53 protein-coding genes, 2 tRNA genes and 1 other RNA gene (1 of these 56 only partly in view) are annotated in these 55,373 nt (G+C 65.2%); 30 read left to right on the plus strand and 26 right to left on the minus strand.

Going from position 1 to position 55,373, the window contains the following annotated elements; all coding sequences use genetic code 11:
* Window positions 1-885: the 5' portion of an Mrp/NBP35 family ATP-binding protein gene (locus CFR78_RS01565; RefSeq protein WP_007396943.1), read on the minus strand. Its footprint begins 267 nt before the window's first position; the window shows 885 of its 1,152 coding nt (coding positions 1-885); it begins with the start codon at window positions 883-885; its stop codon lies beyond the left edge, outside the window.
* Window positions 886-1,131: 246 nt separating this feature from the next.
* Between CFR78_RS01565 and CFR78_RS01570 the strand changes: the two genes are divergently transcribed.
* The 4 genes from CFR78_RS01570 to CFR78_RS01585 all read left to right on the plus strand — a co-directional run bounded on the left by CFR78_RS01570 (window position 1,132) and on the right by CFR78_RS01585 (window position 6,569).
* The gene (locus CFR78_RS01570; RefSeq protein WP_034927045.1) at window positions 1,132-2,292 is read left to right on the plus strand and encodes an OpgC family protein; all 1,161 of its coding nucleotides are present in this window, start codon (window positions 1,132-1,134) and stop codon (window positions 2,290-2,292) included.
* Window positions 2,293-2,370: 78 nt separating this feature from the next.
* Entirely contained in the window at window positions 2,371-3,942 is a 1,572-nt protein-coding gene (locus tag CFR78_RS01575; protein ID WP_110580950.1) for a DegQ family serine endoprotease, read from the plus strand.
* A gap of 5 nt (window positions 3,943-3,947) precedes the next feature.
* Entirely contained in the window at window positions 3,948-5,063 is a 1,116-nt protein-coding gene (locus CFR78_RS01580; RefSeq protein WP_034927050.1) for an FUSC family protein, read from the plus strand.
* Between the two features lie 42 nt (window positions 5,064-5,105).
* Complete coding sequence (locus CFR78_RS01585) at window positions 5,106-6,569, plus strand: mannitol dehydrogenase family protein (protein WP_110580951.1); 1,464 nt, start codon at window positions 5,106-5,108, stop codon at window positions 6,567-6,569.
* Between the two features lie 9 nt (window positions 6,570-6,578).
* On the opposite strand, the gene CFR78_RS01590 is transcribed toward CFR78_RS01585, so the two are convergent.
* Window positions 6,579-7,127 (minus strand): GNAT family N-acetyltransferase, encoded by a 549-nt coding sequence (locus tag CFR78_RS01590; protein ID WP_051671975.1) that lies wholly within the window; start codon window positions 7,125-7,127, stop codon window positions 6,579-6,581.
* Between the two features lie 81 nt (window positions 7,128-7,208).
* Between CFR78_RS01590 and CFR78_RS01595 the strand changes: the two genes are divergently transcribed.
* The 3 genes from CFR78_RS01595 (at window position 7,209) to mdoH (ending at window position 11,362) form a co-directional block, all read left to right on the plus strand.
* Complete coding sequence (locus CFR78_RS01595) at window positions 7,209-7,574, plus strand: winged helix-turn-helix domain-containing protein (RefSeq protein ID WP_034927055.1); 366 nt, start codon at window positions 7,209-7,211, stop codon at window positions 7,572-7,574.
* A gap of 108 nt (window positions 7,575-7,682) precedes the next feature.
* Complete coding sequence (locus CFR78_RS01600) at window positions 7,683-9,188, plus strand: glucan biosynthesis protein (protein ID WP_034927057.1); 1,506 nt, start codon at window positions 7,683-7,685, stop codon at window positions 9,186-9,188.
* A complete protein-coding gene (gene mdoH, locus CFR78_RS01605; RefSeq protein ID WP_007396934.1) occupies window positions 9,176-11,362 on the plus strand; it encodes a glucans biosynthesis glucosyltransferase MdoH in 2,187 nt (728 codons plus the stop codon). The genes CFR78_RS01600 and mdoH overlap by 13 nt, the downstream gene beginning before the upstream one ends.
* Window positions 11,363-11,374: 12 nt before the next feature.
* On the opposite strand, the gene CFR78_RS01610 is transcribed toward mdoH, so the two are convergent.
* Window positions 11,375-11,827 carry a hypothetical protein gene (locus tag CFR78_RS01610; protein ID WP_007396933.1) on the minus strand — a complete coding sequence of 151 codons (453 nt, stop codon included), beginning with the start codon at window positions 11,825-11,827 and terminating at the stop codon, window positions 11,375-11,377.
* A gap of 753 nt (window positions 11,828-12,580) precedes the next feature.
* Here CFR78_RS01610 and CFR78_RS01615 point away from each other — a divergent pair.
* On the plus strand, window positions 12,581-13,897 hold the full coding sequence (locus CFR78_RS01615) for an MFS transporter (protein ID WP_007396930.1): 1,317 nt from the start codon (window positions 12,581-12,583) through the stop codon (window positions 13,895-13,897).
* A gap of 247 nt (window positions 13,898-14,144) precedes the next feature.
* Here CFR78_RS01615 and CFR78_RS01620 read toward each other — a convergent pair whose 3' ends face one another.
* The 4 genes from CFR78_RS01620 to CFR78_RS01635 form a co-directional block, all read right to left on the minus strand.
* Complete coding sequence (locus CFR78_RS01620; protein WP_034927060.1) at window positions 14,145-14,426, minus strand: hypothetical protein; 282 nt, start codon at window positions 14,424-14,426, stop codon at window positions 14,145-14,147.
* 134 nt (window positions 14,427-14,560) lie between these two features.
* A complete protein-coding gene (gene hisC, locus CFR78_RS01625; protein WP_034927063.1) occupies window positions 14,561-15,631 on the minus strand; it encodes a histidinol-phosphate transaminase in 1,071 nt (356 codons plus the stop codon).
* Between the two features lie 91 nt (window positions 15,632-15,722).
* Window positions 15,723-16,250: an ankyrin repeat domain-containing protein gene (locus CFR78_RS01630; protein WP_007396926.1), complete on the minus strand. Its 528-nt coding sequence runs from the start codon at window positions 16,248-16,250 to the stop codon at window positions 15,723-15,725.
* A gap of 120 nt (window positions 16,251-16,370) precedes the next feature.
* A complete protein-coding gene (locus CFR78_RS01635; RefSeq protein ID WP_034927064.1) occupies window positions 16,371-17,378 on the minus strand; it encodes an MBL fold metallo-hydrolase in 1,008 nt (335 codons plus the stop codon).
* A 348-nt stretch (window positions 17,379-17,726) separates the two neighbouring features.
* Here CFR78_RS01635 and tkt point away from each other — a divergent pair, with 348 nt between their 5' ends.
* The 11 genes from tkt (at window position 17,727) to CFR78_RS01690 (ending at window position 30,775) form a co-directional block, all read left to right on the plus strand.
* Window positions 17,727-19,838 carry a transketolase gene (gene tkt / locus CFR78_RS01640; protein ID WP_034927066.1) on the plus strand — a complete coding sequence of 704 codons (2,112 nt, stop codon included), beginning with the start codon at window positions 17,727-17,729 and terminating at the stop codon, window positions 19,836-19,838.
* A gap of 109 nt (window positions 19,839-19,947) precedes the next feature.
* Complete coding sequence (locus tag CFR78_RS01645) at window positions 19,948-22,806, plus strand: bifunctional transaldolase/phosoglucose isomerase (RefSeq protein WP_034927067.1); 2,859 nt, start codon at window positions 19,948-19,950, stop codon at window positions 22,804-22,806.
* 121 nt (window positions 22,807-22,927) lie between these two features.
* The gene (gnd, locus tag CFR78_RS01650) at window positions 22,928-23,926 is read left to right on the plus strand and encodes a phosphogluconate dehydrogenase (NAD(+)-dependent, decarboxylating) (RefSeq protein WP_034927070.1); all 999 of its coding nucleotides are present in this window, start codon (window positions 22,928-22,930) and stop codon (window positions 23,924-23,926) included.
* Between the two features lie 150 nt (window positions 23,927-24,076).
* Complete coding sequence (locus CFR78_RS01655; RefSeq protein ID WP_110580953.1) at window positions 24,077-25,549, plus strand: glucose-6-phosphate dehydrogenase; 1,473 nt, start codon at window positions 24,077-24,079, stop codon at window positions 25,547-25,549.
* Window positions 25,546-26,382, plus strand: coding sequence for a Cof-type HAD-IIB family hydrolase (locus CFR78_RS01660; RefSeq protein ID WP_034927074.1), 837 nt, complete (start codon window positions 25,546-25,548; stop codon window positions 26,380-26,382). The genes CFR78_RS01655 and CFR78_RS01660 overlap by 4 nt, the downstream gene beginning before the upstream one ends.
* A 27-nt stretch (window positions 26,383-26,409) precedes the next feature.
* A complete protein-coding gene (locus CFR78_RS01665) occupies window positions 26,410-27,240 on the plus strand; it encodes a Cof-type HAD-IIB family hydrolase (RefSeq protein ID WP_110580966.1) in 831 nt (276 codons plus the stop codon).
* Window positions 27,233-27,982 carry a 6-phosphogluconolactonase gene (gene pgl, locus CFR78_RS01670; RefSeq protein WP_034927080.1) on the plus strand — a complete coding sequence of 250 codons (750 nt, stop codon included), beginning with the start codon at window positions 27,233-27,235 and terminating at the stop codon, window positions 27,980-27,982. Before CFR78_RS01665 ends, pgl begins: the two co-directional genes overlap by 8 nt.
* A gap of 95 nt (window positions 27,983-28,077) precedes the next feature.
* A complete protein-coding gene (rpiA, locus tag CFR78_RS01675; protein WP_007396916.1) occupies window positions 28,078-28,782 on the plus strand; it encodes a ribose-5-phosphate isomerase RpiA in 705 nt (234 codons plus the stop codon).
* On the plus strand, window positions 28,779-29,330 hold the full coding sequence (locus CFR78_RS01680; RefSeq protein ID WP_034927082.1) for a gluconokinase: 552 nt from the start codon (window positions 28,779-28,781) through the stop codon (window positions 29,328-29,330). The genes rpiA and CFR78_RS01680 overlap by 4 nt, the downstream gene beginning before the upstream one ends.
* A 153-nt stretch (window positions 29,331-29,483) precedes the next feature.
* The gene (locus tag CFR78_RS01685) at window positions 29,484-29,957 is read left to right on the plus strand and encodes a low molecular weight protein-tyrosine-phosphatase (RefSeq protein WP_034927085.1); all 474 of its coding nucleotides are present in this window, start codon (window positions 29,484-29,486) and stop codon (window positions 29,955-29,957) included.
* Window positions 29,954-30,775, plus strand: a complete 822-nt coding sequence (locus CFR78_RS01690) for a fructosamine kinase family protein (protein WP_034927088.1) — start codon at window positions 29,954-29,956, stop codon at window positions 30,773-30,775. The genes CFR78_RS01685 and CFR78_RS01690 overlap by 4 nt, the downstream gene beginning before the upstream one ends.
* Before the next feature lie 169 nt (window positions 30,776-30,944).
* Here CFR78_RS01690 and CFR78_RS01695 read toward each other — a convergent pair.
* From CFR78_RS01695 to CFR78_RS01705, 3 genes are all read right to left on the minus strand, one after another.
* A tRNA-Asp gene (locus tag CFR78_RS01695) sits at window positions 30,945-31,021 on the minus strand.
* 135 nt (window positions 31,022-31,156) lie between these two features.
* On the minus strand, window positions 31,157-31,684 hold the full coding sequence (locus CFR78_RS01700; protein WP_007396911.1) for a carboxymuconolactone decarboxylase family protein: 528 nt from the start codon (window positions 31,682-31,684) through the stop codon (window positions 31,157-31,159).
* Between the two features lie 129 nt (window positions 31,685-31,813).
* A complete protein-coding gene (locus tag CFR78_RS01705) occupies window positions 31,814-32,356 on the minus strand; it encodes a peroxiredoxin (RefSeq protein ID WP_007396910.1) in 543 nt (180 codons plus the stop codon).
* Between the two features lie 129 nt (window positions 32,357-32,485).
* Between CFR78_RS01705 and CFR78_RS01710 the strand changes: the two genes are divergently transcribed.
* The 3 genes from CFR78_RS01710 to CFR78_RS01720 all read left to right on the plus strand — a co-directional run bounded on the left by CFR78_RS01710 (window position 32,486) and on the right by CFR78_RS01720 (window position 34,345).
* Window positions 32,486-33,421, plus strand: a complete 936-nt coding sequence (locus tag CFR78_RS01710; RefSeq protein WP_007396909.1) for a hydrogen peroxide-inducible genes activator — start codon at window positions 32,486-32,488, stop codon at window positions 33,419-33,421.
* Window positions 33,422-33,519: 98 nt separating this feature from the next.
* Window positions 33,520-33,645, plus strand: a complete 126-nt coding sequence (gene ykgO, locus CFR78_RS01715; protein ID WP_003617324.1) for a type B 50S ribosomal protein L36 — start codon at window positions 33,520-33,522, stop codon at window positions 33,643-33,645.
* A 64-nt stretch (window positions 33,646-33,709) separates the two neighbouring features.
* Window positions 33,710-34,345, plus strand: coding sequence for a tetratricopeptide repeat protein (locus CFR78_RS01720; RefSeq protein WP_051671978.1), 636 nt, complete (start codon window positions 33,710-33,712; stop codon window positions 34,343-34,345).
* 167 nt (window positions 34,346-34,512) lie between these two features.
* Here the strand turns inward: CFR78_RS01720 and CFR78_RS01725 are convergent, their stop codons facing one another.
* The 6 genes from CFR78_RS01725 to CFR78_RS01750 all read right to left on the minus strand — a co-directional run bounded on the left by CFR78_RS01725 (window position 34,513) and on the right by CFR78_RS01750 (window position 40,088).
* Entirely contained in the window at window positions 34,513-35,475 is a 963-nt protein-coding gene (locus CFR78_RS01725; RefSeq protein WP_007396906.1) for a peptidoglycan -binding protein, read from the minus strand.
* 26 nt (window positions 35,476-35,501) lie between these two features.
* Window positions 35,502-36,548 (minus strand): hypothetical protein, encoded by a 1,047-nt coding sequence (locus CFR78_RS01730; RefSeq protein ID WP_007396905.1) that lies wholly within the window; start codon window positions 36,546-36,548, stop codon window positions 35,502-35,504.
* Between the two features lie 12 nt (window positions 36,549-36,560).
* Complete coding sequence (locus tag CFR78_RS01735) at window positions 36,561-37,346, minus strand: OmpA family protein (protein WP_223846610.1); 786 nt, start codon at window positions 37,344-37,346, stop codon at window positions 36,561-36,563.
* 79 nt (window positions 37,347-37,425) lie between these two features.
* Entirely contained in the window at window positions 37,426-38,247 is an 822-nt protein-coding gene (locus CFR78_RS01740; RefSeq protein WP_034927100.1) for an inositol monophosphatase family protein, read from the minus strand.
* Window positions 38,248-38,355: 108 nt separating this feature from the next.
* The gene (gene efp / locus CFR78_RS01745) at window positions 38,356-38,922 is read right to left on the minus strand and encodes an elongation factor P (RefSeq protein WP_007396901.1); all 567 of its coding nucleotides are present in this window, start codon (window positions 38,920-38,922) and stop codon (window positions 38,356-38,358) included.
* Window positions 38,923-39,008: 86 nt separating this feature from the next.
* Window positions 39,009-40,088 carry a lysine-2,3-aminomutase-like protein gene (locus tag CFR78_RS01750; RefSeq protein ID WP_034927103.1) on the minus strand — a complete coding sequence of 360 codons (1,080 nt, stop codon included), beginning with the start codon at window positions 40,086-40,088 and terminating at the stop codon, window positions 39,009-39,011.
* 51 nt (window positions 40,089-40,139) lie between these two features.
* Here CFR78_RS01750 and epmA point away from each other — a divergent pair, with 51 nt between their 5' ends.
* On the plus strand, window positions 40,140-41,159 hold the full coding sequence (gene epmA / locus CFR78_RS01755) for an EF-P lysine aminoacylase EpmA (RefSeq protein ID WP_034927106.1): 1,020 nt from the start codon (window positions 40,140-40,142) through the stop codon (window positions 41,157-41,159).
* A gap of 124 nt (window positions 41,160-41,283) precedes the next feature.
* Here the strand turns inward: epmA and thiE are convergent, their stop codons facing one another.
* The gene (gene thiE / locus CFR78_RS01760) at window positions 41,284-41,919 is read right to left on the minus strand and encodes a thiamine phosphate synthase (protein WP_110580954.1); all 636 of its coding nucleotides are present in this window, start codon (window positions 41,917-41,919) and stop codon (window positions 41,284-41,286) included.
* Between the two features lie 62 nt (window positions 41,920-41,981).
* Window positions 41,982-42,398, minus strand: coding sequence for a hypothetical protein (locus CFR78_RS01765; RefSeq protein WP_240471313.1), 417 nt, complete (start codon window positions 42,396-42,398; stop codon window positions 41,982-41,984).
* A 56-nt stretch (window positions 42,399-42,454) separates the two neighbouring features.
* Here CFR78_RS01765 and CFR78_RS01770 point away from each other — a divergent pair, with 56 nt between their 5' ends.
* The 5 genes from CFR78_RS01770 (at window position 42,455) to CFR78_RS01790 (ending at window position 44,682) form a co-directional block, all read left to right on the plus strand.
* Window positions 42,455-42,718 (plus strand): hypothetical protein, encoded by a 264-nt coding sequence (locus CFR78_RS01770; protein WP_034927110.1) that lies wholly within the window; start codon window positions 42,455-42,457, stop codon window positions 42,716-42,718.
* 3 nt (window positions 42,719-42,721) lie between these two features.
* On the plus strand, window positions 42,722-43,063 hold the full coding sequence (locus CFR78_RS01775) for a cell division protein ZapA (protein WP_007396894.1): 342 nt from the start codon (window positions 42,722-42,724) through the stop codon (window positions 43,061-43,063).
* 9 nt (window positions 43,064-43,072) lie between these two features.
* Window positions 43,073-43,231, plus strand: a non-coding RNA gene (gene ssrS / locus CFR78_RS01780) — 6S RNA.
* A gap of 9 nt (window positions 43,232-43,240) precedes the next feature.
* On the plus strand, window positions 43,241-43,852 hold the full coding sequence (locus CFR78_RS01785; protein WP_007396893.1) for a 5-formyltetrahydrofolate cyclo-ligase: 612 nt from the start codon (window positions 43,241-43,243) through the stop codon (window positions 43,850-43,852).
* 14 nt (window positions 43,853-43,866) lie between these two features.
* Window positions 43,867-44,682, plus strand: coding sequence for a TIGR00282 family metallophosphoesterase (locus CFR78_RS01790; RefSeq protein WP_034927114.1), 816 nt, complete (start codon window positions 43,867-43,869; stop codon window positions 44,680-44,682).
* 96 nt (window positions 44,683-44,778) lie between these two features.
* Here CFR78_RS01790 and CFR78_RS01795 read toward each other — a convergent pair whose 3' ends face one another.
* The 6 genes from CFR78_RS01795 to CFR78_RS01820 all read right to left on the minus strand — a co-directional run bounded on the left by CFR78_RS01795 (window position 44,779) and on the right by CFR78_RS01820 (window position 51,541).
* A complete protein-coding gene (locus CFR78_RS01795) occupies window positions 44,779-46,233 on the minus strand; it encodes an AMP nucleosidase (protein ID WP_034927117.1) in 1,455 nt (484 codons plus the stop codon).
* Window positions 46,234-46,262: 29 nt separating this feature from the next.
* Window positions 46,263-47,420, minus strand: coding sequence for an energy transducer TonB (locus CFR78_RS01800; protein ID WP_034927120.1), 1,158 nt, complete (start codon window positions 47,418-47,420; stop codon window positions 46,263-46,265).
* A 126-nt stretch (window positions 47,421-47,546) separates the two neighbouring features.
* Window positions 47,547-48,338, minus strand: a complete 792-nt coding sequence (locus CFR78_RS01805; protein ID WP_034927123.1) for an alpha/beta fold hydrolase — start codon at window positions 48,336-48,338, stop codon at window positions 47,547-47,549.
* Window positions 48,339-48,353: 15 nt separating this feature from the next.
* Window positions 48,354-49,394 carry an NAD(P)H-quinone oxidoreductase gene (locus CFR78_RS01810; RefSeq protein ID WP_181417473.1) on the minus strand — a complete coding sequence of 347 codons (1,041 nt, stop codon included), beginning with the start codon at window positions 49,392-49,394 and terminating at the stop codon, window positions 48,354-48,356.
* A 226-nt stretch (window positions 49,395-49,620) separates the two neighbouring features.
* Entirely contained in the window at window positions 49,621-51,081 is a 1,461-nt protein-coding gene (glnA, locus tag CFR78_RS01815; RefSeq protein WP_007396884.1) for a type I glutamate--ammonia ligase, read from the minus strand.
* A 121-nt stretch (window positions 51,082-51,202) separates the two neighbouring features.
* Window positions 51,203-51,541, minus strand: coding sequence for a P-II family nitrogen regulator (locus tag CFR78_RS01820; RefSeq protein WP_034927296.1), 339 nt, complete (start codon window positions 51,539-51,541; stop codon window positions 51,203-51,205).
* A 161-nt stretch (window positions 51,542-51,702) separates the two neighbouring features.
* Between CFR78_RS01820 and CFR78_RS01825 the strand changes: the two genes are divergently transcribed.
* Window positions 51,703-52,908 carry an aminotransferase gene (locus CFR78_RS01825; protein ID WP_007396882.1) on the plus strand — a complete coding sequence of 402 codons (1,206 nt, stop codon included), beginning with the start codon at window positions 51,703-51,705 and terminating at the stop codon, window positions 52,906-52,908.
* A gap of 43 nt (window positions 52,909-52,951) precedes the next feature.
* Window positions 52,952-53,027, plus strand: a tRNA-His gene (locus CFR78_RS01830).
* A gap of 21 nt (window positions 53,028-53,048) precedes the next feature.
* Here CFR78_RS01830 and CFR78_RS01835 read toward each other — a convergent pair.
* Both CFR78_RS01835 and CFR78_RS01840 read right to left on the minus strand, forming a co-directional pair.
* The gene (locus tag CFR78_RS01835; RefSeq protein ID WP_034927127.1) at window positions 53,049-53,909 is read right to left on the minus strand and encodes an NAD(P)H-binding protein; all 861 of its coding nucleotides are present in this window, start codon (window positions 53,907-53,909) and stop codon (window positions 53,049-53,051) included.
* A complete protein-coding gene (locus CFR78_RS01840) occupies window positions 53,909-55,255 on the minus strand; it encodes a hypothetical protein (RefSeq protein ID WP_007396880.1) in 1,347 nt (448 codons plus the stop codon). Before CFR78_RS01840 ends, CFR78_RS01835 begins: the two co-directional genes overlap by 1 nt.
* Window positions 55,256-55,373 lie beyond the last annotated feature (118 nt).

Below are 55,373 nucleotides of genomic sequence, written 5' to 3' on the forward strand. Positions count from 1 at the left end.
GGACATGTTCTCCACCATGCCCAGCACCGGCACGTTCATCTTCTCGAACATGGCAATGCCGCGCCGGGCATCCAGCAGGGCAATGTCCTGCGGGGTGGAAACGATCACGGCACCCGCCAGCGCGGTCTTCTGCGCCAGGGTAAGCTGCGCGTCGCCCGTGCCGGGGGGCATGTCCACCACCAGCACGTCCAGCGCACCCCAGTCCACATCCCCCAGCAGCTGGTTGATCGCCCCCATGACCATGGGCCCGCGCCAGATCATGGCCTTGCCCTCATCCACCAGCATGCCGATCGACATGGCGCTGATGCCCCATTTATGGGGCGGGATCAGGCGGCTGTCGCGCACTTCGGGCTGCGCGTTCATGCCCATCATGCGCGGCAGGGAGGGGCCATGCACGTCCGCATCCATAAGCCCGACCTTCAGCCCTTCCAGCCCCAGCCCCACGGCCAGGTTCACGGCGGTGGTGGACTTGCCCACCCCCCCCTTGCCCGAGGCCACGGCAATGACCACCCCCACACCGGGGGGCAGCGGGCCGGTGGCGGGCTTTGGTGCGCCCCCCCCAAGATTGAGCGGGCGATGCCCCCCGCCGGCGGGCGCGGGCGCCGTGGGCGCAGGCGCGGGCGAAGGGGTGGCGCGGTGCGCGGTCAGGATCACGCTGGCACCGGTGCAGCCGGGAACCGCATGGACAAGGCCCCGTTCCAGTTCAGGCAGGAGCGGCTGCAGGGCGGGCGCATGGCCGCGTTCGGTTGCAATGGCAACATGCAGCACGCCATCGCGCAGCATGAAGGCATCCAGCCTGCCCAGATCAGCCACGCTGGCGGTGCCGTCGGTTGTACGGACGTGCCGCAGCACGTTTTCTATGGTTGTCCGGTCGGGACTGGTCATGGGCATGCACTTCTCTGTTTCTCGCACCCGTGCGGGTATAGAAGGCGCGGGGCATGGTGGTCGAGTCATGAAACGGCCGGGCGGCATGTCCGGCGGCATGGCATTGCGCGCGGGCCGTCATGCCACGCATGCGGGGCATCCCTGCCCGGCGGGAATGGCCCCCGGACGGGTTTGCTGCTTTACGCTGGGCCGGTAGCCATGCGGGTTCCGGCGTGTGGCGGCATTGTTCAGGCTGACAGGACCATCATGGGCATTTCCACTTCGCCAGCGGGGGCACCCCATCGGCGCGACCACAGAATCGATGCCCTGCGGGGCGTGGCGCTGCTCATGATGTGCATCGACCATATCCCGCAGGATGTGCTCAACCGCTTCACCATGCGCAACATAGGCTTTGCCGATGCGGCGGAGGTGTTCGTGCTGCTGGCGGGCTATGCCTCGTGGCTGGCCTATGGGCGGGCCTTTGGCAAGAAGCCGGTGGGTACCGTACTGGGGCGTATCGGGCGGCGGTGCTGGCAGCTTTATGTGTACCAGATGGTGATGGTGGTGGTGTGCATTTCCACCATCCGCATCTGGCGGCATTTCTGGCCGGTGCCGGTTGATTTCCTTGAACCCGAACTGGCGCATGGGCTGGATGCGGCGTGGCGGGTGCTCTCGCTTCAGGCGCTGCCGGGCAACCTGAACATCCTGCCGCTCTATATCGTGCTGCTGCTGGGATTCGGGCCGCTGTTCGCGTTGCTGCGTGGCCTGGGCACGCCTGTGGTGCTGGGGCTGAGTGCCGCCGTGTGGCTTGTGGTCAATTTTGACCCGCGCCTGAACTTTCCCAACTGGCTGGACCCCGATGGCTGGTATTTCGACCCGCTGGCCTGGCAGTTCCTGTTTGTGCTGGGTGTGTGCGCCGCACGCGTGGCGGGCCAGCATGCGGGCAGCCTGCCGCGCGTGGCGGGGCTGGCATGGGTGTGCGGGGGCTATCTGGCATTTTCCGCCGTGCAGTCCTTTCCATGGACGGACTGGGGGCTGGCGGACCTGCGCCTGCTGGCCATGACCGTGCCGGACAAGATGATCCTCTCGCCATGGCGGCTGCTGGATGTGCTGGCGCTGTTCTACCTTGTCCAGTCATCGGGCCGGGCGGCGGCGCTGGCGGCAACGCGGGGCGGGCAGCTCATGGCGCTGTTCGGGCGGCATTCACTGGAAATCTTTACCGCCGGCACCCTGATCGACCTGTACGCGCGCCTGGCGCTGACCAGTTTCGGCACCGGCTGGGCCATGCAGGTGGCGGTCAATGTGGTGGGGTTTGCCGTGCTGCTGGCTGTCGCGCGCAATCGCGAACGCGCGCGGGTGGCCGCCCGCCAGCCGCGTCCCGCCCATGGTGGCGGGGTGCCGCCGGGCGTGCCGCTGTGCCGGAACTGATGCCGTGGTTTCCGCGCGCGTAAAGGGCGTGATATAGGTGCTCCGTCCCGATCCCGTTCAGCAGGATGTATGAGCCCCATGTCCCTTCGTGCCGCTGCCTTTTCCCGCTCCTGCCTTGCCGTAGGGCTGGCCACGGTCCTGGGGGGGCACGCCGCGCGGGCGGCTGATCCAGCGCCCGCCCCGGCACCTGCACCCGCTTCGGCCACGCCCCTGCACCTGCCCGGTGAGGGACGCAACATGCCCGACAGCTTTGCCGACCTTGCCGCCCGGCTGCTGCCCGCCGTGGTCAATGTCTCCACCACCGAGATGGTCCGCCCCGGCGAGGACGACGGCGATGACGGCGATGACGGCGACAGCACGCCCCAGGTCCCCAATTTCCCCGAAGGCTCGCCCTTCGAGAAATTCTTCCACGACTTCATGAACCGTCAGGACAGCCCCAACGCCCCCCCGCGCAAGATGCAGGCGCTGGGCTCGGGCTTCATCATCGACCCCTCGGGCGTGATCGTGACCAACAACCACGTCGTCCGCCATGCCGACCAGATCACCATTACGCTTCAGGACAATACCGTGCTCAAGGCGCGCCTGCTGGGTCATGATGACCGCACCGACCTGGCCGTGCTGAAGGTGGACAGTGCCAGGCCGCTGCCCGCCGTGCCCTTTGGTGACAGCGACAATGCCCGCGTGGGTGACTGGGTGCTGGCGATCGGCAACCCGTTTGGCCTGTCGGGGACGGTTACGGCGGGTATCGTCTCCTCACGCGGGCGCAATATCGAGCAGGGGCCGTATGATGACTTCATCCAGACCGATGCCCCCATCAACAAGGGCAATTCCGGCGGCCCGCTGTTCAACCTGCATGGGGAGGTGATCGGCATCAACACCGCCATCTTCTCGCCCTCGGGCGGGTCGATCGGCATCGGGTTTTCCATCCCCTCGGCCGAAGCGCAGGGCATCATCGCCCAGCTGCGCCAGCATGGTCGGGTCACGCGCGGGTGGATTGGCGTGCGCATTCAGGACGTGACACAGGAAATTGCCGACGGCCTTGGCCTGAAAAGCGCCCATGGCGCGCTGATCGCGGGCGTCGAGCCCAAGGGCCCGGCGGCCAACGCCCACCTTCAGACAGGCGACGTGATCCAGAGCCTGAACGGCAAGGACATTGATGGCCGTGCCCTGCCGCGCCTTGTGGCGGAACTTGCGGGCGGCAGTGTTGCGCATCTGGGCATCTGGCGCAGGGGCCAGCAGATGAACGTCAACATCACCATCGGCGCCCTGCCCGAGGAAAAGACCGACAGGGCCGACAGCGCCCATCCGGCCGCCAGGAATTCGGCCCTGGGCAGCATGGCTGTTGAGGGCATGGGCTTTACGGTGGGCGAGATTGATGACATCGCGCGCCAGAAATACAACATGGCCGACGGGCAGAAGGGCGTGCTGGTCACGGGCGTGACCGACGACAGCCCGGCCGCCGAGCGCGGCCTGCGCCCCGGCGATGTGGTGACCGAGGTGCAGCAGTCGGCGGTGAACACGCCCGCCGACCTGCGCCGCCAGCTGGATGCCGCGCGCAGCCAGCACCGCAAGACCGTGCTGTTCCTGGTACAGAATGCCGATGGCCTGCGCTGGGTGCCCTTTCCCCTGCCGGAAGGGGGCGGGCACTGAGCCGCATGCATGAACGGCTGAAGAATCTTCTGCTGTCCATTACCCGGCGCGGTACGTGGCGGCAGGTCGTGCGGATGAATGTCTCGCTCATCCTGTCTGGCATTGTCGCTACCATCATCCATCTGGATGAGCCGGTCTGGGCGCTGATCACCTCGGTCATCGTCATAACCCAGACCCGGCTGACCCAGACGCTCTCCACCGGGCGGGAGCAGATCGTGGGCACGCTGGTCGGGGCTATGGCGGGCATGTCCGCCATCGCACTGGAACAGTGGTGTGCGCTTTCGGTCGGCATGGTGTTCTGGGTCATGCTGATGCCACTGGCGGTGCTGGTGGCGCTGCGGCCCAAGATGCGGGTGGCCATTGTCACGTTGATGGTCGTGCTGCTGTTTCCCGCCACGGGGGAGCCGTTTTCGCGCCCGCTGCAGCGCATCGCCTCGATCATGACCGGGGTGGTGGTGTCGTTCGCGGTCTCCTTTTTCGTCCTGCGTAACGAGGCGCGGCGCGAAGTGCTGGGCAATGCCGCAAGCCTGCTGCGCCGCCTGGCCGATCTGCTTACCGGGGCGCTGCACCAGCATCCCGACAATGATGCGCTGGCCACGGTGGACGGGATGTGCCGCTCCCTGCTGCAGGACATCAATGACGGCGTGCAGGAGGCGGAGGTCGAACACCCGGCATCGCTTGCGCGGCATGATCCGCTGGTGGCGCGCCTGCCGGGGCTGCTGCGCCGGATCCGTTCGGACGCCATCTTCATCTCCCGTGCCGCGGTGGAGGGAGAGACCGCCCGCACGGGCGACATTCTGGCCCATGAGCGCGACATGCTGGGCACGGTGCTGGGACAGATGGCCGCGCGCTGCGACCAGCTTGCCGCCACCCGGCGCGGCCGGACCCTGCCCGACGGGGGGTTGTGCGATATTCTGGACCATCTGCAGCCGCCGGGGGAACACTGGACCCCTGTCATGCGTTTCGCCATTGGCCTGCTGCATGCGGACATGCGGCTTGCGGTGCGCAATATCTGGTCGGACGGCCATACGGATGATGGTCCGTTTCCGCTCCCGGCGCATCCGGTTCTGGCCGAGGCAGACCTGGCCCCCGCCAATCCGGGCGGCGGTGCAAGGCGATAGGGCAGGGGCGGCCACCACCAACAACGGAGTGCAAGAGACACCATGCTGAAGGAAACAACCCTCAACCACCTTCCCGCCGGCGTGCAGGCGCCACAGTACAGACGGGCGGAAGTGGGGCGAGGGATCGTTCACTTTGGTGTCGGTAACTTCTTCCGCGCGCATGAAGCCTGGTATGTGGACCGCTGCCTGGCCCTGCCGGGCCAGTCCGCCTGGGGCATTGTGGGCGTGGGGCTGAACGGCGGCAGGCGTGGCGAGGCCAAGGCCCATGAATTCCAGCAGCAGGACGGCCTGTATTCCCTGACCGAGGTCGCGGCTGACGGCGCGCGCAGGGTGTCCGTTATCGGGGCGCTGCGGGAATACCTGCTTGCCCCCGCCGACCCCGAAGCCGTGCTGCGCCGCCTGGCCGATCCCGGGACCCGGATCGTGAGCATGACGATTACGGAAGGCGGCTACAACATTGACGAAAAAACCGGCGAATTCCGTCTTGATGCCCCCGCCATACAGGCCGACCTGGCCAATCCGCGCCGCCCGGCCACGGTGTTCGGCTATGTGGTGGAGGGGCTGCGCCGCAGGCGGGAGGCCGGGGTGGCGCCATTCACCGTCCTGTCGTGCGATAACCTGCGCAGCAATGGCCATATCGCCCATACCGCCTTCGTGGGGTATGCGCGCGCCCTTGATGCGGATCTGGCGGCATGGATCAATGCCAATGTCACCTTCCCCTGTTCCATGGTGGACCGCATTACCCCCGGCGTGGATACGGCCACCCGCAATGCCCTGAACGAAGCCAGCGGTCTGGAGGACGACCTGCCCGTGCTGGCGGAGGATTTCAGCCAGTGGGTGCTGGAGGACAGATTCTGCAACGGCCGCCCCGCGCTGGAAAAGGTGGGGGTGGAATTCGTGGATGACGTGGCAGGCTACGAGCAGGTGAAGGTCCGCATGCTCAATGCCGGGCACATCCTGCTGGGCGCGCTGGGACTGCTGCTGGGCTACCGCTACGCGCATGAAACGGTGGAGGACGCGGATCTGGAGCGTTTCGCCAATGCCTACTGGACCCTTGATGCCATGCCGCTGATCGACGCGCCCGCCGGGGTGGATCTGGATGTCTATCGCAGGCGCCTGCTCAGCCGTTTTTCCAACCGTGCTGTGGCGGATACGCTGCTGCGCATCTGCAGCGATGGTGCCTCCAAGGTGCAGGTGTTCTGGACGGATACCGTGCGCCGCGCGCTGGCCCGCGGGCATGACCTGGAGCGCATTGCCTTCGGCATCGCGGCCTATCTGGAAATGCTGCGTGGCAGGGACGAGCGCGACGAAACCTACAGCCCCGTCGAACCCACGCTGGATGCCGACCAGCTGGCGCTTGTCAACGCCACGGACCTGGCGGCCGCCCTTGCCCTGCCAGCCTTTGATGGCTGGCGGGACATGGACACGACCGCACTGGACCAGGCGGTGGTCAGGGCACGCAGGGCCATCCGTGAACATGGCGTAAGGGCCGGCCTGCCACGCTAGACGTGGCTGTCACGCGGCCTGATCGATCCTGCGGCGCATGGGGCAGGCATCCGCCCCGTAAGTGGCGGTAATGGCGGGAGAGATGCCGGGCATGGGCGCAAAACCCAGATGCGTCCAGACCGGCCCGGCCCCTTCGGTCGCCACCAGCGCCAGCCACCGTATTCCCCGCGCACATGCCAGGCGTGTCATGATTTGTAATGCGGCCTGCGTGGCCCCGCGTCCGCGCAGGGCGGGAAGGAGGGCGATGTCATGCAGGTACCAGCAGTCAGGCCGTTCGGGCAGGTGGCCCAGATAGGTATCCAGCGCCGGTGGCGTGCCCATGCGCCAGGGATGGCTGAGGAGGTATCCCCCCGCCGTACCCTGCGCATCCGGCATGATCAGGCAGCCTTCGGGACAGAGCCGGTGGCGTTCGGCCAGGACATCCATGCGTTCGGGGCAGGCGGGGTGCAGCCGGTCCGCCAGCGTCATGACCGTACCCAGATCCGCCACGCGCAGGGGGCGCCAGACAGGTAAAAGCGGACCGTGCGTGGTCGTGGATCGGGGTATTGCTGGGTCCATGACAGGAAAAACCGTTCCAGATAACATCGTTTCCGGTAGAAAGGGCCGATGGTATAGCTGCTGGCGGGAGTATGGAACACCATGACGGAAATGCGTCTGACATTAAGGCTGGACGCCAATGGCATGCCATTGCTTGGGCATGGCAAGATCCGGCTGCTCGAACAGATCGGGGAAACCGGCTCCATTTCCGGTGCGGCCCGGGCAATGGGCATGTCCTACCGGCGGGCCTGGCTGCTGGTTGAATCGATGAATAACGCCTTCGTGCGCCCGCTGGTGGCCGCACGCCCCGGCGGCGGCGGCGGGGCCGGTCTTTCCGCGGAAGGGGAGGCGGTGCTGCGGCTGTACCGTGAAATCGAGCAGACCACGCGGGCGGCCGCCCGTGGCCCGCTGGAAACATTGGCGGCCATGTGTTCATCCCCGCCTTCACAAAGCCATGAGACACCCTGATCACGGTCCCGCCGGTGGCCTGCGTGGCCACTGGCGGGACGTCGTGTGTCATTATGCCTGACCAAGAAGAAACAACTGGAGTTCAATTCGGTGTTACGACGTGATTTCATGAAGGCGGGAACGGCGCTTGGTATCCTGTATGGCGCGACCGGCATGCCCCTGCGGGCCGCCCGCGCGGCACAGGGCGCCAGTTTTGATTCGACAACCGTGCGCACGCTGGCGCACCAGCTCTCGCAGCAGCCCTACCAGCCTCCATCCCAGACCCTGCCGTCCGCGCTGCGTAACCTGAATTTCGACCAGTACAATTCCATGGCGTTCCGTTCGGAACAGGCCCTGTGGCATGGCGAGAACCTGGGTTTCGATGTCGAGTTCTTTCCCCGTGGCTATCTGTATGCGCCCCGGATCGAGATGAACGAGGTAATCGATGGCCAGTCCCGTCCCATCGCCTTCAATGCCGACATGTTCACCTATAACGATCCCGCCCTGCGGGTGAACGAGGATATCGGCTTTGCCGGGCTGCGGCTGCGCGCGCCGATCAACACCCCCGACGTGATGGAGGAGTTCTGCGTCTTCCTTGGCGCCTCCTATTTCCGTGCCGTGGCCAAGGGGCAGAACTACGGCCTGTCCGCGCGCGGCTTCGCCGATGGCACGGGTGACCCGACGGGCGAGGAATTCGCCCTGTTCCGCGCCTTCTGGCTGGAAAAGCCCAAGGCGGGGGTGGACAGCGTGGTCATCCATGCCCTGCTGGACAGCCCGTCACTGGCCGGTGCGTTCCGCTTTACCATCCGCCCGGGCGAGACGACGGTGTTTGACGTCCAGTCCTATCTCTACCCGCGCAAGGCCATTGCCCAGTCCGGCATCGCGCCGCTGACGGGCATGTTCTATTTTGATGCGAACGACCGTACGCGCGTGGATGACTGGCGCCCCGCCGCCCATGACAGCGAGGGTCTGTCCATGTGGACCGGCAGCGGCCAGCAGCTGTGGCGGCCGCTGCGCAACCCGCGTGACCTGCAGTTCTCGGCGTTCAGTGACGTGCGGCCGCATGGTTTTGGCCTGATGCAGCGCAAGCGCGCCTTCACCGATTTCGAGGATGTCTCCCTCAACTACGAAAAACGGCCCTCGCTGTGGATCGAGCCGATCGGGGACTGGGGCGCGGGTGCGGTGGATCTGGTGGAAATTCCCACCCCCAACGAGGTGAACGACAACATCGTCTCCTTCTGGCGCCCGCAGGATGCGCTGGCGGCGGGGCATGAATATGTGTTCACCTACCGCATGTACTGGGGGTGGGACACGCCATGGCCCACCAAGCTGGCCCGTATCGTTGCAACCCGCGTGGGCGAGGCGACGGATGATTCGCATACCCGTTTCTTCGACCTGGATTTTGCCGGCACGCCGTTCGACAGGCTGCCCGACAACCCGCATTTCCATCTCCAGTGCCGCACTTCAGCGGGCGAGATCCGCAATGTGGTGGTCGAGCCGGTGCCCCCCATCCATGGCTGGCGCAGTACGTTCGAGTTCGCACCGGGGGATGCCAAGGTGGCGGAACTGAACTGCGTACTGGCCGATGACAACGGGCCGGTATCGGAAGAATGGGTCTATCGATGGACACCGTAGCGGCCAGCGCCCCGCTGCAGCCACCACCCGCGGGCAATGCAGGGCCGGATACGCGGCTGCCGCAGGGCTGGAGCGCGCTGCCGCGTCCGGCTCCGCTGGACATGCCCGTCCACCCGCTGGAAGAGACGCCCGACCTGCATGGCCGGAGCCATGTGCCACCGACCGAATGGCGGCTGATCGGCCTGCGCCGCGTGCTGGTCATCGGCAGCGCCGTGGCCATGACCGGGGCCGCGGGCTACGAGATGGACCTGGTGTTCAACGCCGTGCAGCGTTCGGTGGCCGGCATGGTGATGCTGGTGCTGTTCGTGCTGCTGTTCATGTGGATCGCGCTGGCCTTTACCTCTGCCATTGCGGGGTTCTGTTCGATGCTGGCGGGCGGCGGGCTGGGGCTGGGCATTGCGCGCGGCGGCCCGCTGCCGCGCCTGCTGACCCGCACGGCGCTGCTCATGCCGACCTATAACGAGGACCCGGGCCGCGTCATGGCCGGGCTGCGCGCGACCATCGACAGCCTTGCGGCAACCCGGCAGGAACGCGCCTTTGACGTGTTCATCCTGTCCGACACCACGGACCCCGATGTATGGGTGGCGGAGGAAGCGGCCTACATGGCCCTGTGCCGCGCCACCGGCTGGGGCGGGCGGCTGTTCTACCGCAGGCGCGCGGTCAATACCGACCGCAAGGCGGGCAATATCGCCCAGTGGGTGCGCACCTATGGCGCGGCCTACCAGCAGATGATCACGCTGGATGCCGACAGCGTCATGTCCGGTGACGTGATCGTGCGGCTGACATCGGCCATGGAGCGCAATCCCGGTGTTGCGCTGATCCAGTCGCTGCCGGTCATCGTGAACGGACGCACCCTGTTCGCCCGCATGCAGCAGTTCGCCGGGCGCGTGTACGGGCCGCTGATTGCCCATGGCATTGCGTGGTGGCATGGATCGGAAGGGAATTACTGGGGGCATAACGCGGTCATCCGCACCGCCGCCTTTGCCGAGCAGGCGGGCATGCCGCACCTGCCGGGGCGCAAGCCCTTTGGCGGCGCGATCATGAGCCATGACTTCGTGGAGGCCGCCCTGATGCGCCGGGGGGGCTGGGCGATCCACATGGTGCCCGCCCTGAGTGGGTCGTATGAGGAAAGCCCCCCCTCGCTGACCGATATCGCCATCCGGGACCGGCGGTGGTGCCAGGGCAACCTCCAGCATGCCAAGGTGGTGTCGGCACGCGGCCTGCACTGGGTCAGCCGCATGCACATGCTCATGGGCATCGGCTCCTATGTTACGGCACCGCTGTGGCTGGTGTTCCTGCTGGTGGGTATCGTGGTTTCGCTCCAGAGCCGTTTTTACAAGCCCGAATACTTTGGCGATACCAAGCTGCTCTATCCGCACTGGCCGCATGTTGACCCGGTTCAGGCCGAATACATGTTCATCGGCACCATGGGCGTGCTGCTGGCCCCCAAGATACTGGCCTACATCCTGCTGCTGGTTGATGGTCCGCTGCGGCGTGGCTGCGGGGGGGCGATTGCGGCGGGGGCATCCATACTGGTGGAAACGGTGGTGGGCGGCCTGCTGGCGCCCATCGCCATGCTGATCCAGACCGGGGGCGTGCTGTCCATCCTGCTGGGGCGGGATTCCGGCTGGAATGCCCAGCGGCGTGACGCGGACGGCCTGCAGGTCATGCAGAACGTGCGGCTGTACATGATCCACACCGTTCTGGGCCTGCTGTTGGCGGGGGCGGCGTGGAGTGTCTCGCTGCCGCTGTTTGTGTGGATGCTGCCGGTTACCCTGGGGCTGGTCTGCGCCATTCCGCTGGCGGTGCTGACGGGCAGCAGCGCCGTGGGGCAGGCGTTCAGGCGGGCGCGCCTGCTGCTGATCCCCGAGGAGACGGACCCGCCGCCGGTTCTGGCCGAGGCCGTGACCTATATGGGACAGATGGCGGGCCATCCCGTGCAGGAGGCGATAGCCGCCCTGCGCGCGCGGGCCGGGCTGCTCAGGGTGCATGAGGTCATGCTGCCCCCGCCGCGCCGGCCGGGTGACCCGATCAATCCCGCCCTGCTGGTGGGACTGCTCAAGGTGCGGGAGGCCCCGGATCTGGCCAGCGCCCTGCGTATGCTCAACCGTGCGGAAAAATCAGCCGTTCTGGGCAATGCGGAAGGGTTGCAGCTGCTGGCGCGGCTGCCCTGAGTCCGCGCGTTGTCAGTCGGATGACGTGCCCTGCGGGGGGGCGACGGCTTCCTCCCCCTCATCCGATCCGTCAACGGACATGATCGCATCCAGCGCGTCGCACAGTTTTTTCTGGTTGGCGCTGGCCAGCGAACCGGGACTGGCGCACAGCTTGGCCGCATCGGGCACGCAGGATTCGGTCGCGTCCTCGTAATCCGACTCCATCACATCGTGCGCCAGTGACAGGTTGGGGTTGTGTGCCTGCTCGCTGGCTTCCTCGATCACCTTTTCCATCTTGTGCAGGTCGTCAAGCTTGTCCAGGCAGGGCTTGCTGGCCATGTCCGGCTTGAGACGCAGCACCTCCATCGCGCGCTGCACCTTCTGCGTGGCCAGGCTCTGGGCATGCGCGGTGGTGCAGGCCAGCGCGGGTGAAAGCAGCAGTGCAACCGGCAGTGCGGCAAGGCGTAGAGACAGGTTGATGTTCACCGTGACCGTTCCGTTTGTCCATGTCCGGGCATGGGTGGATGCCGCAGGCCGTGCCTGACCCGCACGCGGGTGCGGCCCCGGCCGGGCGTGAGAGGCGGGGTCCCGACTATGGCAGGAACCACCGCCGCGCGAAAGATGGCGCATCTGGTCAATGCATATTCCGTATGCATAAAAATGCGTCCTTAAAAACCATGATATAATCACAAAGAAACACGAATCGTGTCAAAAATTCGAAAATTCCCTTACATTCACACCTGTTTTGCAGTATAGATTGCCAACGTTGAATATATTTTTTGTGCTTTGGCGGAGGCTGGAAACTATCCCATCATTGTGAAATCGTTCGATATCGCAACGATTTTGTACATCTAGCCAAATTCTGGTCTTTCTGGCGGCGGGAGATCACGGGATCGTGCCATATTTTGGCTGCGGTCAGGTGTTTTTTCATCGAATTGTTATGCAAGTCGTGCCACGGGGCACGTTTTCCTGCCGGATTGATGACTTTTGGCCGGTAACACGTCTGAGGAAGCAGGTTTGCCAGGCATCATGCGCTGGCGTTTTGGCGCTGGGGCCATCCATGCTTTCCCATACTGGGCCGGTCCGGGCGATTGCACGCCCGACCCTGTTGAAACTGAGGTTCCGCACTGGTGTTTCCGGAACGCCGGACAGTGCGGACGCAGCCTGCATCGACGCTCCGCAATGAGGTGGAGCCCCTCAACTTCGTGTCGGCTGCCTGTGAAAGAGGAGTATCTCCCCTTGAAACAGACAGACAATCTGTCCGAATCAACGTCCTTTGCTGACCGGCTGGGCATTCCCGCACCCCTGTTCTGGGGGTTCGTGGGCCTGCTGTTCTTCATGATCGGCGATGGTGTCGAAGCCGGCTACCTGGCCCCCTATCTTGAAGGCCAGGGCATTTCATCGCGCGACACCGCCCTTCTGTTCACCATCTATGGCGTGACCGTCTCGCTGTCCTCGTGGGCATCGGGGCCGCTTTCCGACCTGTGGGGCCCCAAGCGGGTCATGTGGATCGGCCTTGCCATCTGGGGCGTGTTCGAGATCGTGTTCCTGACTTTTGGCGTGGCGGTCAACAGCTATCCCATCATGCTGGCGGCCTATACCATGCGTGGTTTCGGCTATCCGCTGTTCACCTATGGCTTCCTGGTCTGGATCGCGGCGGCGACCCCGCCGCGCCAGCTTGGTTCGGCGGCCGGGTGGTTCTGGTTCGCCTTCTCCGGCGGGCTGCCCACGCTGGGTTCGCTGTTCGCCAGCTTCTCCATCCCGGTAATTGGCGAGATGGCGACGTTCTGGTCCTCGCTGGCGCTGGTCATGTTCGGTGGCCTGCTGGCGCTGCTCATGACGCATGAGCCGACCGGCTCCCGCCGTCTTGCCCCCGCGGGTACGAAACCCGCCACGATCTTCTTCAGCTCGATCAGCATCCTGTGGCGTGAACCCAAGACGTTCATCGCCATGCTGGTGCGCGTGATCAACACGTCGTCCGAATATGCGTTCCTGGTGATCATGCCGGCGTTCTTCACGAAGGTCATCGGCTTCTCGCTGTCGCAGTGGCTGCAGCTGCTGTCGATCATCTTCCTGTCGAACATCCTTGTGAACCTGATCTCCGGCATCACGGCGGACCGTCTGGGCCACCGTACCGTTGTCGCGCTGTTCGGTGGCGTGGGGGCCGCGATTACCGTGCCGCTGTTCTACTATGTGCCGCAGATGTTCCCCGGTAACTTCCTGATTGCCGCCGTGATGGGCGCGCTGTATGGCGCGACGATTGCGGCCTACGTGCCGCTGTCCGGTCTGGTGCCGCAGATCTGCCCCAAGGAAAAGGCGGCCGCCCTGTCCGCCCTTGGTCTGGGTGCGGGGGCAAGCACCTGGGTTGGTCCGGCCGTGGTGACGTGGTTCGAATCCTGGCGCGGGATCGAGGGGATCATCTGGATCTTCTCCGGTCTGTATATCGCCTCTGCCCTGATGACGCTGGTGCTGACCATCTCGCCTGAAGCACGTCGTTATCTTGATGAAGCCGCGGCTCGTGGTGACATTGCCGAGGAAGTGACGTTGGGGCACTGATTTCCATCCCCTGAAATCATGTGGGCCATCTTCGGGTGGCGCATACGAAAGCGGGCCTGCTGGCAACAGCAGGCCCGTTTTTTGTTCATGTCCCGCCCGGCAGGCTGTCCATTTCAGAAGAGGGAGGTTTTTGGTGAGGCTTTTTTCAAAAAGCCGGCGTCCGGAAACTTTTGCCAGTCGGGACAAGGGGCATGAAAAAAGGCCGGAACCTTGCGGTCCGGCCTTTCCTGTATTGCGGGGGGTCGTGTCAGATCCCGCGTTCGGGGCGCCTGCGCGGGCTGCGGGGACGGTCGCCCGGGGCGGTGCCACCGGGGGCGGGGCGCTTTTCCCCCGCCCTGAGCGCGGGGGCCGCGTTTACTTCGCTTTCAAGCTGGCGGATGCGCTTCTGCACGCTTTCACGCAGGGCGGGGGCGGTATGCGATTTCATGGTGGCCAGCGTTTCGCGCAGGTCACGTAACTGCTTCTGCTTTTCGGCAAGCGTGCGACGGATCGGCTGGTTATCGGACATCTGTCCGTGGAATGCGCGCATGATGGGTATCCTGTGGACCTCGGGTCCAGGAAATGAGTTGTCTACGGTCAGGTGGAAAGAGGGACAGCGCGTACCAGCCCCCGCCTGCCATGCATGGCAGGCGGGGCAGGCCGGTACGTGATGAACCGGGGGTATTACGCCCCGTTCTGCGCAAGCACATCCGTCAGGCCATCTATCAGGGCCTGACATTCGGCATCCGTGCCAATGGTGATACGGAGCCACTGTGCGATGCGCGGGGTCCGGAAATGACGCACGATGATCGCCCGTTCCCTCAGGGTTGCGGCGAGCCAGGCGGCATCACGGTCCGGGTGGCGGACAAATATGAAATTTGCCTGCGATGGCAGGACCTCGAACCCCATCTTTCCCAGGCTGTCGGTCAGCCTGTTGCGGGAGCTTATGATCTTCTCACGGGTTTTGGCAAGCCATTCCCGATCCTCGATGGCGGCAATGGCGCCAGCCTGCGCCAGCCGGTCAAGCGGATAGGAATTGAAACTGTCCTTCACCCGGGTCAGTGCCGCGATCAGGTCGGGCTGGCCAACAGCATAGCCTACCCGCAGCCCGGCCAGCGCACTGGATTTGGACAGGGTGCGCACCACCAGCAGGTTGGGATGCGTCGCCACCAGCCCGATGGCCGTCTCCGCGCCAAAATCGACATAGGCTTCATCCACCACCACCACCGCGTCCGGATGGTCGGCCAGCAGGGCGCGGATGGCGTCCAGCCCCAGGGCGATGCCGGTGGGGGCGTTGGGGTTGGGAATGATGATGCCGCCGCAGGGCCTGCGATAATCCGCAAGGTTGATCCGCATGCCGTCGTCCAGCGGCACGGCTTCGTGCCGGATGCCGTACAGCCCGCAATAGACGGGGTAGAAGCTGTAGGTGATGTCGGGGAACAGCAGGGGGGCTTCATGGTTGAGCAGCCCCTGGAAGGCATGGGCCAGTACCTCGTCCGAGCCATTGCCCACGAAAACATGATCGGCCGGCACGTCGTGGGCGTGGGCGATGGCGGCGCACAGGGCGTGGGCCGTCGGGTCGGGGTAGAGGCGCAGCGTATCGTCCGTCGCGGCGCGGATGGCCTCAAGCGCGCGCGGCGAGGGGCCGTAGGGGCATTCATTGGTGTTGAGCTTGATGAGATTGGCCAGTCTGGGCTGCTCCCCCGGTACGTACGGGGTCAGGGTATGCACGATCGGGCTCCAGAAACGGCTCATCAGGGGAAATTCCAGACTGTCAGGGTCATGAAAGGCGCCTCCCGTAGGGGGCGCGTGAACGGATGGGGGATGGCCCATGCGGGCCGGTGGTTCAGCCCTGCGCGGGTGCGGGGCGGCCCATGGCGGCCAGCAGGCCGGCATTGCCCTGCCGGGTTGCCAGGATGCGCGCGCTCACGCCCTCGCCATCACGCAGGTCAGGGTTGGCGCCCTGTTCAAGCAGGAAGGTCACCATCGGGTCACGGTTGAACATCACGGCAAAGATCAGCGGCGTGCGGCCGACGGAATTGGGTGCGTCCACGCTGGCGCCATGGGCCACCAGCAGGCGCGCGCAGGGCAGGTCCCCCTTGAAGGCCACACCCGCCAGCGCCGTAGCCCCCTTGGCATCCTGCAGGTCGGGGCTGGCGCCCCCTTCCAGCAGGGCGCGCACGGTCTCGGCATGGCCATTATAGGCGGCCAGGATCAGGGCGGTATGACCCTTGTCGTTACGGGTGTCGGGGTTGATGCCGGCCTTGAGGAATTCGCTGACGAGGTCTGTCTGCCCATCCCGCGCCGCGGACAGGAACAGGGTCTCGATTTCCGCGTTACTGAAGGATTCGGGTGCGGCGACTGTATCGTTCATGTGCCTGCCTCGCTGGTGGGGTTGCGGAAAACGGGGGCGGCGGCCGGCCCCGTCGGAAGCGCGTGATCATAGTACGCTTTGGCCAAAAAGAACATCGGGCAATCCTGCCGTACCCCGATGTCACCAGACCAGCGTGCGGCATTCGCCATGGTGCAGCACGTCCATGCTGCCCGGGGCAAGTCCCTGCGCGCGGGTGGCGGCGTGCATGCGCCGGACGGGTTCATCCATCGGTTCATCCGTCAGGCGGAACGTGCCGAAATGCATGCCGATCCCCTGTTTCGCCCCCAGATGGCGCAGGCCGGACACCGCTTCCTCCGGGGTGGCGTGTACACGCGCCATCAGCGTGCGGGGCGCATAGGCCCCGATGGGCAGCAGCGCCAGGTCCGGAGCGCCCAGACGGTCGCGGATCAGGCCCCAGTGGCGGCCATCGGCGGTATCGCCCGCAAAGAACAGCCGGTGTCCCGCGCCGTCGCGCAGCATGAAGCCGCCCCACAGGCTTCTGTTGCGGTCAAAGGGCGTGCGCGCGGCGCCGTGGCGCGCGGGCGTGCAGGTTACGTGCATGCCATCCGCATCCACACCCTGCCACCAGTCCAGTTCCATGATGCGTTTCAGCCCGGTCCCGCGCATGAAGCGTGCGTTTTCAAGCGGTGTCACCACCAGCGGGTCATCGCCGCGCCGGGCCAGCGCGCGCAGGGATGGCAGGTCCATATGGTCATAATGCGCGTGCGACACCAGCACGATGTCCACCTTTGGCAGGTCGGCCAGCCGCCGCCCCGGCGCGCGCACCCGTTTCGGCCCGATGAAGGAAAAGGGCGAGCAGCGTTTCGAGAAGATCGGGTCGGTCAGGATGGTGACCGCCGTGCCATCGGCGCGGGGCAGGCGGATCAGGAACGTGCTGTGCCCGATAAATGTTACCGCCACCGTGCCCTGCATGGGCCGGACAGCCGGGTCCCCGATGGGGGGCGGGTTGTCTATCCATTGCGGCCAGTCGGAACGCGGGCGGTTCCACTGCCATTTCAGGATTGCCAGGCGCCGCATGCGCGCAGGCTGCGTACCCGGGGGGCAGATGGCGGCCGGATTGAAGAAACGGGTGCCATCGCTGTGGTCGCTGGCGGGGAACAGGGGCATGCATGGTCTCCGTCTGCCGGCATGTGCTGGCGTGACAGGTGAGGGACGGGAAGGCACCTGTCAAATTCCGCCCCGGTACCGGCCGCCGGTGCAACCGTGGTTCCGGCCACGCGCTGGTACAGGCTGTACGGCGCCTGATGGCGCGGCGCGGGTAACGGCTTGACGAGATGGCTTGTTCCGTCCCGACGGTCGTGAGAAGGTGCGTGCCGTAAAAAGCCTATTGTCCCTGTGCCCGGTGGCCGCGGGCAGGCGGCATAAAAAGAAGAACACCGAAGAAGGTTGCCCCGTCGGCCCGCACAGGTAGGGCCCGGCCGGGGTTGCAACCATGGCTGTAAGGAGGCCGGTCCCATGCGTTCCCTGTCTAGTTCCCTTCCCATGGCCCCTGAAGGAGGTGGCAGCATGCCCGCCAATATCGATACGCTGTGCATCAACACGATCCGCACGCTGTCCATGGATGCCGTGCAGAAAGCGAATTCCGGCCATCCCGGTACCGCCATGGCGCTTGCCCCCGTTGCCTACACGCTGTGGCGCGATGTGCTGAACTATGACCCCGCCAATCCGCTCTGGCCCAACCGGGACCGTTTCGTGCTCTCGATCGGGCACGCCTCCATGCTGCTGTATTCGCTGATCCACCTTGCCGGAATCCGTGACGTGCGCCCCGGTGGCGTCACCCATGACCGCCCTGCCCTGACGCTGGAAGACCTGGAGCGGTTCCGCCAGCTGGACTCGCTCACCCCCGGCCACCCGGAATACCATCACACGGCGGGCGTCGAGACCACGACCGGCCCGCTGGGGCAGGGCTGCGGCAACTCGGTCGGCATGGCCATTGCCGAGAAATGGCTGGCCGAACACTACAACCGCGATGGCTTCAGGCTGTTCGACCACCACGTCTATGCCCTGTGCGGTGATGGCGACAACATGGAAGGTGTCGCCAGCGAGGCGGCCTCCATCGCGGGTCACCTGAAGCTGGGCAACCTGACGTGGATCTATGACAGCAACCAGATCTCCATCGAGGGCTCGACCCACATCGCCTTTACCGAGAGCGTGCACAAACGCTTCGAGGCCTATGGCTGGCATGTGCTGGAACTGAAGGACGCCAACGACACGGGCACCATGCGCCGCCTGCTGGCCGAGGCGAAGGCCGAGACATCACGCCCCACGCTGATCATCGTCCATTCCATCATCGGCTGGGGCGCGCCGCACCTGGCGGGCACGGCGGAAGCCCATGGCGCCCCGCTGGGTGTGGAGGAAGTGCGCGAGACCAAGAAATTCTACGGCTGGCCCGAAGATAAGGACTTCTACGTGCCCGAGGGCGTGCCCGAGCATTTCCAGGCCGGCATCGCCACCCGTGGGGCAGCGGCCAGCAGGGCATGGGGCGACCTGTTTGCCGCCTATCGGGCCAGGTACCCGGCCGAGGCCGCACAGCTTGACCATATCTTTGCCGGCACCCTGCCCGAGGGCTGGGACAGCGGCATCCCGGTCTTTGACGCGGATGCCAAGGGCATCGCCTCCCGCGCAAGCTCGGGCAAGGTGCTGAACGAGATTGCGAAGAACTATCCGTGGATGCTCGGTGGTTCGGCCGACCTGTCGCCCTCCACCAAGACACACCTGACCTTCGCGGGGGCGGGTGATTTCCAGCCGCCGCAGTGGAATGGCACCTATGGCGGGCGCAACCTGCATTTTGGCGTGCGTGAGCATGCCATGGGATCGATCAGCAACGGCATGGCGCTGTACGGGCTGCGGGCCTACTGCTCGGGCTTCCTGATCTTTTCCGATTACATGAAGCCGCCCATCCGCCTGTCCGCGCTGATGAAGCTGCCGGTGATCTATATCTTCACCCATGATTCGATCGGTGTGGGCGAGGACGGCCCGACCCACCAGCCCATCGAGCAGCTGGCCCAGCTGCGTGCCACGCCGGGTGTGACGCTGATCCGCCCCGCCGATGCCAACGAGGTGGCGGAAGCCTGGCGCACGCTGGTCCAGCTGACCGACCGCCCCAGCGTGCTGGCGCTGAGCCGCCAGAACCTGCCCACCATCTGCCGCAGCACCTATGCGCCCGCCACGGGTCTGGCAAAAGGGGCCTATGTCCTTGCGGATGGCGAGGGGCGTCCCGATGTCATCCTTATGGCGACGGGTAGTGAAGTGGGGCTGATCATCAAGGCGGCCGAGAAGCTGAAGGCGGAGGGGATCAGGGTGCGCCTTGTCTCCATGCCGTCATGGGATCTGTTCGAGGCCCAGCCCAGATCCTACCGCGACAGCGTGCTCCCGCCCGATATCACCGCGCGCGTGGCGGTGGAGCAGGCGGCCCAGCTGGGCTGGGACCGTTATACCGGCCTTGCGGGCGAGACGATCGTCATGCACGGCTTTGGCGCCTCCGCCCCGGCGGAGCAGCTGGAGGTCAAGTTCGGCTTTACGGTCGAGGCCGTGGTGGCCGCGGCCCGCAGGCAGGCAGGAAAATAAGGATACCGGCAGGCAGGGATCATTCCCTGCCTGCCTTGTTTCAAGGCAACGGAAGGGCCGGCGGCACGGATGCACCGTGCCTCCGCCGGCAAGCAAAGGAAGCACAGGCATGAGCGTGCGAGAAACAGGTGGAGAAAATCCGTTAAAGGAACTGGCCCGTTACGGCCAGTCCCCCTGGCTGGACTTCATCCAGCGTTCCTACACTGAAAACGGAAGCCTGAAAAAGCTGGTGGAAGAGGACGGCCTGAAGGGCGTTACCTCCAATCCCGCCATTTTCCAGAAGGCCATGGGACAGGGCACGGATTACGACGCCCAGATCCGTTCGGTGCTGGAGCACAGGGTGCTGGATGCCGGCGCGCTGTACGAACTGCTGGCCATTGACGACATCCGTGCCGCGGCCAGGGTGCTTTACCCCGTCTATGAACAGACGAAGGGCGTGGATGGCTATGTCAGCCTGGAGGTCTCCCCCTATCTGGCGCGCGACACCAAGGGCACGCTGCATGAGGCACTGCGCCTGTGGAAAGCGGTCGATGCCCGCAACCTCATGATCAAGATCCCCGGCACGGACGAGGGCGTACCCGCCGTGCGCGCCGCCATTGCCGAAGGGCTGAGCATCAACGTCACGCTGCTGTTCTCGAACGAGGCATACAAGAAGGTTCTGGAAGCCTACATCACCGGGCTGGAAGACCGTCTTGGCCGTGGCGAGAGCGTAAGCGGGATCGCTTCCGTCGCCTCCTTCTTCGTCAGCCGCATCGACGTGAAGATCGACAAGGAAATCGACCGCCGTGTCGCGGCGGGCGACAGGGACGCCGCCCGCCTGAAGGCGCTGCGCGGCAAGGTTGCGATCGCCAACGCCAAGATGGCCTATGAATACTGGAAGGAAGTCACCGCCAGCCCGCGCTGGAAGAAGCTGGCCGATGCCGGGGCCCAGCCGCAGCGCCTGCTGTGGGCCAGCACCGGGACCAAGGACAAGACCTTCAGCGACGTGGTGTACGTGGACGGGCTGATCGGCCCCGAGACGGTCAACACCATCCCCCCCGCAACCTTCGATGCCTTCCGTGACCACGGCAAGGTGGCCGAGACCCTGACGCAGGACGTGGCGGGTGCGAAGAAGGTGCTGGAGGAGGCGAAGAGCCTTGGCCTTGAGCTTGATGGCGTGACGAAGGTGCTGGTGGATGAAGGGGTTGCCTCCTTTGCCGATGCGTTCGATGACCTGCTGGGTTCGGTCGCGGCCAAGCAGGCGGCATTCCTGGGCAAGAAGGTGACCTCCACGGCCCTCAGGCTGCCCGCCGACCTGCAGAAGGCGGTCGATGCCGAGCTGGAAGAATGGCGCAAAAAGGGCAATATCCGCCGCCTGTGGCAGAAGGACGCCACGCTGTGGACCGGCAAGGATGAGGCCAACTGGCTGAAATGGCTGGACATTACCGATGACCAGGTGGCCGCCCTGTCCAAATTCGAGGAATTCCAGGCGGACGTGAAGGCGCGCGGTTTCAAGGACGCGCTGCTGCTGGGCATGGGGGGTTCCAGCCTTGGCCCCGAAGTGCTGGCCCAGACATTCGGCAAGCATGAGGGCTTCCCCCACCTGTATGTGCTCGACAGCACCGACCCGCAGCAGGTGCGCGACTTCGAGAAGAAAATCGATATCGGCAGGACGCTGTTCATCGTCTCGTCCAAGTCGGGCGGCACGCTGGAGCCGAACATCCTCAAGGCCTATTTCTTCGAACAGGCGAAAAAGGTGCTGGGGGAGAAGGCGGGCGCGCACTTCATCACCGTGACCGATCCGGGTTCGCACATGGAAGACGTGGCGAAGAAGGACGGGTTCTGGAAAATCTTCTACGGTGAGAAGCAGATCGGCGGCCGCTATTCCGTGCTGTCCGATTTCGGGATGATTCCTGCCGCCGTTGCGGGCCTGCCGCTGAAGCTTTTGCTGGAATCCGCCCAGCGTGGCGAGAAGTCCTGTGCCGCGTCCGTGCCGCCCGCCCGGAATCCCGGCGCCGTGCTGGGTGCGGTTCTGGGTGTGGCCGCGCGTGATTTCGGGCGTGACAAGGTGACCATCATCGCCTCCCCCGGCATTTATGACATGGGTGCGTGGCTTGAGCAGCTTATTGCCGAATCCACCGGCAAGGAGGGCCGCGGCCTGATCCCCATCGATGACGAGACCATCGGCAGGGACAGCGTGTATGGCAGGGACCGGGTCTTCACCTATCTGCGCCTTGCCGAAGATCCCTGCCCGAAGCAGGACGCGGCATTTGCGGCGCTGGTGAAGGCGGGTGAACCCGTGGTGACGATTGAACTGCACGAGCGCCGGCAGGTGCTGGAGGAGTTCTTCCGCTGGGAGTTCGCAACGGCGGTCGCGGGCGCGGTGATCGGGATCAACCCGTTCGACCAGCCCGATGTCGAGGAATCGAAGATCGAGACCAAGAAGATCACCACCGCCTATAACGAGACCGGCAGGCTGCCGCCGTACGAACCGTTTGCCAAGGACGGCCCCTTCGCCTTCTATGCCGACCCGAAAAACGTGCAGGCGCTGGGTGGCGCCACCACGGCGGAGGCGATTCTCAAGGCGCATTTCGCCCGTGGCAAGGCGGGCGACTATGTGGCCCTTCTGGCCTATATCGACCGCGATACCTGGACGCGCGAATGGATCCAGACGGCGCGGCTTGCACTGCGTGACGGCCTGAAGCTGGCCACGGCGGCCGAATTCGGCCCGCGCTTCCAGCATTCCACCGGGCAGGCCTACAAGGGCGGTCCGGACACGGGCGTGTTCGTGCAGATCACTTGCGATGACGAGGTGAATCTGCCGGTGCCGGGTGAGAAATATACCTTCAGCATCGTGAAGGAAGCCCAGGCGCGTGGCGACATGGAAGTACTGGCCGAACGCGGCCGCCGCGTGCTGCGGGTGCATGTCCATGGGGACCTCAAGGCAGGCCTTGAAAAACTGGGGCAGGATATAGCCCGCGCGGTCTGACCCGCGGTTATCGGGACCCGCCCCTCCCCCGGAGGGGCGGGTTTCTTGATTGTGGTCATTGGGAAAAGGGCAGGCAGGGGATAGGCAGGTGGTTCCATCCCCGCTTCAGGAGTGTTTAATCATGCAAATCGGTATTGTTGGTCTTGGCAAGATGGGTGGCAATATTTCAGTCCGCCTGACCCGGCACGGTCATGACGTGGTGGCCTATGACCGTGATCCGGCCGTGACGGCAAAGATCTGCGGGCAGGGCGAAGGCGGCCGCTGCACCCCCGCCACCGGCCTTGCGGACATGGTGGGCAAGCTGTCGGGCCGCAGGATCATCTGGCTCATGCTGCCCGCAGGTGAGGTGACCGAGCAGGCGGTGCAGGAACTCGGTGGCCTTATGGGCAAGGGCGACATCATCATCGATGGTGGCAATTCCTTCTACAAGGATGACATCCGCCGCGCAGCCGAACTGGTGAAGAAGGGCATCGATTACGTCGATGTCGGCACGTCCGGCGGCGTGTGGGGGCTGGAGCGTGGCTACTGCATGATGTACGGCGGCACGAAGGAAGCCACCGATCATATCGACCCCATCCTGTCCGCCCTTGCGCCGGGGATTGGCGATATTCCGCGTACGCCCAATCGTGACAGGCCCGGCTTCGACCCGCGTGCCGAGCAGGGCTACCTGCATTGCGGCCCTGCCGGTTCGGGCCATTTTGTGAAGATGGTCCATAACGGCATCGAATACGGCATCATGCAGGCCTTCGCCGAAGGCTTTGACGTGATGAAGTCCAAGAACTCCACCGACCTGCCCGAAGACCAGCGTTTCGAGCTGAACATGGCGGATATTGCCGAAGTCTGGCGCCGGGGCAGCGTGGTCTCCTCGTGGCTGCTGGACCTTTCGGCCAGCGCGCTGGCGGGCAACCCGGACCTGTCGAACTACAAGGGCGACGTGGCCGATTCGGGCGAAGGCCGCTGGACGATCGAGGCCGCGATCGAGGAAGCGGTGCCGGTGCCCGTCATCACCGCATCGCTGTTCACGCGCTTCCGGTCGCGCACGGGCAACAACTTTGCCGAAAAGATGCTGTCTGCCATGCGTTTCGGCTTTGGCGGTCACATTGAGGGTACGAATAACTGACCTGCTGCCCGGTCGGTAACCGACCGGGCCACCCGGATGCTACGCATGCGGACCCTGACTGTTCATGGATGAGATGACAGCGCCCAATGACTGCAACCGGAACAGCCGGGGGAGGAATACGAGCGGAAACAGTTCAGGAGCGGCAGTACAATGGAAAACATCATTGCCTCGGCGATATCGCAGGTTGGCGACGGCGGGCAGGATTACAGCCCCCGGCGCAGTCCGCCCGGCTCGTTTGTCATCTTTGGGGGCGGGGGGGACCTGACGCGCCGCCTGCTGCTGCCCGCCATCTACAACCTGGCCTGCGCGGGACTGCTGGATGATGGCTTTGGCATCGTGGCGGTTGACCGCGCGGAACTGAGTGATGAACAGCTGCGCCAGAACGTGCGCGCGGCACTTGAGGATTTTACCGCCCGCCGCCGGGCGGAAGCCGTGCCATTGCGTGAGGACGTGTGGGAATGGATGCAGCCCCGCATCCGCTACGTGCGTGGCGATTTTGAGGAACCGCAGACCTACCACGACATCGCGGGCATGGTGGGGGAACAGAACTGCATTTTCTACCTTGCCGTGGCCGCCCGCTTCTTTGGCCCCATTGTCGACCGGCTGGGTGAGGCGGGGCTGGTGCGCGAGGGGCGGCATACCTTCCGCCGGGTCATCGTGGAAAAACCCTTCGGCAGTGACCTGTCATCGGCCATCGCGCTCAATACCCGCCTGCTGCGCACGCTGGATGAACAGCAGATCTACCGGATCGATCACTACCTGGGCAAGGAAACGGTCCAGAACATCGACCACGTACAGATCACCGCAGCCGAGACGGTGGGCGTGGAACAGCGCGCCCGGTTCTATGAAAGTACCGGCGCCCTGCGCGACATGGTGCCCAATCACGTCATGCAGCTTCTGGCCATGACCGCGATGGAAGCCCCGATCTCGTTCGAGGCCGATGCCGTGCGCAACGAAAAGACCAAGGTGCTGGATGCCATCCACCCCCTTGCGCCGTCCGATGTGGTGCGCGGGCAGTATGCGCCGGGCGTTGTGGGGGGGAAGGAGGTGCCGGGCTACCGGCAGGAACCCGGGGTTGATCCCCATTCCCTGACCGAGACCTACATGGCCATGAAATTCCGCATCGACAACTGGCGCTGGGCCGGGGTGCCGTTCTATGTGCGCACGGGCAAGAGGCTGGCGGCCCGCAAGACCGAAATCGCGATCCATTTCAAGTCCGCCCCCTATGCCCTGTTCCGCGATACGCCGGTGGACAGGCTGACCCCCAACATCATGGTCATCCACATCCAGCCGACCGAAGGGGTGACGCTGCAGTTCTCGGCCAAGGTGCCCGGCCCCGCGGTCAGGCTGGGTGGCGTGCGCATGAAGTTCGACTACGCCGAATGGTTCAGTGAAGGACCCAGCACCGGCTACGAGACCCTGATCTATGACTGCATGATCGGCGATGCCACGCTGTTCCAGCGCGCTGACAATATCGAAGCCGGGTGGCGTGCCGTCCAGCCGGTCCTGGACTGGGGGCAGGATGCCCGCAGCCTTGCCTTCTACGCCGCTGGCAGCGAGGGGCCGGAAGCCGCCGATGCCCTGCTTGCGCGTGACCACCGCCACTGGCTCAAGATCGGATGATGCCCATGACCGCACCCGTTTCCCCCACAGGCCATGTGCGCCTTGTCGTGTCCGATATCGATGGCACCCTGATCACGCCCGCGCGCGAGATCACGCCCGCGGCGCACAGGGCGGCGGATGACCTGCGGGCGGCCGGAATCCGCCTCAGCCTTGTCAGCAGCCGCGCCCCGCGCGGGATGATGCAGTATGTCCGGGCCCTGCGGATCGAGACCCCCATCGCCGGGCTGAATGGCGGCCTGATCTGCGACCCCGATGGCACGATCCGCGAGCGGCTGTCGCTTGACCCGCAGGCCACGCGCACGGCGGTGGAATTCCTGATTGCCCATGGGGTGGAGCCGTGGCTGTTCATCGGTCATGACTGGCTGGTACGCCGCGCGGACACGCCGCAGGTCATCCATGAACGCGAAGTGGTGCAGACCACGCCCGTGCAGGTGGATGACTTTGCCGGGCATTATACCGATGTGGGCAAGATCATGGGGGTCGCGTCCGATCCTGCGGCCCTGCCGGGCGTGGAGCGTGACCTTGCGAACCTGCTGGCGGGGCAGGCCAGCGTACACCGTTCCTCACCCATTTACCTTGATATCACGCACCCCCGGGCGAACAAGGGCTATGCGGCAAAAGAACTGGCGCATCTGCTCGATACTGATATCCGGGATACGGCATGTATCGGGGATATGAACAACGATATTCCCATGCTGAGGGAGGCCGGGGTCAGCATTGCCATGGGCAATGCCCCGGACAACGTGAAGGCCCATGCCCGTTTCGTGACGAAGCCCAACACGGAAGATGGATGGGCCTTCGCCATGGAAAGTTTTGTCATGCCCCGCGCGTAGGCGTGCGGCACAGAAGGGAGAGTGAACATGCCCCAGGATACGGCCGGAACACCGGCCAGCCAGATCAGACTGGTGCTGGCCGATGTGGATGGCACACTGGTCACGAAGGACAAGATCCTGACACCGCGCGCCATCCGGGCCGTCGAGCGCCTGCGTGAACGCGGTATCCTGTTCACCATTACCAGTGGCCGCCCGCCCAAGGGCATGAAGATGGTGATCGATCCGCTCAGGATTTCGGAGCCGATCGCAGGCTTCAACGGCGGGATGATGGTCCGGCCGGATTACACCGTGATCGAGGCCCGCACGCTGCCCGCCGATACGGCGCGCAGGGTGATCGGCATCATCCGTGACCACAAGGCCGATCCGTGGGTCTATAACGGCAATGACTGGATCGTCTCCAATGACCAGGCCCCGCATGTCGCGCGTGAGCAGTGGACAGTGAAGTTCCCGCCCGTGGTCGGCAATGTGGAGGCGAAGCTGGACCAGGTGGTCAAGGTCACTGGCGTAAGTGATGATCTCGACCTGATGAAGCGCCTTGAGCGCGACCTGCAGCAGGCGCTGGGCGATGCGGCATCCGCCGCGCTGTCACAGCCGTACTACGTGGATGTGACCAACAGGGATGCGAACAAGGGCGGCGTGGTGATGGCGCTGGAACGCCTGCTGGGCATTCCGGCAAGCCAGATGGTGACACTGGGCGACCAGCCCAACGACGTGCTGATGTTCCGCAAGAGCGGCATGTCCATTGTCATGGGGCAGGCCAGCCCCGAGGTGCAGAAGCAGGCGACCCATGTCTCGACATCGTGCGAGGATGAAGGGTTTGCCAATGGTATCGAGAAATTCGTGCTGGGAGATGCGTGAGATGACCGGTGGACATGACGTGAAAACAGGCGCGATGGTCGTCCTGCCCGATGCCGAGGCCATTGCGCAACACATGGCGAAGTGGCTGACCGCGCAGGCGCTGGCGAAAAAGGACGGCCCGTTCGTGCTCGCGCTCTCGGGCGGGTCCACGCCAAAGCGGCTGTACCAGATCCTGGCATCCGCTGAATACCGTGACCGTTTTCCGTGGGCGAATACGCAGTTCTTCTTTGGTGATGAACGCTTCGTGCCGGAAGGTGATCCGGCCAGCAATTACAACATGGTCGAGACCGAGATGCTGGCGCATGTCAGCGTGCCGCCCGCCAACGTGCATCCCATGCCCACATCGGGCGACCCGGCGCAGGCGGCGGCCGCATACCAGGCGGAACTGGAAAAGGTCTATGGCGGCACCGTGCTGCAACCCGGCCGCCCGCTGTTTGACGTGGTGATGCTGGGGCTGGGCGATAACGGGCATACCGCCTCGCTCTTCCCGCGCCAGCCGGTGCTGCGGGAAAAAAAGCTGTGGGTCTCGACCTGCGTGCCTGATGATGCGCCCCATACCCGCATCACGCTGACCTATCCCGCCATCCATTCCAGCCGCCATGTGGTGTTCATGCTGGCGGGTGCGGGCAAGCGCGAAGCCTTTGCAAAGGTGCGCGCCGGTGACCCGGCGGAACCCGCAAGCGCCATCACGACCGAAGGCGAACTCATCTGGCTTATGGACAAGGCAGCGGCAGGGCAATAAGTGCGTTGGGCGTACAGGCCGCGCGAATGCATCATGGCCAATAAAAACGACGGGGTGCCCGGGACAGGGATGCCCCGCAGGAGAGGAAACAGCGCATGTCCATCAACACCACGGACCCCAGGGCGGAACTGAAGCGCAAGGCCGCGATCGAGGCTGCCGACATGGTAAAGGACGGCATGGTGGTCGGCCTTGGCTCCGGCAGCACGTCGGCCTTCATGATCGAGGAACTTGGCCGCCGCTGGGCGGAAGGGCTGCGGTTCTGCGCCATTCCCACATCCGAGCGCTCGGCCGAGCAGGCGCGCTCGCACGGGATAAAGCTGGTCACATTCGCTACCCACCCGCAGATCGATATCGACATCGATGGCGCGGATGAGGTGGAACGCGGTACCCTGAACCTGATCAAGGGGCTGGGTGGTGCGCTGTTCCGTGAAAAGATCGTGGCTGCCGCCTCGCGCCGGTTCGTGGTGGTGGTGGATGACAGCAAGCTGGTCGACCGGCTGGGGGCCGCCGTGCCCGTGCCGGTGGAAGTCGCCAATTTTGGCTGGACCTCCACCGCGCGCCAGCTTGAGGCGCTGGGTGCGAAGGTTGTCCAGCGCCTGGACCGCAGCGGCAATGTGTTCGTGACCGATGGGGGCAACATGATCCTGGACTGCCATTTTGGCGAGATTGCCGATTCCCCCGCCCTGCAGCGCCAGCTTGACGGGGTTGTGGGCGTGATCGAGACCGGGCTGTTCATCGGTCGTACGTCCGAGGTGATCGTGGCCACCGCCGATGGCCTGCAGAGGCTGCGCGCGGCATGACGGGCAAGGCCCTGCAGGATCAGGGAGTCAGGCCGCTGGTCCTTGTCATCATGGGGGTATCGGGCTGCGGCAAGACCACGCTGGCGGAGGGGCTGCACAACCTGCTGGGCTGGCCCTATCAGGAAGGCGACCTGCTGCATCCCCGCGCCAATGTGGAGAAAATGGCGGCAGGCATCCCCCTGACCGATGCCGACCGCCTGCCGTGGCTGGAACTGTGCCGGAAATGGCTGCACGAGCGTGTGGCGTCAGGGCAGGGCGGCATCCTGACCTGTTCGGCGCTCAGGCGGTCCTATCGTGACCTGCTGCGCGCGGGGGGCAATGAGGGGATCGTCTTCGTCTATCTGGAAATCCCCGAGGATGTGCTGTCCGACCGGCTGAAGCGCAGGCGGGGCCATTACATGCCCCCCAGCCTGCTGCCCAGCCAGCTTGCAACGCTTGAGGTGCCGACGGCGGATGAACATCCGGTCGTGGTGCATCTGGAAGCAACACCTGCGGACCTGATTGCCGAGACCCTTGGCCTGCTGAAACAGAAATTTCCTGAACGCTGAGGGGTTTCCCCAAGGTAATCAACTGATAAAGAATGATAAAAGTTTTTGGGTGCCGCCTTTTTCCAAAAAGGCGGCGTTCTTCCAAAGCTTTTTGAAAAAAGCTTTACCAAAAATTTTTTCTGATCTGCGGGATGTTTCGTGGGTAGGGAATCGATGACTGCCTCCATTGCCGTACTGTTTGTGTGCATGGGCAATATCTGCCGCTCCCCGCTGGCAGAGGCCGCGTTCCGTGACGCGGCCCGGCGGGCGGGACTTGATGCGGTGATCGATTCGGCTGGCACGGGGCACTGGCATGTCGGATCGCCGCCCGACCGGCGGGCCTGCGCTGTTGCCCTGCGGCACGGCATTGATATCAGCCGCTACCGGGCGCGTGTGGTCCGGCCTGCGGATTTTGAGCGCTTTACCCATATCGTGGCGCTGGATCACGCCAACCTTGCCCATCTGCAGGCCATGCGGCCCGCAGGCAGCCTGGCCCGGCTGTCCCTGCTGCTGGACCATGTGCCCGGCCGGCAGGGCCATGCCGTGGCTGATCCGTATTATGGCGATGCCAGCGGGTTCGAGACCACATGGCGCGACGTGGCCGCCGGGGCGGACGCGCTGGTGGCGGCACTGAAGGGCGGCGCATGACCCGCCTGGCCCGGCATGGGGCCGCCCTGCTGGGCGGGCAGTTGTGGAACTGGCATCCGTTGCAGGGCGGTGACCTGGCGCAGACGCTGCTGGTCTATCTCAATGATGGGCGCAGGGTCGTGGTCAAGAATGGTCCCGACCCGCGGGTGGAAGCCGCCATGCTGCGCGCGCTGGGCCAGACCGGCGCGCCGGTGCCCGATGTGCTGGCGGTGGATGAGGATGCGCTGGTGTTGCAGTACCTGCCCGCCGATGGCCCGCTGGCCACCTGCTGGGGCGGACTGGGGCGCGTGCTGGCGCAGGTTCATACCGGCAGGCCGCCAGATGGGGCAACCCGTTATGGCTGGGGTACCGATTACGCACTGGGTACCGTGGCAGTGCCCAACGCGTGGACGGATACGTGGCCCCGCTTCTGGGCCGAACGCCGTATTGGCATCCATCTGGAGCATGTGGGGATTGATCTTGCCCGCCAGCTTGAGCGCCTCATGCACCGCCTGCCCGAACTGCTGCCCGCCACACCGCCGCCCAGCCTGCTGCATGGCGACCTGTGGGGTGGCAATGTGCTGGTCCATGCCCGGCGGGTGACGGGACTGATCGACCCGTGCTGCTGCCATGGCCACGCGGAGGTGGATCTTGCCACCGCCGGGGTGTTCGACCGGCCTCCTGCCGCCTTCTTCATGGCCCATGGGCCGCTGGAGGCAGGGTATGAAGCGCGTTTCGCCATCTACCGGCTCTGGATCGCGCTGGTGCATCTGCGGCTGTTTGGCGCGACCTACCGGCCGCTTGTGGCCCATTACCTTGATGGCGCGGGCGTGGGGTAAGGGCATGCGTGCCCTTATGCGGGGCTGAAGGAATAAAAGTTTCTGGGTGCCGCCTTTTTTCGGAAAGGCGGCTTTCTTCGAAGCTTTTTAGAAAAAGCTTCACCAAAAAATTTTCTTTGATTTCAAGGATATTTTTTAGGGAGGGCTTTATGAAAGCTATGCCATGGAATGGCGCGAGTGACGGGGCTCGAACCCGCGACCTCCGGCGTGACAGGCCGGCGCTCTAACCAACTGAGCTACACCCGCATCCGCTGCCGCCCTGTGGGCTGCAACCGTTCGGTGAAAGGGCAAATAACAGGCTCCCCCCGACATGGCAACAGGGCAGGCAAAAAAAACGCCATGACGGGGACGTTCATGGCGTTTTTTCGGGTCCGGGCCGGATCAGGCAGGCAGTTCCACACCCTCCAGCGTCACGGCGATGGCGTTGACGGTGGCGGCAATGCGCACGGCGGTCTGGACATGTTCGGTGGTCAGGCCCGCCGCGCGCAGCTGGCGCTCATGGCTTTCCATGCACAGGCCGCAGCCATTGATGGCGGAAACCGCCATGGCCCACAGCTCGAAATCCACCTTGTCCACGCCGGGATTGCTGATGACGTTCATCCGCAGGCGTGCGGGCAGCTTTGCATAATCCCCGCCCACAAGGTGCACGAAACGGTAATAGACATTGTTCATGCCCATGATGGCCGCCGCCGCCCGCGCCGCCTCAAGTGCCGCGGGGGCCAGGCGGGGGCCGTATTCGGCGGTCAGGGCATGGGTCACGGCCGGGTTGCGCGCCGCGATGGCGCAGGCGATGAACGTGCCGCCAAGCTGCTGCGGCGTCAGCACGATGTCATTGGCAAGCGAGCTGAGGTTCAGCTTCAGGTCTTTGGCGTAGTCGGGCAGGGCGGCCTTGATGGAATCGATCGACATGAAACGTGTCCGTGGGCTGGGGGGCTGTGCCGACCCCCTCGCGCCAGTCCCGGCGCGGGGGCGGGCAGGGCATGAAGGGGGCCGGGCGGCGTGGCGCGCATGGCCGCAGGTGCCATGCGCGCCGGGTCTTCATGCCTTGATGAAGGCGTCGCCCTTGTTCCAGTTGCACGGGCACAGCTCGTCGCTCTGCAGGCCGTCCAGGATGCGCAGGATTTCCTGCGGGTTGCGGCCAACCGACAGGTCATTGACGCTGACGTGGCGGATGATGCCCTGCGGGTCCACGATGAAGGTGGCGCGCAGGGCCGCACCCGCCTGCTGGGCCATCACGCCACAGCTTTCGATCAGTTCGCGCTTGATGTCGGACAGCATCGGGATTTCAAGGGTCTTCAGTTCGTCATGGTGCAGGCGCCAGTTCAGGTGCACGAAGGCGCTGTCGATCGACACGCCATACACCACGGTGTCACGGTCCTTGAACTCACCGGCCAGCTTGCCAAACGCCACGATTTCGGTCGGGCAGACGAAGGTGAAGTCCAGCGGCCAGAAGAAGACGACCTTCCACTTGCCCGCGTCCGATTCGTCCGTGATCTGGACGAATTCGCCCTTCAGCCCTTCGGGGCCACCGGGTACGGCGCTCAGGTTGAAGGCGGGAAACTTGTCACCGATTGTCAGCATCGCGAGTAGGCTCCTGTTGGGGATCGTTGGGTGGGGCAGGGTGTGCCGCCGCCCCGGAGCCTGTATCTATGCCGGTGATGGTGCTATCACACCAGTGAATTATTTATATATGCATGATCGGAATTATCGATGCTTCCGATGCCCTCTGCCCAGCAGCTGCGCTACCTTGTCACCCTGGCCGAGATGCGCCATTTCGGCCGGGCGGCGCGCGCCTGCGCGGTAACGCAGTCAACACTTTCCGCCGGTATCCTGGCGCTGGAGCGGCAGATGGATGTCCGGCTGCTTGATCGTGACGTGGGCAAGAAGGTCGTGTTCACCCCGGTGGGGGACAAGGTCGTGACCCGTGCCCGTACGGCGCTGGAAGCCCTGCAGGGCGTGCTGGACGTGGCCGTGGCCTCGCGGGAGCCGATGAGCGGGCTGCTGCGCATCGGCGTCATTCCCACCATCGGGCCGTTTGTCATGTCCTCGCTGGTGCGCAGGCTGCCACAGGCCTATCCGCAGCTGCGCCTTTCCCTGAACGAGGACGTGACCCACAGCGTCATGGCCAAGCTGGCCATGGGGCGGCTGGATCTGGTGCTGCTGGCCATGCCGTGGGACTGCGCCGATAACGAGACCCTGCCGCTATGGCGCGACCCGTTCATGCTGGTCATGCCGCATGACCACCCGCTGGCGCAGCTGCCGGTGGTGCCGGTACGCAGCATCGTGCGTGAGCGCATGATCCTGCTGGAAGACGGGCACTGCCTGCGTGACCAGACGCTGGCCATGTGCCGCCAGGTCCGTGGCTGGACCCCGCCGGGGGACGAGGCGGAATGCGCCGTCACCTCGCTGCATACCATGGTGGAAATGGTGGCCGCGGGCATGGGGCTGGCCCTGCTGCCGCAGCTTGCGGTCGATTCCCCGCTGCTGGATGGCCAGAAACTTGCGGTCCGGCCCGTGACGGGTGCCCAGACATGGCGTACCATCGGCCTGTCATGGCGCCCGCGTTCCCCCCGGGCCGCGGATTTCCATACCATTGCCCCGTTTTTCGTGCCGGATTCGATCACACAGGCGAATTCCCTGCTGTAAAATGCCCTGGAATCCGGCTGTGTAGTTGACTCAGGGCGCAGGGAAGGGTATTCGGGCGCCTCTTTTGCGGTACATCGCCGCTAGTCGAGGGTCGGATCATGAAAATCAGAAACAGCCTGAAATCGGCCAAGGTTCGGGACAAGGACTGCCGTGTGGTCCGTCGCCGTGGCAAGGTCTACGTCATCAACAAGAAGAACCCGCGCATGAAGGCCCGTCAGGGCTGATTGCCGGACGGCCTTGACCGTCAGGTTCATCTTCGAACAGCGGCAAAGCCGCGCAGGCCGGTTTTTGACAACCTGTCTGCGCGGCTTTGCGTGCGTACCCCTGATTGGGGCGCTGGCAGGGCAGGTTGCCCATGCGGACCCGTCCGTCGGCCACGGGGTGGACAGGCATGCCGCCCCGCCCTCGGCTTCCGCCGCGCATGGCGGGGGGAAGGCTGCGGGCGAACCCTCGCTTGACAGTCTCGAGACGGAACTGGCCCATGCCGCCACCGCCCGTGGCGCGCGTGACCTGCAGGGCCGGATCGAGCAGCTGCGGCTGAAGCCGCTGGCCCCCACCACCACCCTGCTGGTCCGGCGCGCGCAGGATGACCTGGATGCCCAGCGCCCGCTTGATGCGGTGCAGGACATGGATGATGCGCTCCTGCTCCAGCCGGATGTGGAAGTGCTGTGGCGCAACCGGGCGCAGGCGCGCCTTGCCGCCCGCAATCCCGATGGCGCGGTGGCCGATCTTGGTGTCGCCCTGCATCATGACGGGCGTGATCTCATGGCATGGAAGATCCTTGAGGATACCGAGGAGCAGCGGGGCGACTGGCAGGCCGCGTGGAAAGCGTGGCAGCATGTCCGCGCACTCGATCCCACCATTCCCGATGCCGACCACCAGACCGAGCAACTGCGCCTGAAGGCTTTCGGCCAGCCAACCTGATGGATAACAGGCGTGCTTTTTTCAAGAAGGCCGCGACCTGCAAAGCTTCCTGAAAAAAGCGTCAACAGGAACTTTCTTGTGCCTTACGGGGTTTTCGCGCCTGTGTGCCCGTATCATGCCGGGCAGGTCCGGCGCGTTGCGCGCCATCGCCGCCCGGCAGGTCGATATCAGCGGTCCGTCAGGCGGAATTCGATGCGCCGGTTACGGGCAAAGGCTTCCGGTGTGGTGCCTTTGTCCAGCGGCTGGTAGTCCGAAAAGCCGGTCGCGGCCAGATGGTGCGGGTCGATCCCTTCGGCAATCAGCAGCTTGACCACCGTGATGGCGCGCGCCGATGACAGTTCCCAGTTGCTGGGAAAGGCGGAATGGATGGGCTGGCGGTCGGCATGGCCGTCCACGCGCAGGATCCACGGCACATCCGCCGGAATCTGCTGGGCAACCTGCCGCAGCGTCTTGGCCAGCACCCTGATTTCCTGCACGCCTTCGGGCGAGAGGTCCGCCCCGCCGGGCGGGAACAGCACCTCGCTCTGGAACACGAAGCGGTCGCCCACGATCTGCACGCCCTTGTGGTCCTGCATCACGCTGCGCAGGCGGCCGAAGAATTCGGAGCGGTACTGCTGCAGCTGCTCCACCTTCTTCGCCAGCGCCACATTGAGCTGCATGCCCAGGTTGCTGATCTGGCGGTCACGGTCATGCACCGTGTCCTCGGTCGCTTCCAGTACCGTGCTGAGGGCCGCAAGCTGGGCATTGAGCTGGGCAACCTGTTCATCCAGCGCGGTGGTACGCGCCTGCGCGCTGTCGCGCTCGCTGGTCTGCTGGTTGAGCTGGGCGGTAAGCGACGTGGCGGTGGCCACATCCGCGTCATGGGCCTTGTGCAGGCTGGCCACCTCGTTCTGCAGGGCGGTGGTGTGGCTGTGTTCCAGCGAGAGCATCTGCCCCAGCCGGGCCACCTCGTGCTCCAGCTGGTTGAGCGCCTGCTGGCGCTTGTTCAGCGCGACCGACAGGAAAGCCTGCCCCAGCACGAAGACAAGCAGGACGAATATGATGACCATGAGCAGCGTTGACAGCGCATCAACATAGCCCGGCCATGCATTCAGTTCGGAACGGATAGAACGACGGGAACGGCGCGCCATGGGGGGAACCTTGCCTTGTCTTGCGGTCAGGAAGCGGAATGGTTCGTTCCGGGGGCGCTTGCGGCAATGGTGCGCGCGAGCAGGCGCAGGTCATTGCGGATGTCGGTTGCCATCTGCTCGCGCCCGGCCGCCGATTCCTGTACCAGCCGCGCCAGCAGCGATTCGATGCCTTGCAGGTGTTCCTCCCCCCGGTTATCGGCAAGGGCGGCCAGGCGGTCGTTCAGCGCGGTCAGCAGGCGCTGTTCCTGTGCGCGGGTTTCCTCGCTGCGGGCCAGCAGGGCCTGCAGCTTTTCCATGTTCTCGGCGGTGTGCTCCAGCAGCGCCTGCACATAGGCCGGAACCGTGGCGTCATTGCCGCCCACCTGCAGCCCGCCCGCGGAAAGGCGGGTGATGGTGGCCAGCCATTCCTCCAGTTCATTGAAGAAGCGCGTCTGTGCCTGCCCTGCCGTCAGGTCAAGGAAACCCAGCACCAGTGCCCCCGCCAGCCCGAACATGGAGCCGGAGAACGCCGTGCCCATGCCGTGCAGTGGCCCGGCCAGCCCGGATTTGAGCTGGTCGAACATGACATTCATGTCCCCGCTGCCCACGGTCATGTTGCCGATCACATCGGCAATGGACCCCACGGTCAGCAGCAGGCCATAGAACGTGCCCAGCAGGCCCAGGAAGATGAGCAGCCCGGTCAGGTAGCGCGAAAGCTCGCGCCCCTCGTCCAGCCGGGCGGACAGGCTGTCGAGCAGCGACTGCATCACCGGGGCGGACAGGGTCAGCCTGCGGCCCTTGTCATGGGTGGCCAGCATCGACGCCATGGGGGCCAGCAGGCGCGGCGGCGGGGGGGTTGTCAGCCCCTCACGCGGGTGGCGCAGGATGTTGACCCAGCGTACCTCGGGGATCAGGCGCAGGATCATGGTGATGTTCCACACGATGCCCAGCAGCAGGATGCCCACGATCAGCCCGTCCAGGTACGGGTTGTTGCAGAAGGCCTGATACAGGGTTGTGGAAAGCAGGGCTGTGACAGCCCCGACGGCCAGAAGGAAAAGCAGGACGCGTACAAGGTAGGTCGTCGGTCGTGTCACGCAGGGATGTCCTTAACGCGGGGGTGGAGTGGAAGACGTTGAGGCCACCACACCGGAACGGGTGACGTCAACACAATCCGCGCCCGCGCCCTGCGCATTTTCCCCCGGCAGCCCCACCGCGCGGACATAGATGCGCGTGGAGGCCAGTCCGGCATGGATCAGCACCGAACGCACCGCAAGCCCGCGTGACAGCGCCACGCGGCGCGGGGTGGAGGGATCATCGGGCCGCCCTTCGCCATAGGCGACGATGCTCACATGCTGGTCGGGCAGCTTCTGCATGACGGTGGCAAATGTCTGCAGGGCGGCGATCATGCGCGGATTCATGTCGGCGGACTGGGTGGTGAAGTGCAGCCGTGTCCCCCCGGTCAGCCTTTCCGCCCGGCCACGGGCCTGCGGGTCGGCCCTGACTTCGGGCGGGGGGGGAAAGGGGTGTTCGGGCACATGCAGTTCGGGCGGGCGCAGCACCGGATTGGCAGGTGGCTGGGCAGCCACGGGGGGGAGGGCGGCAAGCGCCGCGGGGGAAGCGATGGCGGTGGCCGGCGCGTGGCTGCCCGGAATGTCGGTGCGCGGGCCGGTGGCGTCCGTATCACCCTGCGAGGCGGAGAGGCTTGCGCCGCTGGGCAGCATGGCCGGATGCTTCGGTGGCGCGCCAAGGGCGTCCAGCGCGCTCTGGCTGGTCGTGACCTGGGCACGGGCATCCGTCCCGGTGCCGGCAAGGGCACAGGCAATCAGGCCCGGCAGGGCAAGCCCGCGCAGGATGGGGCGGATGGCAGGCCGGCGGATGGGAAAAGGGATCATGTGCTGCATCGTGACCGGCAGGCTACCGGGCGATGGGGGGCGGCGCAATCGGCAAACGGGCCGGCCGCCCCATCAGGCTTCAGCCAATGCTGCTGGCAACCAGTTCACGCAGCGGGCCATGCAGGTGGGTATTGCCGGCAACCGCGTCTATCGAGGCCCCCAGATCGTTGAGATCCACGCCCTCGGGGTCGGTGGCGTAGCCCCCGGCCTCGCGCACCAGCAGGATTCCCGCCGCGCAGTCCCACGGCCTGATGCCCAGTTCCCAGTAGCCATCGTACCGACCGGCGGCAACCCAGGCCAGATCGAGGGCGGCAGCGCCGAATCGGCGTATGCCCGCCACCTGCGGCATGAGCGCGCCCAGCGTGCGGGCAAATGACAGGCGGTTGCGCGCCGATACCCTGGCAAAGGGGATGCCGGTGGCGAACAGCGCCTCGTTCATCGAGCGGCGGCCCGAGACGCGCAGCCTGCGGTCGTTGAGGAACGCACCTACCCCCTTTTCCGCCCAGAACATCTCGTTGGCGGCGGGGTTATAGACCAGACCCGCCACGATCTCGATCGTGCCATCGGGCAGGCGGCGCTGCAGGCCGATGGAAATGGCCCAGTGCGGAATGCCGTGCAGGAAGTTGCTTGTGCCGTCCAGCGGGTCGACCACCCAGCGCCATGTCCATCCCTCATGCCCCGAGGCCCCGCTTTCCTCCATCAGGAAGGCATAGCCGGGGCGCGCGCGCGCCAGTTCCTCGCGGATGGTGGTTTCGGCCCGCAGGTCGGCCTGCGACACGAAATCGCCCGGGCCCTTGATGCTGACCTGGAGCTGCTCGACTTCGTTGAAGTCACGCAGAAGACGGCGTGCGGCCTTCTGGGCAGCGTTCTGCATCACCGTCATATGGGGAGAGAGTCGCATTGCCACGGTGATCGGTCCTGTCTGGTTCGTGCGGTGGAATTGGGGGGCTGGGGGCTGGTGAACCGGCCCGCGCGGGGTGGAGACACCCCGGCACGGGCCGGGGAAGGGTCAGGACTTGGCGCGCTCGACGTAGCTGCTGTCCTCGGTGCGGACCACGATGTGCTCACCCGCTTCGATGAAGGGGGGCACCATGGTCTTCACACCATTGGACAGGCGCGCGGGCTTGTAGGAGGAGCTTGCCGTCTGGCCCTTGACCACGGGATCGGCCTCGACCACTTCCAGTGTCACCTGCGCGGGCAGCACGACGCCAACCGGGTCGCCTTCCACCAGGTTCAGGACCAGCGTCATGTTGTCCTGCAGGAAGGGGGCCTGATCACCCAGCAGGTCCAGGGGCAGCAGCAGCTGCTCGAACGTCTCGGGGTCCATCAGCACGATGTTGTCGCCATCCATGTAGGAGTAGGTGTATTCCTTCTCCTCGGTCATCAGGCGTTCAACGGTGTCGGCGGTGCGCCAGCGCTCGTTGGTCTTGTTGCCGGTCTTGAGGTCGCGCATCTCCACCTGGATGAACGCGCCGCCCTTGCCGGGGGTGATGATCTGCTGTTTCAGGACCGTCCAGCGACGGCCGTCGTGCTCAATAACCTGCCCGGCGCGGATCAGGTTTGCCTGCTGCTTCATGGTGGTCCCTGTATGGTTGTGGGAAGTATGGCGGTTCGGCTTCTAACGCCCCGCGCGCGGAAGGGCAAGGTTTGGCGCGGTTCTTTTCAGCCCCGTTCGCGCGCAAGGCGGTGGATTGTGCCATCGGGTGCGGTTGCATGCAGGGTGCCGTCCGGGCCTTCATGCAGGTAGCCGGGCGCGATCGGCACCTTGCCATGGCCACCGGGAATATCCAGCACATAGGTCGGCCAGGCAATGCCCGTCACCCGCCCGCGCAGGCTGGCCAGCAGGCGCTGCCCCTCGCGTATGGGGACATGGAAGCGCGCGGTGCCGGGCGCGGGGTCAAGCTGGTGCAGGTAATAGGGGCGGATGCGGGCGGCCACCTGCGCGCGCAGCAGGGCTTCCAGCGCCTGGGGCGTGTCATTCACCCCGCGCAGCAGCACGGACTGGCCCAGCACGGGAATGGCGCGTGCCTGCACGCGGCGGATGGCGGCGTGGGCCTGCGGTGTCAGTTCGCGGGCATGGTTGACATGGACCACCAGCCACATCGAGCGCGTGGTCTCCAGCGCATCGGCCATCTCGTCATCCAGCCGCCCCGGGTCGGCCACCGGCACCCGGGAATGGATGCGGATGGTATGGATGTGGTCCATCCCTTCCAGCGCCTGCATGATCGCGCGCATGCGGCGTGCCGAGAGCATGAGCGGGTCGCCACCGGTCATCACGACTTCATGGATACCGGTATGCGTGCGCAGCCAGTCCAGCGCATGTTCCAATGCCGCGTCATCCAGCACGCCGCCACCGGGGCCGACATGTTCGCGGCGGAAACAGAAGCGGCAGTACAGCGGGCAGACCAGCAGCGGCTTGAGCAGCGCGCGGTCGGCATAGCGGTGGACGATGCCCGGCACAGGGGAGAGCGCGTCATCCCCGATCGGGTCCGGGTCTTCCGTCGTATCGGTATGGATTTCGGCGCCATCGGGGATGACCTGCCGCCCGATCGGGTCATCGGGTGTTTCGATCAGGTCGGCAAAGGCGGGGGGAATGGCGGTGGCGTACTGTCGGGCCACGTCCTCCAGCGCCGGTACCTGGGCGGGTGTGACCAGCCCCGCCGCCAGCAGGTCGGTCACGCTGCGCAGCGTGCGGGATGCCGTGGCCGGCCGGGGGGGAGGGGGATTGACCGCGGATGTCATGCCGGGGCTGTACTGCGCGGGCCAGTTTGCCGCAACCGGAGATCCTGTCCCATGGTCGATTCCATTCCCAGCCATTCCGATCCGGCCCGCATCGCGGACCGCCTGCCCTTCCTGCTGCGGCGCAACCTTGTGCTGCGCGGCATACGGGCATTTTTTGACGCGCGCGGGTATGTGGAGGTGGAAACCCCCTGTGCCGTGCCGACTCCGGGCGAGGAAGTTCACCTGAAGGTCTTCGCTACCGAGCGGGCGGGCGCGGATGGCACCCGCCAGAAGCTGTGGTTGCACACCAGTCCGGAATTCGCCATGAAGCGCATCGTGGCTGCGACCGGCCTGCCCGTGTATCAGCTTGCACGGGTCTGGCGGAATGCGGAAGGCAGCCGGCTGCATGCGCATGAATTCACCATGCTGGAATGGTACCGTCCCGGTGCAACGCTGGCTGGCCTGATGGATGAAACCGAAGCCCTGCTGCGTGCCGTGCTGCCGCCGGTGGTCAGGGTGGGGAATGATACAATCGGAATTGCGGCCCCGTTCGAACGGCTGCGTGTGGCCGATGCCTTCCACCGCCATGCGGGCGTGGACATTCTGGCGACCGAGGGCGACGGCCCGGCCCTGGCGCGTGACGCAGGCTGCGCCCTGCGCCTTGGCGAGACGTGGGAGGACCTGTTCTTCCGCCTGATGATGGCGCGTGTGGAACCCCATATTGGCCGCACACGCCCCACTTTCCTGACCCACTGGCCGGCAAGCCAGGCCGCCCTGGCCCGTAGCGATCCGGCCGACCCGCGCGTGGCGCTGCGTTTCGAACTGTATGCGGGGGGGATCGAACTGGCCAATGCGTTCGAGGAACTGACCGACAGCGCCGAGCAGCGCGCGCGCTTCATGGCCGACCGGACGCGGCGTCGCGTGCTCTATCCTGACGAGTCGGGGCTGGACTGGCCTATGGATGAAGCCTTTCTCGCGGCACTGGACCGCCTGCCGCCGTGTGCCGGTATCGCGCTGGGGTTTGACCGGCTGGTGATGCTGGCGGCGGGCACAAGCCGTATTGCCGATGTGCAGTGGTTGGGAGAGAGATAAAAATAGTAAAAGTTTTTGGTGAAGCTTTTTTCAAAAAGCTTTGAAAAAACGCTGCCTTTTTCCAAAAAGGCAGCACCCAAAAACTTTTCCTGTCTTTTATTAATTATTTGTTTTCAAACACGTTTCAGGCGTCTTCCGCCGCGGCGATGGCTGTATTCATGGCCCGCACGCCCGCACCCGGCCCCTCGGGGTGGGACCAGACCGCGCTGATAACCGACAGGAAATCCGCCCCTGCACGCACCAGCGTGCCGCAATTGTCGGGCGTGATGCCGCCAATGGCCACAACGGGCAGTTCGATCATGCTGCTCCACCATGTAAGCAGGGCCGGATCGGCACGGACTTCCGTTTCCTTCGAGGGGGAGGAGAAGAACGCGCCAAACGCCACGTAATCCGCCCCGGCCTCACCCGCGCGCAGCGCCATGTCACGGCTGTCGTAGCATGATACGCCCAGTTGCAGGTCGGCCCCCAGGATGCGCCGCGCGGTGGCCACGTCCCCATCGTCCATGCCCACATGCGCGCCATCGCACCCGCAGGCGACCGCAAGGTCGGGACGGTCATTGAGGATGAAGGCCACATTGCGCGCATGCGCAATGGGCTGGAGCACGTCCACCGCATGGCGGATCGCATCATCCGGCACGTTTTTCAGGCGCAGCTGCACGGCCGCGACCGGGCCTGCGTCCAGCGCTTCGGCAAGCCGGGGGGCGAAGGCCGCGGGATCAAGCGATTCGGGGGTGATGAGGTAGAGCTGGCAATCGTTCATGTCACGCCAATCCTATGCCACGGCGGGGATGCCGAACAGCCCCCGCATGGTAGTGCGGCCCATTACGGCCGGTGCGCGCGCAGGTACTGCGCCAGCGCGCTGCCCGCATCATGGGCGGGCAGGTCCAGTGCCACGGGGCGCACGGCCAGTACGCACCCGCCCGTAACCCGGGCAAGCGAGAGCAGGGCGCGCTGCTGCGCGGGCGGGGCCTGCACGATCACGCCATCCAGCCCGGCCTGCAGCGCCACGGCCGCGAACCCCGCCGCCTGCCCGCAGTCCAGCAGGGCTGGCAGCGTGCAGTCCGCCACGATGGCCTGCCACCACCCCACACCCATGAAGCATCCGGCGCCAGCGGGGGAAACCAGCGTGCATTCCGCGCGTAACGACAGGGTCACCGTCATGACCAGCGCCACATCGGCCCGGCAGGTCACGGTTACAGGGGGGGCTGCGGGCACAGAATGGTCATGTTTGTCGATCATGCTTGACGTTGAAACCGCACCGCGCGATCAGTGCAAGGGGAGGAATGAGGGAAAGGATGAACGTGTCTGACATTATCATGCCACCGGAACAGGAAGCGGATTACACGCCCCCGGCCTCCGGGCAGGACCCGGCAGACCGTCTTGAACTTGCCCTCAACCGCATTGCCTTCGTCCTTGACCGCCGCGGGGAACAGGCGGCCCTTGCGCGGCCGCCCATGCCGGAGGCGGACCTGCAGGCCCTGGCGGCCAATATCGATGTGCTGATCGCCCGCGTGCGGGACGTACTGGGCGAAGACAGCCCCGAAGGCCGGAAGGAATAGGCGATGAGCCAGGTTACCGTACGCATAAACGGTTTTTCCTATGCCGTGGGCTGCAAGGAGGGGCAGGAAAAGCATCTGCAGGCCATGGCGCAGGAAGTCGAGCGCCGGATCGACCGCATCCGCGCGCTGGGCGGCCATAGCGGGGAGGGGCGCCTGCTGGCCCTTGCGGCCCTGCTCATGGCTGATGAGATATACGACCTGACGGCGGAGAAGATGTCGTCCGATACCGCCCACCAGCTGGCGGAGGGGCGTCAGGCGCGAATCGAGAATGAACGCCGCCGCGAGCAGCTGGCCCATCTGGTCGAACGTGCGGAAAGCATTGCGGACGCACTGGAAGAAGAGTAAACAGGAAGGGCGGAGCTGCCGGGTGCGTCAGGCATGATTCAACCCCTGGGCCGATAAGCACTTCCTAGGGAGCTGGCACTGTCGTGATCGTGGTCACGTTACCTGGCGCCCACCTGCGTCAGCAGGTCCGGGAGGGCTGATCCGACCAACGGCCATGGCGGCTCCGTATATGTTTTCATGACATCCCTTGATCCCGAAGCGTGGCCAACAATGCGGGCCAAGCAGGCCCTGCGTCATCATATGACGCGACGCCGGCAGGCTTTCGCCACCGATCCCGCCCGCGCGGGGGCGGAAGAAGCCCTGTGCCACCGCATGGTACGCGGGCTGCGCGGCATGGCCGGGGCGGGGGCGTGTATCGCCCTTGTCTGGCCCCTGCCGGGGGAAAGCGACCTGCGCCCGGTCATGCAGGCCCTGCATGCGGACGGACTGTGCATCGCCCTGCCCGAAACCCCGCCACGCGGGCATCCCCTCATCTTTCGCCGCTGGCAGGCTGACTGCCCCATGCAGCAGGGGCGATACGGCACCTTTCACCCCGATGGCCCCCCCATGCAGCCCGACGTGGTGTGCGTGCCACTGCTGGCGTTTGACCGGCGGGGCATGCGGCTGGGTTATGGCGGAGGATACTATGACCGCACGCTGGCGCGCCTGCCGCGTGCGCGGACGGTGGGGTTCGGCCTGTCCTTTCAGGAAGTGACATGTATTCCGACCGGCCTGTATGATGTGCCATTGCCCGCGATCGTGACCGAACGCGAATGGATCCGGTGTCGTGGCGACGGGCGTACACGGTAACAAAGGCTGTTTTCTTGAGAATACTGTTTCTGGGTGACATTGTCGGGCGCGTGGGGCGTGAGGCTGTTATCTCCCGCCTGCCCACCCTGCGGCGTGACCTTGCACTCGATCTGGTGGTGGTGAACGGGGAGAACGCAAGCCATGGTTTCGGTCTTTCTCCCGCCATCGGCCGTGACCTGCTGGAGGCCGGGGCCGATGTCATAACACTGGGCAACCATAGCTGGGACCGGCGCGACCTGATCGGCCATATCGGCCGCGAACCCCGCATCATCCGCCCCGCCAATTACCCGCCCGGCACGCCGGGGCAGGGCAGTATTGTGGTGGAACTGGTGGATGGGCGCAAGGCGCTTGTGGTCAGCATCATGGGCCGCCAGTTCATGGATGCGATGGATGACCCGTTCCGCTCGGTCACTGAAATCCTCTCACGCCACCGGCTGGGTGTGACCATGCATGCCGCCGTGGTGGACGTGCACGCCGAGGCCACGAGCGAGAAATGGGCCATGGGCCATTTCCTTGATGGCCGGGTCTCGCTGGTCATCGGCACCCATACCCATACCCCCACGGCGGACCACCGCATCCTGTCCGCTGGCACCGCGTTCCAGACCGATGCGGGCATGTGTGGCGATTATGACAGCGTGATCGGCATGGGCAAGGAGGCGGCGATTGCCCGCTTCGTGCGCAAGATGCCCGGTGACCGCCTGCAACCCGCCGAGGGGGAGGCCAGCATCGCGGGCATGATGGTGGAAACCGATGATGCCACCGGCCTTGCCCGCCGCATGGCCCCGGTGCGGCAGGGGGGCCATCTGGCCCCTACTTTGCCTGATTTCTGAGGATAAAAGTTTTTGGCGAAGCTTTTTTCAAAAAGCTTCGAAAAATGCCGCCTTTTTGAAAAAAGGCGGCACCCAAAAACTTTTATTATTTAATCATTATCGGAAAGCGGGTTCATCAAACCCGCGCAGCTTGCGCGAATGCAGGCGGTTCACGCCCTGCGCGCGCAACTGCTGCATGGTCTCTATCCCCACCACCAGATGCTGGCGCACCCGCTCGCGGTAGAAGGCGTTGGCCATGCCGCGCAGCTTCAGTTCCCCATGCAGCGGCTTGTCCGATACGCATAGAAGCGTGCCATAGGGCACCCGGAAACGGAAGCCGTTGGCGGCAATGGTGGCCGATTCCATGTCCACCGCAATGGCGCGTGATGTGTTGATGCGGGTGAACAGGGCGCCCAGCCGCAGTTCCCAGTTGCGGTTGTCCGTGGTCATGACCGTGCCGGTGCGCAGGCGGGTCTTGACCTCGGCATCATGCAGGCCGGTCACGCGGGCGGTTACGTCCTGCAATGCCATCTGCACTTCGGCAATGGGGGGCACGGGTACCCAGGGCGGCAGGTCGTCATCCAGCACATGGTCATCGCGCAGGTAGCCATGCGCCAGCACATAGTCCCCCAGCTTCTGGCTGCGGCGCAGCCCCGCGCAGTGCCCGACCATCAGCCAGCAATGCGGCCGCAGCACGGCCAGATGGTCGGTAATGGTCTTGGCATTGGCGGGGCCGACGCCGATGTTGATCAGCGTGATGCCATCGCCATCGGGGCGGCACAGGTGGTAGGCAGGCATCTGTGGCAGGCTTTGGCCACCGTGGGGGGCGGTGTGCGGCGTGTCCCGGGTGTGGACGACCTCGCCCGGTTCGACAAAGGCGGTGTATTCCGATCCCGCATCCACCTGCGCATGGCCATATTCACGGAAGGCATCGACATAGCGCTGGTAGTTGGTCAGCAGAATGAAGCGCTGGAAATGCCGGGGGGCCGTGCCGGTGTAATGGTGCAGCCGCGCCAGAGAATAATCGGTGCGCGCCGCCGTGAACAGGGCCAGCGGGCGTGGCGTGTCGGGGCGGGGAATGTATTCGCAGTTGGCGATCGAATCATCGGTCACATGCAGGTCGGGCAGGGCGAAATGCGACTGGATCCATGCCAGGTCGGATTCCGTAAGGGATGTCACCGCCTCTTCCATCACATAGGACAGCGGGATCGGCTGGTGCGACAGCCCGACATGGACCGGGGTGCCGTAGTGGTGCAGCAGGCTTGCGATCTGTTCGCGCCAGTAATCGGCAAACAGGGCGGGGCGGGTCAGGGTCGTGCCATAGAAACCCGGCTCCAGCACCACATCGAACGGCGGGCGTGGCCCGTCGGGCGGCAGGGCCGCCTGCGGCATGAAGGCAAGGTAGGGATAGACCGCATCCGCAAGCCCCGTGGTGTCGCGCGTGGTGAAGGCATGGCGGATCAGCTCACCCGCATGGTCGTACAGCCGGGTGATGTGGGCCACGGCATCGTCGGCATTGTCAAAGGCGTGGAAGTCACGCCCGGCCCGGTGCAGGAGGGTGGCTGTATCCATGTGGCGTTTCTCCCTTGGTCCGTGGCCGCCTAGCGGCGGATCAGGATGTAGTTGATGGTCAGGTCGATGGGGAAGGTATCGCCCTGCATGTCCGGTGGCACGGGGGGCAGCTGGGCGTTGCGGAACATGCCCACCGTTGCGGCATCAAGGTAGTAGGACCCCGACTGGCCGGTCAGGCGCACCTTGGTCACATGGCCCTCGCGGTCCAGTTCCACATGGACGGAGGACGGGCCTTCCTCGCCCGCGCGGGCGGCTTCCTCGGGGTAGTACATGTGGCTGCGGATCCAGCGGTCGAGTTCGCTGCCGTAATCATCGCTGACACCCCGGATCTGGGTATTGGTGGAATAGGGGGCATTGATCCTGCCGTTCTGCACCACGGGGCCAAGCGAAAGGTCGATCGGCCCGCCGGTGCCCCCCGCGCGCCCGTGCTGGTTGCGGCGCGGCAGCGGCGAGGAGGAAAGCGCCCAGTTGCGTGGATGCTGCAGCGGGGCATACCGCCCGGCTGAGGACTGGCTGTGCGACTGCTGGGCCGGATGGTTGCCATGGCCCGAATTCTGCATGGAGGGATTGAACTCGTCATGCCGGTCGGCCTGTGGCACCGACAGGTCGGATGGCGCCTCGCTCATGGGGGGGGCGGAGGGGGTCTCGGGCGTGGGCGTGTTGGGGGAGGGGGAGGAGTCCTCATCCGCCGTCTGCGGGTTCTGGCTGTTGTCCTGGGCGGTGGGCTGGCTCTGTTCCTGCTGCTGGCGCGGCGCGTTCTGGCCACCCGCCATGTCGGGCGAGGACTGGCCCTGCAGCCCGCTGGAGGTGGGGGGCGAGAACACCATCTCCACCTGCGGTTCCGACTGCGTGGCGTAGGGGGAGCCATGCTGGCTGTGATGGGCGGATTCGATCAGGATGGCGGCCAGCAGTACACCGTGCAGCAGCCCCGATACGGCCATGGCCCGGCCGGGGCCGGGGGTTTCTATCGTGTCGGGGCGGATCAGGCCCGACAGGGTGGGGCGCAGCTTGCGGTAGCCCGGTGGTGGCGGCACGGAGGCCCCTGGCAGCAGGCGTTCACGCCGGGGGGGCACGTACTGGTCCGTCGCCACGGGGGGCGGGCTGTCGCCGGGTTCCGCGCGGCGTGGGATCAGCACGGGCTCCACGGCATTGCGCCGCCGGGAGGAGGGACTGAGTGTCACCGTCATGAAAGACTACGGGTCTCCGCCATAGGGGTCTGTTCGTGGGGGCCGCGTGCCTGCCCTGTTATATCGACAGCATAACTGACGTCAGGGGGCGGGTTGTCAAGGACGGGGTACGCAATGAAACGGGGTTCAGGTGCTTTCGGTAAAATTTTCCAGCAGCTCCGCGAATTTCTGGGGGTGTTCGACATGTAGCCAGTGACCGGCATGTTCGATCAGTTCCAGCCGGTAGCACGGGAACAGCCTGCGCATGGTGGCATAATGCTCGCGGCGGATATAGGGCGAATTCCCGCCCGCCAGGAACAGCGTCGGGCCGGGATAGGTATAGCCTTCGGGTATGTAGGGCCAGCTTTCCACATTGGGCATCGAGTCCACGATTTTCCGCAGGCCGATGGTCCAGTGCGGGTTCTCGCCCACCTCGATGTTCTGGAGCATCAGCGCGCGCACATCGGTATTGGCAATGTAGTGCTGGAGCAGCCGGTCGGCCCCCGCGCGGTTGAGAAAGGGGGGAAAGGAGACGCGCAGCATCTGCTCGCCCAGTCCGAACTGCCCGTGACCGGTATGGGCGGGCGGGATGTCGGCCACCAGCAGGCTGTGCACCATGCCCGGGCGCGAGAGCGCCAGCGTCATGGCCACCTTGCCCCCCATGGAATGGCCGACAAGTGTCGCGGGCAGCGCGTTGTGGTGGGCCAGGGTCTCCAGCAGGTCGGCGGCCATGACGTTGTAGTCCATCAGCCCGTGCGGGCTGTCGCCATGGTTGCGCAGGTCAATGGCCAGCGTGCGGCGCGTGCGTGCCAGCCGGCGCTGGAAGAAGCCAAGGTTGCGCGCCCGCCCGAACAGGCCGTGCAGCAGCACGATGGGCGGCCTGCCCACCTGTTCGGGTATGATTTCTTCCGGTCCACGCTCAATGACGTTCAGTAGCACCAGCTTTTGTCCCTATCACCGTATCGTATCCGTGGGCGGGTGCTGAAGGTCCAGCATGATCTTTCCCATATGCGTTCCGTTTTCCATGAGTTTATGGGCATCGGCAACCCGCGCAAAGGGGAAGGTGGCATGGATGAGCGGGCGGATGGCGCGACGGCCCAGCAGGGGCCAGACGTGGTCTTCCAGCTGGCGGGCGATTTCGGCCTTGTAGGCCGCGTCGCGGGGGCGCAGCGTGGTGCCGGTCACCACCAGCCGGCGCGTCATGATGCGCGCCAGGTTGACCCCGTCCGCCTTCGCCCCGCCCTGCAGGGCAATGATGACCAGCCGCCCCGCGGTTGCCAGCGCACGCAGGTTGCCATCCAGATACGCCCCCCCGATCATGTCCAGTATGACATTCACGCCCGCCCCGCCGGTCAGGTCCCTTATGCGCTGGGGGAAGTCCTCGGTGCGGTAGTTTATGGCGGCTTTCGCACCCAGCGTCGTACACAGGGCGCATTTTTCCGCTGTGCCCGCGGTGGCGTACACCGTGCCCCCCATGGCGCGTACAAGCTGGATGGCCGTGGTGCCGATGCCGCTGGTGCCGCCATGCACCAGCACGCTCTCACCCGGTTTCAGCCCGGCGGTCATGAACAGGTTGGACCAGACGGTGAAAAACGTCTCGGGCAGGCTGGCGGCATGGATGGCGTCGAATCCGGTGGGCCAGGGCAGGCACTGGCCGGCGGGCACGGTGCAGTACTGGGCGTAGCCACCCCCGTTGGTCAGCGCGCAGACCCGCGCGCCCGGGGCTGGAAACGCGTTGGCGGGCAGGTCCGTGCCCATGGCCACCACTTCCCCCGCCACTTCCAGGCCCAGCAGCGGGCTTGCGCCCGGCGGCGGGGGATAAAGCCCCTTGCGCTGCATGATGTCGGGCCGGTTGATGCCGGCCGCCATGACCCGTACCAGCACCTCACCCGGGCCGGGTCGCGGGACGGGCAGGGTGGTGCGGTGCAGGGAATCGGGTGTGCCGTCCTCACTGTAGGTGATGGCCTGCATGGTGTCGGGAATGCTCTGCGTCATTTCTGTGTCCTCCGGGGCATGTCTCATGCCGTGTGGGGCACCATGGTGCAGGCGATAGGCGCCGCAGGACCAGTGCGCATGGCGTGGAATCGAGCAAACGTGTGGCGGCCGTCCCGGTTGCGGCGCATGGCGGGGCTGGCGGGCGGGGCGTACATGAAAAAGGCGCCGGGACCTGTGCGGTCCCGGCGCCCTGCCTGTGTCCATATTCCCGCAGGGGAGATGCGGATCAGACGGAGTAGTACATCTCGAACTCGGCCGGATGCGGGGTGTGCTCGAACTTGAACACTTCCTGCCACTTGATTTCGCAGTAGCTCTCGATCTGGTCCTTGGTGAACACGCCGCCAGCCAGCAGGAACTCGTGGTCGGCTTCCAGCGCCGTCAGGGCTTCACGCAGGGAACCGGCAACGGTCGGGATCTGCTTCAGCTCTTCGGGGGGCAGGTCGTACAGGTCCTTGTCCATCGCCTCGCCGGGGTGGATCTTGTTCTTGATCCCGTCCAGGCCAGCCATGAGCATGGCGGAGAACGCCAGGTAGGGGTTCGCGGTCGGATCGGGGAAGCGGACCTCGACGCGCTTGGCCTTCGGGCTGGTCGCGTAGGGGATACGGCACGAAGCGGAGCGGTTGCGGGCCGAGTAGGCCAGCAGCACGGGGGCTTCAAAGCCCGGGATCAGGCGCTTGTAGGAGTTGGTGGACGGGTTGGTGAAGGCGTTCAGCGCCTTGGCGTGCTTGATGATGCCGCCGATGTAGTACAGTGCCTCGTCCGACAGGTCGGCATAGCCGTTGCCGCCGAACGTGGGCTTGCCGTCGCGCCAGATGGACTGGTGGACATGCATGCCCGATCCGTTGTCGCCATAGATCGGCTTGGGCATGAAGGTTGCCGTCTTGCCATAGGAATGGGCAACGTTGTGCACGCAGTACTTGTAGATCTGCATGAAGTCGGCCGAGCGGACCAGCGTTTCGAACTTGGTGCCCAGCTCGTGCTGCGACTGTGCCACCTCGTGGTGGTGCTTTTCGATCGGCAGGCCCATTTCGCCCATCGTCGTCAGCATTTCGGCGCGCAGGTCGCTTTCGCTGTCAACCGGCGCCACGGGGAAGTAGCCACCCTTTACGGTCGGGCGGTGGCCCATGTTGCCTTCGGGATAGTCCTTCAGCGAGGCGCCGGGGCCTTCGATGCTTTCAAGCTCGTATTTGCCGAAATTCGGGCCGGTGCCAAAGCGCACGCTGTCAAAGATGAAGAATTCGGCTTCGGGGCCGAAGAAGGCGGTGTCACCCAGGCCGGTGGACTGCAGGTACTGCTCGGCCAGCTTGGCGGTCGCGCGCGGGTCGCGGTTGTAGAACTGCCCGGTGGACGGCTCGATGATGTCACAGATCAGGATGAGCTGCGGCTTGGCGGAGAACGGGTCCATAACCGCGGTGGTCGGGTCAGGCAGCAGGATCATGTCACTTTCGTTGATGGCCTTCCATCCGGCGATGGAGGAGCCGTCAAACATGAAGCCTTCGCGGAAGGTGTCTTCTTCGATCGTGGTGACATACTGGGTGGTGTGGTGCCACTTGCCACGCGGATCGGTGAAACGCAGGTCAACCATCTCCACCGCGTTTTCCTTGATCATCTCAAAGACCTTCGCGATGGCCTTGGTGGAATGTGACGGCGTGGAGGCCGCGGCCGGGGCCTGTGCTTTTTTTGCCATGTTTAAATTACCTGTCCTGACTTTGGTGTGCCGTTCCATGCGGCGCGGTGGCTATGGTTACGGAAACGCAAGGCTGCTGTCGATAGTCCTGCCGCCATGGGACCCATGTCTGCATGACGGCTCAGACCGCATCGGCCCCGCGTTCTCCCGTGCGGATGCGGATGACGTCGGTCACCGGGGTGACAAAAATCTTGCCATCCCCGATGCGGCCCGTGCGGGCCGCGCCCATGATCGCTTCGATCGCGCGTTCGGTCATGTCGTCCGGGCACACGATCTCCAGCTTTACCTTGGGCAGGAAGTCGATGATGTATTCAGCGCCACGATACAGCTCGGTATGGCCTTTCTGCCGTCCGAAGCCCTTGGCCTCGATCACGGTTATGCCCATCAGACCGATTTCATGCAGGGCATCCTTCACCTCGTCGAGCTTGAAGGGCTTGATGATGGCCTCGATCTTTTTCATGCTGCTGTATCTGTCTTCCGTCTTGTGGCGCGGGGCCATACGTTGCCGTCTGTCTGGCCCGGGCAGGGTTGCATGGCTTTCGGTTTCAGGCAATCGGATGATAAGGCAAAAAGAACAGGCGCGCGCACCGGCCGCACAGGTGCTGGGACAGGATTGATACGATGAAACCCGCGAACGCGATGCTTTCGGGACTGCCGACAACCATTTTTACCGTCATGTCCGCCTTGGCGGTCCGGCATGACGCCATCAACCTGGGCCAGGGCTTTCCCGATGCCGAAGGCCCGGCCGACATGGTGGAGGCGGCAGCCGGCGCGCTGCGTGACGGGCGCAACCAGTACCCGCCCCTGGCCGGCCTGCCCGAACTGCGCACGGCGGTCGCGCGCGCCAATGCGCGGTTTTATGGAATCGAGGTCGATCCCGCGCGGGAGGTGGTCGTGACCTGTGGCGCGACGGAGGCCATCACCGCCTCGCTCATGGCGCTGGTCAACCGGGGCGATGAGGTGGTGGTGTTCGAACCGCTGTACGACACCTACCTGCCGGTGCTGGAAATGCTGGGGGCGACCGTGCGCACGGTGCGGCTGGCCCCGCCACGGTGGGACCTGCCGCGCGCGGAACTGGCGGCGGCCTTTGGCCCGCGCACCAAGGCCATCGTGCTCAACACCCCCATGAACCCCACCGGCAAGGTGTTCACGGCCGATGAACTGGCCTTCATTGCCGGGCTGCTTGCGCGGTACGATGCCTATGCGGTGTGTGACGAGGTGTACGAGCACCTGACCTTCGCCCCCGCCCGGCACCTGCCGCTCATGACGCTGCCGGGCATGCGGGAGCGCACGATTCGCATTGGCAGCGCGGGCAAGAGCTTTTCCATGACCGGGTGGAAGGTGGGTTATGTCACTGCCCCCGCGCCGCTGGCAGACCTGGTGGCCAAGGCCCACCAGTTGCTGACCTTTACCGTGGCCCCCAACCTGCAGCGCGCCGTGGCGGTGGGGCTGGAGAAGGATACCGCCTATTTCACCCGGCTGGCCGAGGGCATGCGTGCAAGCAGCCAGCATCTGGCCGATGGCCTGCGCCAGGCCGGGTTTGGCGTGCTGCCGTGTGATGGCAGCTACTTCATCATTGCCGATATCGCCCCGCTGGGCTTTGCGGGCGGCGATGTGGCGTTTTGCGAGCAGATGACGGCGCGTGCAGGCGTTGCCGCCATCCCGGTTTCCGCCTTCTATGACAGTCGGGGCAGGGACATTCCCGACCGTTATGTCCGCTTCGCCTTCTGCAAGCAGCCCGCCGTGATCGCGGAAGCGGTCGCGCGCCTCCAGACGGTGCGTGAGCGGCTGTGCACGGGAAAAATCATCGAAACCCAAAAAGGGTAATTGACGCGCCCGGACGGCTTTTCTATATAGCAGCGCAGTTGTGGCGGACGTAGCTCAGTCGGTAGAGCGCCGGTTTGTGGTACCGGTTGTCGCGGGTTCGATCCCCGTCGTTCGCCCCACTGCCTTTTCCCCTTATGAAATCATGCACCCGCAAAGGTGCGCGCCAGACCCGTCGCCAGTGGCGTGGGCGTCAGGCCAAGCCGTGCCCGCATGGGGCCGATGTCGAATATCTTGTCTTCCATAAGCCGCCGTATCTCGGCGGGCCTGATGCGGGGCAGTCCCGGTACGGGCAGGCGGGCCAGCAGCATCAGCGCCGCTCCCGGCACCGGCACGACCGGGCGCGGGCGCAGGCCCGCGGCCAGGGCGACGGCGCGGGTGAAATCCCGGTAGGCAACCTGCTCCCCCCCGGCAATGACAAGGCTGTGCGGCCCGTCCCATTCCCGGCCCAGGGCCGCGATGATCGCATCCGTCACGTCTCCCTGCCAGATCGGCTGGATACGCGCCCGCCCGCCGCCAGGCAGGGGCAGTACCGGCAGGCGGCGCATCAGGGCGGCCAGGCGCTGTACGTTATCCTCCCCCTGTGCGCCATAGATCATGCTGGGATGCAGCAGCACGCCCCGGCGGCCCGAGCGGGCAAAGGCCCGCGCGCCCACCTGCACGCCGCGTGCGTGGGAATCGGGCCAGCGGGTGAAGATGCGCGTACTGCCCAGTGCCACGACCTGCGCCCGTGGCGGTGCCGCCGCCAGGACAGCGGGCAGATGGCGGGCATGGGCGGTCAGGACAATGGCGGTGGCATCTGCCAGCGCTGCGCGCAGCCCGGCCTGTCCCGCTTCAAGATCGGCCACCCGTGCGGGACCGGCCATGCCGCCCGCCTGCCAGAGGGGGAGGTTGCGCACGACAGGCACGACCGTATGCCCGCGTAGCATCAGGCTGTGGCACAGCGCCCGTCCCGTGCGCCCGGTCGCGCCGATGACATGCACCGGGCCACCGATCCCCCCCATCAGGGTGTGGAAATGGTCAGGCCCAGCGGGGCCGCGACCGACGGGTCGCCCGCCATGGACAGGGCAACGCCCAGCATCATCAGGTTGACCGGCTTCATCGGGCGCAGCGCGATCTGTAGCGGATGGTCCTGCGGGGACTGCAGGAAGCGGCCCATGGCGCGCATCGAGGCATCATCGGACGTGGCCAGCATGGCCAGCAGGCCCTGGCGGTAGGTCTCCACATCCGTGTTGCGGCTTCTGGCCAGCCCCGCCACGATATGGCTGGCCAGTGAGCGGTCTTCCCATGTCATGGCGGCGGAGACGATGCGCGCGGTTTCGGGAATGATGGCCATGTCGTCAAACGGGATCTGGTCCAGTTCCGCCACCACGGACAGGTTGCCCATTTCCGGTGCCTCGACTGTCAGCGGTTCCAGGTGCACATGGCCAGCACTACGGTCGCTGGTGCTGTTGACATGGATGTTGCCGGTAAAATGGTCATAACCGAACGCATTGAGGATGGAGGGATTGTCCGTCCCGGTGGACCAGAGCGTCAGGTTGGTCAGGTTCGTGTCCATCTTGTCCTCCGTCTCGGTGGAGAAACGCGATGTGGTGACATGGTCGATCTGGAGCATGGGGTGGGTGCTGGCGATCTCCACCTTCTTCAGGTCCATGGTCTGGGGATGGCGCTCATGGACCAGGTGGCCGGACTGGATCAGGCTTGCCACCTCGCTGGCGAAGTCCGGGCCGTCAAGCTGTATGTGCTCGACCGCGATGCGGCGCGTGGGGGTCAGGTTGATCTGGGTTGCCAGTTTCTCCAGATCGAGATGCGAGGACCGGCCCAGCCCGTACTGGCCTATGGTCATGCGCCCGATGGTCACATCGGTCTGGCTGGCGGGTATGGCCAGGTGCAGGTTGGTGAAGGTGCCCGTATCCAGCACAAGCGAATCGAAGCCCAGCGGGCGGGCCGTCTCCGCCGTGACGCGCGCGGTATTGGGCATGACAAGGTTGCCCAGCGCCACCTGGTCAAGCGAGATGGTGCTGTCCTGCGTCATGACCTTCACGTCACGCAGCACGATGCTGCCAATCTTCTCGCCCTGCACGTTGTTGCCGGTCAGGCCGCCCAGCCGCACATCGGCCGCGACCAGCGTCATGGCCGGGTTGTGGTAGGTCACCGCGGTAAAATGCGCGCCACGCGCCAGCGTGCGCGGCCGGGCCGTGGCATAGCTGAACGTGGCGCCCGGCCCGAGGGAGGCACGGAAGTCGGCAATGCCGGCCTCCAGCCTGCGCTGGGCGAAGTGATGCACCCCCCAGCTGCCAACCAGTAGCACAAGTATGAGCAGGGGGATGGCGGGATAGAGTTTCTTCACGAGCCTGATATCCGTAATGACCTTGAACCGAGTGCTATCGCATTACGGCCCCCCTCGGCAATCGCCCGTGGGGAAGATGGGACGGGAAAGATGGTGGTATCATGATACCACACACGAT

The sequence above is a fragment of the Komagataeibacter rhaeticus genome (genome assembly GCF_003207855.1).
Lineage (GTDB): Bacteria > Pseudomonadota > Alphaproteobacteria > Acetobacterales > Acetobacteraceae > Komagataeibacter > Komagataeibacter rhaeticus.

Excerpts from the sequence above, each read along its gene's own strand:
- CFR78_RS01710 (WP_007396909.1), top strand. The coding sequence starts at position 32,486 with ATGCTTCCGATGCCCTCTGCCCAGCAGCTGCGCTACCTTGTCACCCTG.
- CFR78_RS01570 (WP_034927045.1), top strand. The coding sequence starts at position 1,132 with ATGGGCATTTCCACTTCGCCAGCGGGGGCACCCCATCGGCGCGACCAC.
- CFR78_RS01810 (WP_181417473.1), bottom strand. The coding sequence starts at position 49,394 with ATGACGCAGAGCATTCCCGACACCATGCAGGCCATCACCTACAGTGAG.
- CFR78_RS01655 (WP_110580953.1), top strand. The coding sequence starts at position 24,077 with ATGGAAAACATCATTGCCTCGGCGATATCGCAGGTTGGCGACGGCGGG.
- CFR78_RS01705 (WP_007396910.1), bottom strand. The coding sequence starts at position 32,356 with ATGCTGACAATCGGTGACAAGTTTCCCGCCTTCAACCTGAGCGCCGTA.
- CFR78_RS01700 (WP_007396911.1), bottom strand. The coding sequence starts at position 31,684 with ATGTCGATCGATTCCATCAAGGCCGCCCTGCCCGACTACGCCAAAGAC.
- CFR78_RS01785 (WP_007396893.1), top strand. The coding sequence starts at position 43,241 with ATGACATCCCTTGATCCCGAAGCGTGGCCAACAATGCGGGCCAAGCAG.
- CFR78_RS01735 (WP_223846610.1), bottom strand. The coding sequence starts at position 37,346 with ATGATCCCTTTTCCCATCCGCCGGCCTGCCATCCGCCCCATCCTGCGC.
- CFR78_RS01835 (WP_034927127.1), bottom strand. The coding sequence starts at position 53,909 with ATGGGGGGGATCGGTGGCCCGGTGCATGTCATCGGCGCGACCGGGCGC.
- CFR78_RS01770 (WP_034927110.1), top strand. The coding sequence starts at position 42,455 with ATGAACGTGTCTGACATTATCATGCCACCGGAACAGGAAGCGGATTAC.
- gnd (WP_034927070.1), top strand. The coding sequence starts at position 22,928 with ATGCAAATCGGTATTGTTGGTCTTGGCAAGATGGGTGGCAATATTTCA.
- epmA (WP_034927106.1), top strand. The coding sequence starts at position 40,140 with ATGGTCGATTCCATTCCCAGCCATTCCGATCCGGCCCGCATCGCGGAC.
- CFR78_RS01800 (WP_034927120.1), bottom strand. The coding sequence starts at position 47,420 with ATGACGGTGACACTCAGTCCCTCCTCCCGGCGGCGCAATGCCGTGGAG.
- CFR78_RS01590 (WP_051671975.1), bottom strand. The coding sequence starts at position 7,127 with ATGGACCCAGCAATACCCCGATCCACGACCACGCACGGTCCGCTTTTA.
- CFR78_RS01630 (WP_007396926.1), bottom strand. The coding sequence starts at position 16,250 with ATGAACGATACAGTCGCCGCACCCGAATCCTTCAGTAACGCGGAAATC.
- mdoH (WP_007396934.1), top strand. The coding sequence starts at position 9,176 with ATGGACACCGTAGCGGCCAGCGCCCCGCTGCAGCCACCACCCGCGGGC.
- CFR78_RS01740 (WP_034927100.1), bottom strand. The coding sequence starts at position 38,247 with ATGCGACTCTCTCCCCATATGACGGTGATGCAGAACGCTGCCCAGAAG.
- CFR78_RS01585 (WP_110580951.1), top strand. The coding sequence starts at position 5,106 with ATGCTGAAGGAAACAACCCTCAACCACCTTCCCGCCGGCGTGCAGGCG.
- efp (WP_007396901.1), bottom strand. The coding sequence starts at position 38,922 with ATGAAGCAGCAGGCAAACCTGATCCGCGCCGGGCAGGTTATTGAGCAC.
- CFR78_RS01765 (WP_240471313.1), bottom strand. The coding sequence starts at position 42,398 with ATGATCGACAAACATGACCATTCTGTGCCCGCAGCCCCCCCTGTAACC.
- tkt (WP_034927066.1), top strand. The coding sequence starts at position 17,727 with ATGCGTTCCCTGTCTAGTTCCCTTCCCATGGCCCCTGAAGGAGGTGGC.
- CFR78_RS01795 (WP_034927117.1), bottom strand. The coding sequence starts at position 46,233 with ATGGATACAGCCACCCTCCTGCACCGGGCCGGGCGTGACTTCCACGCC.
- CFR78_RS01620 (WP_034927060.1), bottom strand. The coding sequence starts at position 14,426 with ATGCGCGCATTCCACGGACAGATGTCCGATAACCAGCCGATCCGTCGC.
- CFR78_RS01690 (WP_034927088.1), top strand. The coding sequence starts at position 29,954 with ATGACCCGCCTGGCCCGGCATGGGGCCGCCCTGCTGGGCGGGCAGTTG.
- CFR78_RS01575 (WP_110580950.1), top strand. The coding sequence starts at position 2,371 with ATGTCCCTTCGTGCCGCTGCCTTTTCCCGCTCCTGCCTTGCCGTAGGG.
- hisC (WP_034927063.1), bottom strand. The coding sequence starts at position 15,631 with ATGAGCCGTTTCTGGAGCCCGATCGTGCATACCCTGACCCCGTACGTA.
- CFR78_RS01680 (WP_034927082.1), top strand. The coding sequence starts at position 28,779 with ATGACGGGCAAGGCCCTGCAGGATCAGGGAGTCAGGCCGCTGGTCCTT.
- CFR78_RS01645 (WP_034927067.1), top strand. The coding sequence starts at position 19,948 with ATGAGCGTGCGAGAAACAGGTGGAGAAAATCCGTTAAAGGAACTGGCC.
- rpiA (WP_007396916.1), top strand. The coding sequence starts at position 28,078 with ATGTCCATCAACACCACGGACCCCAGGGCGGAACTGAAGCGCAAGGCC.
- glnA (WP_007396884.1), bottom strand. The coding sequence starts at position 51,081 with ATGGCAAAAAAAGCACAGGCCCCGGCCGCGGCCTCCACGCCGTCACAT.
- CFR78_RS01750 (WP_034927103.1), bottom strand. The coding sequence starts at position 40,088 with ATGACATCCGCGGTCAATCCCCCTCCCCCCCGGCCGGCCACGGCATCC.
- CFR78_RS01775 (WP_007396894.1), top strand. The coding sequence starts at position 42,722 with ATGAGCCAGGTTACCGTACGCATAAACGGTTTTTCCTATGCCGTGGGC.
- CFR78_RS01600 (WP_034927057.1), top strand. The coding sequence starts at position 7,683 with ATGAAGGCGGGAACGGCGCTTGGTATCCTGTATGGCGCGACCGGCATG.
- CFR78_RS01595 (WP_034927055.1), top strand. The coding sequence starts at position 7,209 with ATGACGGAAATGCGTCTGACATTAAGGCTGGACGCCAATGGCATGCCA.
- CFR78_RS01685 (WP_034927085.1), top strand. The coding sequence starts at position 29,484 with ATGACTGCCTCCATTGCCGTACTGTTTGTGTGCATGGGCAATATCTGC.
- CFR78_RS01820 (WP_034927296.1), bottom strand. The coding sequence starts at position 51,541 with ATGAAAAAGATCGAGGCCATCATCAAGCCCTTCAAGCTCGACGAGGTG.
- ykgO (WP_003617324.1), top strand. The coding sequence starts at position 33,520 with ATGAAAATCAGAAACAGCCTGAAATCGGCCAAGGTTCGGGACAAGGAC.
- CFR78_RS01635 (WP_034927064.1), bottom strand. The coding sequence starts at position 17,378 with ATGCCCCTGTTCCCCGCCAGCGACCACAGCGATGGCACCCGTTTCTTC.
- thiE (WP_110580954.1), bottom strand. The coding sequence starts at position 41,919 with ATGAACGATTGCCAGCTCTACCTCATCACCCCCGAATCGCTTGATCCC.
- CFR78_RS01725 (WP_007396906.1), bottom strand. The coding sequence starts at position 35,475 with ATGGCGCGCCGTTCCCGTCGTTCTATCCGTTCCGAACTGAATGCATGG.
- CFR78_RS01665 (WP_110580966.1), top strand. The coding sequence starts at position 26,410 with ATGCCCCAGGATACGGCCGGAACACCGGCCAGCCAGATCAGACTGGTG.
- CFR78_RS01825 (WP_007396882.1), top strand. The coding sequence starts at position 51,703 with ATGAAACCCGCGAACGCGATGCTTTCGGGACTGCCGACAACCATTTTT.
- CFR78_RS01580 (WP_034927050.1), top strand. The coding sequence starts at position 3,948 with ATGCATGAACGGCTGAAGAATCTTCTGCTGTCCATTACCCGGCGCGGT.
- pgl (WP_034927080.1), top strand. The coding sequence starts at position 27,233 with ATGCGTGAGATGACCGGTGGACATGACGTGAAAACAGGCGCGATGGTC.
- CFR78_RS01660 (WP_034927074.1), top strand. The coding sequence starts at position 25,546 with ATGATGCCCATGACCGCACCCGTTTCCCCCACAGGCCATGTGCGCCTT.